This is a genomic window from Prevotella sp. P5-92 (assembly GCF_002251245.1).
Taxonomy (GTDB): Bacteria; Bacteroidota; Bacteroidia; order Bacteroidales; family Bacteroidaceae; genus Prevotella.
In genome coordinates this window covers 1-47,656 of record NZ_NPJG01000045.1, presented here as the reverse complement: position 1 = coordinate 47,656, position 47,656 = coordinate 1, and the positions used below count along the sequence as shown (strand labels likewise).

Annotated in this window: 57 protein-coding genes and 1 pseudogene; 19 read left to right on the top strand and 39 right to left on the bottom strand. The window is 47.1% G+C overall.

What is annotated here, in order from left to right; translation table 11 throughout:
* The 4 genes and pseudogenes from CIK99_RS05625 to CIK99_RS05610 all read left to right on the top strand — a co-directional run.
* A partial coding sequence (locus CIK99_RS05625) for a glycoside hydrolase family 3 C-terminal domain-containing protein (protein WP_173805316.1) occupies window positions 1-1,195 on the top strand: 1,195 nt, incomplete at its 5' end.
* Between the two features lie 441 nt (window positions 1,196-1,636).
* Entirely contained in the window at window positions 1,637-3,760 is a 2,124-nt protein-coding gene (locus CIK99_RS05620) for a glycoside hydrolase 43 family protein (protein ID WP_094380585.1), read from the top strand.
* A 43-nt stretch (window positions 3,761-3,803) separates the two neighbouring features.
* Window positions 3,804-6,374, top strand: a complete 2,571-nt coding sequence (locus tag CIK99_RS05615; RefSeq protein WP_094380584.1) for a glycosyl hydrolase 115 family protein — start codon at window positions 3,804-3,806, stop codon at window positions 6,372-6,374.
* 569 nt (window positions 6,375-6,943) lie between these two features.
* Window positions 6,944-7,366: pseudogene (locus CIK99_RS05610) on the top strand (PD-(D/E)XK nuclease domain-containing protein); the annotation flags it as partial.
* A 289-nt stretch (window positions 7,367-7,655) separates the two neighbouring features.
* Here CIK99_RS05610 and CIK99_RS05600 read toward each other — a convergent pair.
* Complete coding sequence (locus CIK99_RS05600) at window positions 7,656-7,874, bottom strand: hypothetical protein (protein ID WP_094380582.1); 219 nt, start codon at window positions 7,872-7,874, stop codon at window positions 7,656-7,658.
* A gap of 79 nt (window positions 7,875-7,953) precedes the next feature.
* Entirely contained in the window at window positions 7,954-8,226 is a 273-nt protein-coding gene (locus CIK99_RS05595) for a DUF3791 domain-containing protein (RefSeq protein ID WP_254047734.1), read from the bottom strand.
* 368 nt (window positions 8,227-8,594) lie between these two features.
* Here CIK99_RS05595 and CIK99_RS05590 point away from each other — a divergent pair, with 368 nt between their 5' ends.
* The 6 genes from CIK99_RS05590 to CIK99_RS05565 all read left to right on the top strand — a co-directional run bounded on the left by CIK99_RS05590 (window position 8,595) and on the right by CIK99_RS05565 (window position 13,425).
* Window positions 8,595-8,801, top strand: coding sequence for a hypothetical protein (locus tag CIK99_RS05590; RefSeq protein ID WP_094380581.1), 207 nt, complete (start codon window positions 8,595-8,597; stop codon window positions 8,799-8,801).
* Between the two features lie 4 nt (window positions 8,802-8,805).
* The gene (locus CIK99_RS05585; RefSeq protein WP_094380580.1) at window positions 8,806-9,765 is read left to right on the top strand and encodes a DNA adenine methylase; all 960 of its coding nucleotides are present in this window, start codon (window positions 8,806-8,808) and stop codon (window positions 9,763-9,765) included.
* Between the two features lie 7 nt (window positions 9,766-9,772).
* Window positions 9,773-10,597, top strand: coding sequence for a type II restriction endonuclease (locus CIK99_RS05580; RefSeq protein WP_094380579.1), 825 nt, complete (start codon window positions 9,773-9,775; stop codon window positions 10,595-10,597).
* A complete protein-coding gene (locus CIK99_RS05575) occupies window positions 10,590-11,471 on the top strand; it encodes a site-specific DNA-methyltransferase (RefSeq protein ID WP_094380578.1) in 882 nt (293 codons plus the stop codon). Before CIK99_RS05580 ends, CIK99_RS05575 begins: the two co-directional genes overlap by 8 nt.
* Window positions 11,472-11,947: 476 nt before the next feature.
* Window positions 11,948-12,664, top strand: a complete 717-nt coding sequence (locus tag CIK99_RS05570) for a YjjG family noncanonical pyrimidine nucleotidase (protein WP_094380577.1) — start codon at window positions 11,948-11,950, stop codon at window positions 12,662-12,664.
* 104 nt (window positions 12,665-12,768) lie between these two features.
* Window positions 12,769-13,425 (top strand): transporter, encoded by a 657-nt coding sequence (locus CIK99_RS05565; RefSeq protein WP_094380576.1) that lies wholly within the window; start codon window positions 12,769-12,771, stop codon window positions 13,423-13,425.
* A 226-nt stretch (window positions 13,426-13,651) separates the two neighbouring features.
* Here CIK99_RS05565 and rplQ read toward each other — a convergent pair whose 3' ends face one another.
* The 33 genes from rplQ to rpsL form a co-directional block, all read right to left on the bottom strand.
* Window positions 13,652-14,146, bottom strand: coding sequence for a 50S ribosomal protein L17 (rplQ, locus tag CIK99_RS05560; protein WP_094380575.1), 495 nt, complete (start codon window positions 14,144-14,146; stop codon window positions 13,652-13,654).
* 36 nt (window positions 14,147-14,182) lie between these two features.
* Window positions 14,183-15,175 (bottom strand): DNA-directed RNA polymerase subunit alpha, encoded by a 993-nt coding sequence (locus CIK99_RS05555; protein ID WP_094380574.1) that lies wholly within the window; start codon window positions 15,173-15,175, stop codon window positions 14,183-14,185.
* 12 nt (window positions 15,176-15,187) lie between these two features.
* On the bottom strand, window positions 15,188-15,793 hold the full coding sequence (rpsD, locus tag CIK99_RS05550) for a 30S ribosomal protein S4 (RefSeq protein WP_094380573.1): 606 nt from the start codon (window positions 15,791-15,793) through the stop codon (window positions 15,188-15,190).
* A 45-nt stretch (window positions 15,794-15,838) separates the two neighbouring features.
* Window positions 15,839-16,228 (bottom strand): 30S ribosomal protein S11, encoded by a 390-nt coding sequence (gene rpsK, locus CIK99_RS05545; protein ID WP_094380572.1) that lies wholly within the window; start codon window positions 16,226-16,228, stop codon window positions 15,839-15,841.
* Window positions 16,229-16,269: 41 nt separating this feature from the next.
* Window positions 16,270-16,650, bottom strand: coding sequence for a 30S ribosomal protein S13 (gene rpsM, locus CIK99_RS05540; RefSeq protein ID WP_094380571.1), 381 nt, complete (start codon window positions 16,648-16,650; stop codon window positions 16,270-16,272).
* A gap of 33 nt (window positions 16,651-16,683) precedes the next feature.
* On the bottom strand, window positions 16,684-16,800 hold the full coding sequence (gene rpmJ, locus CIK99_RS05535; protein ID WP_009160995.1) for a 50S ribosomal protein L36: 117 nt from the start codon (window positions 16,798-16,800) through the stop codon (window positions 16,684-16,686).
* 17 nt (window positions 16,801-16,817) lie between these two features.
* A complete protein-coding gene (gene infA, locus CIK99_RS05530) occupies window positions 16,818-17,036 on the bottom strand; it encodes a translation initiation factor IF-1 (RefSeq protein WP_004341775.1) in 219 nt (72 codons plus the stop codon).
* 18 nt (window positions 17,037-17,054) lie between these two features.
* Window positions 17,055-17,840: a type I methionyl aminopeptidase gene (map, locus tag CIK99_RS05525; RefSeq protein ID WP_094380570.1), complete on the bottom strand. Its 786-nt coding sequence runs from the start codon at window positions 17,838-17,840 to the stop codon at window positions 17,055-17,057.
* A 14-nt stretch (window positions 17,841-17,854) separates the two neighbouring features.
* Complete coding sequence (gene secY, locus CIK99_RS05520; protein WP_094380569.1) at window positions 17,855-19,198, bottom strand: preprotein translocase subunit SecY; 1,344 nt, start codon at window positions 19,196-19,198, stop codon at window positions 17,855-17,857.
* Window positions 19,199-19,202: 4 nt separating this feature from the next.
* Window positions 19,203-19,649, bottom strand: coding sequence for a 50S ribosomal protein L15 (rplO, locus tag CIK99_RS05515; protein ID WP_094380568.1), 447 nt, complete (start codon window positions 19,647-19,649; stop codon window positions 19,203-19,205).
* Between the two features lie 28 nt (window positions 19,650-19,677).
* A complete protein-coding gene (rpmD, locus tag CIK99_RS05510) occupies window positions 19,678-19,854 on the bottom strand; it encodes a 50S ribosomal protein L30 (protein ID WP_094380567.1) in 177 nt (58 codons plus the stop codon).
* A gap of 14 nt (window positions 19,855-19,868) precedes the next feature.
* Window positions 19,869-20,381 carry a 30S ribosomal protein S5 gene (gene rpsE / locus CIK99_RS05505; RefSeq protein ID WP_094380566.1) on the bottom strand — a complete coding sequence of 171 codons (513 nt, stop codon included), beginning with the start codon at window positions 20,379-20,381 and terminating at the stop codon, window positions 19,869-19,871.
* 6 nt (window positions 20,382-20,387) lie between these two features.
* Complete coding sequence (gene rplR / locus CIK99_RS05500; RefSeq protein WP_094380565.1) at window positions 20,388-20,732, bottom strand: 50S ribosomal protein L18; 345 nt, start codon at window positions 20,730-20,732, stop codon at window positions 20,388-20,390.
* A gap of 18 nt (window positions 20,733-20,750) precedes the next feature.
* Entirely contained in the window at window positions 20,751-21,317 is a 567-nt protein-coding gene (gene rplF, locus CIK99_RS05495) for a 50S ribosomal protein L6 (RefSeq protein ID WP_094380564.1), read from the bottom strand.
* A 15-nt stretch (window positions 21,318-21,332) separates the two neighbouring features.
* On the bottom strand, window positions 21,333-21,728 hold the full coding sequence (gene rpsH / locus CIK99_RS05490) for a 30S ribosomal protein S8 (RefSeq protein WP_094380563.1): 396 nt from the start codon (window positions 21,726-21,728) through the stop codon (window positions 21,333-21,335).
* A gap of 69 nt (window positions 21,729-21,797) precedes the next feature.
* Window positions 21,798-22,100 carry a 30S ribosomal protein S14 gene (rpsN, locus tag CIK99_RS05485; protein WP_094380562.1) on the bottom strand — a complete coding sequence of 101 codons (303 nt, stop codon included), beginning with the start codon at window positions 22,098-22,100 and terminating at the stop codon, window positions 21,798-21,800.
* Window positions 22,101-22,105: 5 nt separating this feature from the next.
* A complete protein-coding gene (gene rplE / locus CIK99_RS05480; protein WP_094380561.1) occupies window positions 22,106-22,660 on the bottom strand; it encodes a 50S ribosomal protein L5 in 555 nt (184 codons plus the stop codon).
* Window positions 22,660-23,007, bottom strand: a complete 348-nt coding sequence (rplX, locus tag CIK99_RS05475; protein ID WP_094380560.1) for a 50S ribosomal protein L24 — start codon at window positions 23,005-23,007, stop codon at window positions 22,660-22,662. Before rplX ends, rplE begins: the two co-directional genes overlap by 1 nt.
* A 19-nt stretch (window positions 23,008-23,026) precedes the next feature.
* Complete coding sequence (gene rplN / locus CIK99_RS05470; RefSeq protein WP_094380559.1) at window positions 23,027-23,392, bottom strand: 50S ribosomal protein L14; 366 nt, start codon at window positions 23,390-23,392, stop codon at window positions 23,027-23,029.
* A 2-nt stretch (window positions 23,393-23,394) separates the two neighbouring features.
* Window positions 23,395-23,661, bottom strand: coding sequence for a 30S ribosomal protein S17 (gene rpsQ / locus CIK99_RS05465; RefSeq protein WP_094380558.1), 267 nt, complete (start codon window positions 23,659-23,661; stop codon window positions 23,395-23,397).
* Window positions 23,662-23,663: 2 nt separating this feature from the next.
* On the bottom strand, window positions 23,664-23,858 hold the full coding sequence (rpmC, locus tag CIK99_RS05460; RefSeq protein ID WP_094380557.1) for a 50S ribosomal protein L29: 195 nt from the start codon (window positions 23,856-23,858) through the stop codon (window positions 23,664-23,666).
* Window positions 23,859-23,861: 3 nt separating this feature from the next.
* Window positions 23,862-24,290, bottom strand: a complete 429-nt coding sequence (gene rplP / locus CIK99_RS05455; protein WP_094380556.1) for a 50S ribosomal protein L16 — start codon at window positions 24,288-24,290, stop codon at window positions 23,862-23,864.
* 14 nt (window positions 24,291-24,304) lie between these two features.
* On the bottom strand, window positions 24,305-25,036 hold the full coding sequence (rpsC, locus tag CIK99_RS05450; protein WP_094380555.1) for a 30S ribosomal protein S3: 732 nt from the start codon (window positions 25,034-25,036) through the stop codon (window positions 24,305-24,307).
* A 12-nt stretch (window positions 25,037-25,048) separates the two neighbouring features.
* On the bottom strand, window positions 25,049-25,447 hold the full coding sequence (gene rplV, locus CIK99_RS05445; RefSeq protein WP_094380554.1) for a 50S ribosomal protein L22: 399 nt from the start codon (window positions 25,445-25,447) through the stop codon (window positions 25,049-25,051).
* 33 nt (window positions 25,448-25,480) lie between these two features.
* A complete protein-coding gene (gene rpsS, locus CIK99_RS05440; protein ID WP_022315727.1) occupies window positions 25,481-25,747 on the bottom strand; it encodes a 30S ribosomal protein S19 in 267 nt (88 codons plus the stop codon).
* 22 nt (window positions 25,748-25,769) lie between these two features.
* Entirely contained in the window at window positions 25,770-26,594 is an 825-nt protein-coding gene (gene rplB, locus CIK99_RS05435; RefSeq protein WP_094380553.1) for a 50S ribosomal protein L2, read from the bottom strand.
* Window positions 26,595-26,600: 6 nt separating this feature from the next.
* Window positions 26,601-26,963: a 50S ribosomal protein L23 gene (gene rplW, locus CIK99_RS05430; RefSeq protein ID WP_094380552.1), complete on the bottom strand. Its 363-nt coding sequence runs from the start codon at window positions 26,961-26,963 to the stop codon at window positions 26,601-26,603.
* A gap of 23 nt (window positions 26,964-26,986) precedes the next feature.
* Complete coding sequence (gene rplD, locus CIK99_RS05425) at window positions 26,987-27,616, bottom strand: 50S ribosomal protein L4 (protein ID WP_094380551.1); 630 nt, start codon at window positions 27,614-27,616, stop codon at window positions 26,987-26,989.
* 1 nt (window position 27,617) lies between these two features.
* Window positions 27,618-28,232 (bottom strand): 50S ribosomal protein L3, encoded by a 615-nt coding sequence (rplC, locus tag CIK99_RS05420; protein WP_094380550.1) that lies wholly within the window; start codon window positions 28,230-28,232, stop codon window positions 27,618-27,620.
* Between the two features lie 24 nt (window positions 28,233-28,256).
* Window positions 28,257-28,562 carry a 30S ribosomal protein S10 gene (gene rpsJ, locus CIK99_RS05415; protein WP_094380549.1) on the bottom strand — a complete coding sequence of 102 codons (306 nt, stop codon included), beginning with the start codon at window positions 28,560-28,562 and terminating at the stop codon, window positions 28,257-28,259.
* A 102-nt stretch (window positions 28,563-28,664) separates the two neighbouring features.
* On the bottom strand, window positions 28,665-30,782 hold the full coding sequence (fusA, locus tag CIK99_RS05410; protein WP_094380548.1) for an elongation factor G: 2,118 nt from the start codon (window positions 30,780-30,782) through the stop codon (window positions 28,665-28,667).
* A gap of 27 nt (window positions 30,783-30,809) precedes the next feature.
* A complete protein-coding gene (gene rpsG / locus CIK99_RS05405; protein ID WP_173805312.1) occupies window positions 30,810-31,364 on the bottom strand; it encodes a 30S ribosomal protein S7 in 555 nt (184 codons plus the stop codon).
* Window positions 31,365-31,439: 75 nt separating this feature from the next.
* Window positions 31,440-31,820, bottom strand: coding sequence for a 30S ribosomal protein S12 (gene rpsL, locus CIK99_RS05400; RefSeq protein ID WP_094380547.1), 381 nt, complete (start codon window positions 31,818-31,820; stop codon window positions 31,440-31,442).
* 262 nt (window positions 31,821-32,082) lie between these two features.
* On the opposite strand from rpsL, the gene CIK99_RS05395 reads away from it, so the two are divergent.
* Complete coding sequence (locus tag CIK99_RS05395; RefSeq protein ID WP_216822785.1) at window positions 32,083-32,970, top strand: AraC family transcriptional regulator; 888 nt, start codon at window positions 32,083-32,085, stop codon at window positions 32,968-32,970.
* Window positions 32,971-33,213: 243 nt separating this feature from the next.
* On the opposite strand, the gene CIK99_RS05390 is transcribed toward CIK99_RS05395, so the two are convergent.
* From CIK99_RS05390 to CIK99_RS05380, 3 genes are read right to left on the bottom strand one after another with little or no spacing between them, the layout of a single operon-like run.
* Window positions 33,214-35,529 carry an ATP-binding protein gene (locus tag CIK99_RS05390; RefSeq protein WP_094380545.1) on the bottom strand — a complete coding sequence of 772 codons (2,316 nt, stop codon included), beginning with the start codon at window positions 35,527-35,529 and terminating at the stop codon, window positions 33,214-33,216.
* A 21-nt stretch (window positions 35,530-35,550) separates the two neighbouring features.
* The gene (locus tag CIK99_RS05385) at window positions 35,551-38,622 is read right to left on the bottom strand and encodes a TonB-dependent siderophore receptor (RefSeq protein ID WP_094380544.1); all 3,072 of its coding nucleotides are present in this window, start codon (window positions 38,620-38,622) and stop codon (window positions 35,551-35,553) included.
* A gap of 3 nt (window positions 38,623-38,625) precedes the next feature.
* On the bottom strand, window positions 38,626-38,865 hold the full coding sequence (locus CIK99_RS05380; protein ID WP_158215910.1) for a carboxypeptidase-like regulatory domain-containing protein: 240 nt from the start codon (window positions 38,863-38,865) through the stop codon (window positions 38,626-38,628).
* A gap of 492 nt (window positions 38,866-39,357) precedes the next feature.
* On the opposite strand from CIK99_RS05380, the gene CIK99_RS05375 reads away from it, so the two are divergent.
* From CIK99_RS05375 to ccsA, 5 genes are all read left to right on the top strand, one after another.
* The gene (locus CIK99_RS05375) at window positions 39,358-39,774 is read left to right on the top strand and encodes a Fur family transcriptional regulator (protein ID WP_094380542.1); all 417 of its coding nucleotides are present in this window, start codon (window positions 39,358-39,360) and stop codon (window positions 39,772-39,774) included.
* 5 nt (window positions 39,775-39,779) lie between these two features.
* Window positions 39,780-40,346 carry a 6-carboxytetrahydropterin synthase gene (locus CIK99_RS05370; RefSeq protein ID WP_094380541.1) on the top strand — a complete coding sequence of 189 codons (567 nt, stop codon included), beginning with the start codon at window positions 39,780-39,782 and terminating at the stop codon, window positions 40,344-40,346.
* A 268-nt stretch (window positions 40,347-40,614) separates the two neighbouring features.
* Window positions 40,615-40,911: a glutaredoxin-related protein gene (locus tag CIK99_RS05365; RefSeq protein ID WP_094380540.1), complete on the top strand. Its 297-nt coding sequence runs from the start codon at window positions 40,615-40,617 to the stop codon at window positions 40,909-40,911.
* 69 nt (window positions 40,912-40,980) lie between these two features.
* Window positions 40,981-41,730, top strand: a complete 750-nt coding sequence (locus tag CIK99_RS05360) for a hypothetical protein (protein WP_094380539.1) — start codon at window positions 40,981-40,983, stop codon at window positions 41,728-41,730.
* Window positions 41,727-42,497, top strand: coding sequence for a cytochrome c biogenesis protein CcsA (gene ccsA, locus CIK99_RS05355; RefSeq protein ID WP_094380538.1), 771 nt, complete (start codon window positions 41,727-41,729; stop codon window positions 42,495-42,497). Before CIK99_RS05360 ends, ccsA begins: the two co-directional genes overlap by 4 nt.
* Before the next feature lie 92 nt (window positions 42,498-42,589).
* On the opposite strand, the gene CIK99_RS15230 is transcribed toward ccsA, so the two are convergent.
* Complete coding sequence (locus CIK99_RS15230; RefSeq protein WP_158215909.1) at window positions 42,590-42,751, bottom strand: hypothetical protein; 162 nt, start codon at window positions 42,749-42,751, stop codon at window positions 42,590-42,592.
* 321 nt (window positions 42,752-43,072) lie between these two features.
* Between CIK99_RS15230 and CIK99_RS05345 the strand changes: the two genes are divergently transcribed.
* From CIK99_RS05345 to CIK99_RS05330, 3 genes are all read left to right on the top strand, one after another.
* Window positions 43,073-44,635: an ATP-binding protein gene (locus tag CIK99_RS05345; RefSeq protein WP_094380536.1), complete on the top strand. Its 1,563-nt coding sequence runs from the start codon at window positions 43,073-43,075 to the stop codon at window positions 44,633-44,635.
* Between the two features lie 501 nt (window positions 44,636-45,136).
* Complete coding sequence (locus CIK99_RS05340; protein ID WP_094380535.1) at window positions 45,137-46,507, top strand: ATP-binding protein; 1,371 nt, start codon at window positions 45,137-45,139, stop codon at window positions 46,505-46,507.
* A gap of 452 nt (window positions 46,508-46,959) precedes the next feature.
* Window positions 46,960-47,496 carry a helix-turn-helix domain-containing protein gene (locus CIK99_RS05330; protein WP_094379475.1) on the top strand — a complete coding sequence of 179 codons (537 nt, stop codon included), beginning with the start codon at window positions 46,960-46,962 and terminating at the stop codon, window positions 47,494-47,496.
* The last annotated feature ends 160 nt before the right edge of the window (window positions 47,497-47,656 follow it).

Sequence of the window (47,656 nt, the reverse complement as noted above, 5' to 3'; positions counted from 1 at the left end):
TACCCAGTCGGTTGTGATGCTCGAAAACGACGGCATACTGCCCTTGAAGGGCAGAAAGAAGGTCTTCGTCACTGGCCCTAATGCCAACTCGATGTGGGCTATGTGTGGCGACTACAGCTTCCCCGCGATGTCATACTTCTGGAAAGGCATCACCGACGACCTCGACCATCCACACATAGTGAGACTGCTCGAGGCCATGCGACAGAGGATGCCGCAGGGAATGACGGTGGAATACTCGCGAGGATGCGACTGGACGGAGGAGATTGAGACGAAATATGCCGAGAACGGCGACCAGAGGGCATGGGAATACAAGCTGCTGCACCGCAAGGTGGATTCGGGCGAGAAAGCCGACCGCGAGGAGGCGCTGAGGATGGCTAAGGAGGCTGACGTGATAGTGGCTGCCATGGGCGAGAACGTGATGCTCTGCGGCGAAAACCGCGACCGCAAGGGTCTGAGCCTGCCTGGCAGTCAGGAGCGATATGTGGAGGAGCTCATCTCCACTGGCAAGCCCGTGGTGCTGGTGATGTTTGGCGGAAGGGCACAGGTGATTTCGGCCATCGCCGACCGCTGCGCAGCCATTCTGCAGGCTTGGTATCCGGGCGAGGAGGGCGGCAACGCCGTGGCTGACATCCTCTACGGCAAGGTGTCGCCGTCGGCAAAGCTGTCGGTGAGCTATCCTAACGTGGAACTGTATGAGCCTATCTGCTACAGTGCCTCGACCATGAAGGACAACCGCGTGGCATGGCCTTTCGGCTACGGACTGAGCTACACAAAGTTTGAATACGGCAACCTGAGGATGGCCAATGAGGTGGCTATCGCCGACGAGGCTTTCACGCTGACCTTTGACGTGAAGAACACGGGCAACATGGACGCTGACGAGATAGCGCAGATCTACCTCTCGCCGGCGAACCTCGGACAGAACCTTAGACCGATGGCGCTGCAGGGCTTCGCCCGCGTGTCGCTGAAGGCGGGGGAGAAGAAGACCGTGAAGGTGACGATGCATACCGAACAGATGGGATTTTTCTCTCACGACGGCGAAAGACAGTGGAACATCGTGCCGGGACGCTTTGTAGTGAAGGTGGCTGCCTCGTCGCAGGACATACGTCTCTCGCACACCATAGTGCTGAAGGGCGAGAAGGTGGTGAAACCCATCAGGGAGCATTACTTCTCAACATCGGAAGTGACGGGAGAGTGATGATACTCCTCGAAAGCAATGTCCTGTTCACGCAGATATGTCAACACTGTCTCCTCCCTTAGATTATCGTTTCTTTCCATTTTCGTTTTAATGTTTAAATGTTGAGATATCCGCAGACAAATCGGGCCATCGGTCTGCCGTAGGGTCTTTACTTTATGTAAGACCCTACGGAGATTAGCGGCGGTTGCGACCATAGACAGTATCAACTCGTCAACTTGTCAACTGAACATTCAACTCGTTTTCCTCGCAAAATCATCTTTTTTTTTCGAGAATCGCCCTGCGCGATATATCAAAACGTGCGTTGCAACATTTATTAACAATAGAAAACTGTCCACTACCCTATTTTGAAACAAAATCAAATGTTTTTTGACTGTTTTTCTTCCTTTATTATAAATAAAAGTATTATCTTTGCACTCGAAACAACAAAATAATGAATACAGAATGAAAAGAAACCTACTACATCTACTATTATTCATGCTGTCGATAACCACAGCATCGGCACAGTCGTGGACAGCCGACAACGGCAACGGAACATATACTAACCCGCTGTTCTACGACGAATTTTCCGACCCAGACATCATTCGCGTCGGCGACGACTACTATCTTGCCGGCACCACTATGCACTGTCTGCCCGGAGTGGTGATACTACACTCGAAAGACCTCGTCAACTGGCGCTTCTGCAGTTATGCGATGGACGACTTCTTCGGTCTCGGCGACGAGTTCCGCCTGGAGAATGGCAAAGAGGCTTACGGACAGGGCATCTGGGCTCCGTGCATACGCTATCACAACGGCAAGTTCTACGTGTTCAGCAACATCAACGGACACGGCATGCAGGTATTTATAGCCGACAAGGCCGAAGGACCGTGGACACATATCAACATGAAAGGCGACATCTACGACCTCTCGGTGCTCTTCGACGACGACGGGAAGGTGTATGCCATACATAAATACGGCGAGGTACACTGCACGGAGATAAAGCCCGACTTCAGCGGCTTTGTGGAAGGCAGCGACCGCGTCATCATTCCTCACGGCAACGCCATGGGCGAAGGTCATCACGCATACAAGATAAACGGAAAGTATTACATCATATCTACCGACTACTCGCCCATGGGACGACAGCAGTGTGCCGTGGCCGACAATATCTACGGGCCCTACGAGACGCGCACCATAACGATGATGGAGACACTCGGCACTCCCGTCAGCAAGTCGGTACGCAACGTGGGACTCGGCTCGAAAGTGCCCGAAGCGGGATTTAAGTTCGACATCTCAATGGGCGGCGGCAACTATATGGGCTGCGCCACCATCCACCAGGGCGGCATCGTACAGACTCAGGGAGGCGACTGGTGGGCGGTGTCGATGGTCGATTTTTTGTCGGTGGGCCGCACCGTATGCCTCGTGCCTGTGACATGGAAAGACGGATACCCATATTTCGGACTTCCAGGCAACCTCGGACGCGCACCACGCACATGGTTTAAGCCGAACATCGATAGTCATTCCACTGCATCAAACACCAACCTCTCCATTAGGCATCAGAAGGCCTTCGCTCCTTACGACCGCTGCGACGACTTCAGCGGGAAGGCATTGAAGCCGATATGGCAGTGGAACCACGAACCGATGAAGGGCAAATGGGCACTCAAGGGCGGACGCCTCATCATCTCTGCCATGCCGGCAAAAGACTTCCTCTGGGCACGTAACACCCTCACTCAGCGTGGCATAGGTCCGGTATCGACCACCACCGTCAGCCTCGACGTATCACGACTGAAAGACGGCGACGTGGCTGGCCTCGGACTGCTCAACATGCCTTTCGCATGGATTGCCGTGGTGAACGACGGGGGAAAATGCGAGATGAGATGGTATGACCAAAACGGCGACAAGTCCGTCGCGGCTCCCCTTGCCACAAAGAAAGTATATCTGCGCATGGAGGGCGACTTCGACAATGGCGTCGCCACCTTATCTTATAGTACAGACAACACGACATACGTGAAGATGGGGGGCGAGATACTCATGCCCTATCAGCTGAAGACGTTCCAAGGCACACGACTGGCACTCTTCGCCTACAACAGCAAAGGCAAGACGGGCGGAGTGGCGGCTTTCGACGACTACCACGTAGATGAGCCAATGGCCGACCGTAAGGCTAACCTGCCGATAGGCAAGGTGATACGCCTACGCAACCTCGCGGATGACAGCTATGCCTTCGCTCACAAACAGGGCATGCTGCACATGTGCGGCAAGGGCTCTGCCGACTATGACAGCAAGGCCAGCCAGTTCCGCATTCATGACCGTGGCAACGGCAAGGTGGTGCTGGAGGCAATGAACGGCGCTGGCTATCTCACCGTGGTGGGCGAAGGACTGTCGGCCGACGTGCGTTTCCTCCCCCAAGAGAGCGAGGGCAGCCTCGTGATGTGGCAAGACATGCTCCGCGGCGACTGTATGCTCCTCTCGCTCCACACTCAGCGCATGATTGGCCTCTATCCTGGCACGGGCGCGCCCTATGGCGCTGACATCCGCGGCGCTGACCCTAACCGCAAGAACGGTCCCGTATTCCACTGGGAAGAGGTGAGATAAACAGAAAAAATAATGAACTAAATAAAAAAAGAATCAAAGTATTATGAAAAAAATCTTTCTTTCACTATTATGCTTGGTGATGGCACTTGGCTCCAATGCCAAGGATCATGAGGGCATCGTGACTGAAAACATCACTCCAGACGGGTTTGCCCTGATCGTGAAATCGAAGCCACTGCCCATAGTCGTTGCCGACAACGACAAGAAGGGCGTGCTCATCGCCGCACGTAACCTACAGAACGACTTCGAACGCGTGTGTGGCAAAAAAGCTGAACTGCTCGCCGCACCTAACGAGGCTTCACGACGATGCATCATAGCAGGAAGCATCGAAAGCCCTTACATCAAACAGATGATTAAGGCTAAGAAAATCAACGAGAAAGAGCTGAAAGGAAAGGTGGAGAAATATCTGATGACCGTGATCAGCAATCCGATACCGGGCATCGACGAGGCTCTCGTCATAGCAGGAAGCGACATGCGAGGCACCATATACGGCATCTACGAACTGTCTGAGCAGATCGGCGTGTCGCCATGGTACGACTGGATGGACGTGCCTGCAGTGAAGCACGAGAACCTCGCCATAGCAAAAGGCACATACACCGCCGGCGAACCGGCAGTGCGCTACCGCGGCCTCTTCCTCAACGACGAGGCACCATGTCTCACCACATGGGTGAAAAACACCTTCGGCACCAACTACGGCGGACATGAGTTCTACGCCCGCGTGTTTGAACTCATACTGCGACTCAGGGGCAACTACCTCTGGCCTGCCATGTGGATGTGGACCTTCTACGGCGACGATCCACTCAACTCGCCCACCGCAAACGACATGGGCGTGATAATGGGAACATCACACCACGAACCCATGGCTCGCAACCACCAGGAATGGGCTCGCCACCGCAAGGAATACGGCGAATGGAACTACGTGACCAACCAGAAGGTGATAGACGACTTCTTCCGCGAGGGCATACGCCGCTCGAAAGATAACGAGGACATCGTCACCATCGGTATGCGTGGCGACGGCGACACCGCCATGGGCGCAAAGGAAGGACACGACGACGAGTTTGTGCCCGACGACGCCGCTACCATCAAGCTGTTGGAGAAAATCATCAAAAACCAGCGCGACATCATCGCAAAAGAGACTGGACGCCCTGCCAAGGAGCGCACACAGCTCTGGGCGCTATATAAAGAGGTACAGAGATATTACGACAAGGGACTCAAGGTGCCCGACGACGTGATCATCCTCTTCAGCGACGACAACTGGGGCGACATTCGACGTCTGCCCACCGCCGAGGAGCGTAAGCACAAGGGCGGCTTCGGCATGTACTACCACGTGGACTACGTGGGTGCGCCACGCAACAGCAAGTGGCTGAACGTCACTCCTATACAGCATATCTGGGACCAGCTGACGCTGACTTATCAGTATGGCGTTGACAAGCTTTGGGTGCTGAACGTGGGCGACCTCAAGCCAATGGAATATCCCATCACCTTCTTCATGGACTTCGCATGGAACCCTAAACGCTACAACGCCTCCAACCTGCTCGACCACCCAAAGAAATTCTGCGCACAGCAGTTTGGCGAGTCGCAGGCCGACGAGGCTGCACGCATCCTCAACCTCTACAGCCAGTATGCTGGCCGCGTGACGGCTGAGATGCTCGACGCTTCTACATACAACATCGAGACAGGCGAGTGGCGACAGGTATGCGACGAGTTTGCACGTCTTGAGGGCGACGCTCTCAGACAGTTCATCACACTCCCGAAAGAGATGCACGACGCTTACCGCCAGCTGCTGCTCTTCCCCATCCAGGCTCTCGGCAACGTCTATGAGATGTACTACGCACAGGCCATGAACCACAAGCTCTATGCCGAGGGCAACCCCGAAGCTAACGTATGGGCCGACCGCGTGGAGCAGTGTTTCAAGCGCGACTCGCTGCTTTGCCGTAGCTACAACAAGGATATCGCCGGCGGCAAATGGGACGGCATGATGATACAGAAACACATCGGCTACGTGACATGGAACGACAACTTCCCAAAGGACATCTGCCCGAAGGTGAAGCGTTTCGACAATGCAGACGAGATGAAGGGCGGATATACCTTCGTGCCCTCTGACGGCTACGTGGCCATGGACGCACAGCACTACTACAGCCTGACAAACCCAGCCGAGGCACAGTGGACCGAGATTCCTTACATGGGACGCACACGCGGCGGCATCTCGCTACAGCCTTATTCTGCCGACGTAGCTGGTGGCAGCATTGCCTACCGATTCGAGGTGCCTGAGGGCGTTGACGAGGTTGACGTACACGTCATCACCGCCTCTACCCTGGCGTTCCAGCGCAGGGAAGGACACCGCTATACCGTAAGCTTCGAGGGTGAGGAGCCGGTGGAGGTGAACTTCAACGGTGAACTCAACGAGGATCCCGAGAACGTCTATCGCATCATGTATCCTACCGTAGCACGACGCCTCATCGACAAGAACGTGAAACTGAAGACAAAGGCTGGCGTAAAGACGATCGTCATCAGTCCGCTCGACCCAGGCGTGGTACTGCAGAAGATTGTCGTTGACATGGGCGGCTACAAAGAGTCGTACCTCTTCGGCAAGGAGTCGGAATGTAGGAAGAAATAAGGATTTAAGTAGGTTAATGACGCATGTTCGATTTTGGGAAAATCTATGACGTTAAGGAAATTATAGAAGATGTTTCCTTGAGCGAAGCGAAAAAAAGTATTTTACAATAAACAAATCCCTAATATTTATAATCACAGGTCTGCTGCTCGCGAATGTCGCGCGGGCAACAGACCGTTTTTTGTGTCAACATCTAATCCACACACTTTTACGGGCGACCCGAAAAACATTTCATTTCACCTGAGAAAACAATACCGCCATATCCCGCCGACGGGTTATTATGTTAAGGGGTTTTTGGGTTATGTGGTTTTCAGTTGCCAACTGAACAGGGTAATCAGTTGTCAACTGAACAGGGTAATCAGTTGTCAACTGAACAGGGCAATCAGTTATCAACTGAATAGGGCAATCAGTTATCAACTGAATAGAGTATTCAGTTGACAAGTGAATACTCTATTCAGTTGTCACAATGAAAACATTTGACAATGTCGATTTTTATTATTACTTTTGCGCCATAATAAATATATTCGCGCCATGGACGGAATAAGACAAATACCATACGGAGTATCCTAAAGTTAAAAGACTTTTTCGACATGATGGCCTTTGACGGCAACTGGCGCGAATGTCTCCAGTACAGGGCCGACTGCTACAAAAACCTTTCTTCTGTGCGCGACAGTATAGAGGGAGAGCGTAACATACAGGGGTTCTTCCTTGCATATCTCAACCTCAACGACTACTATTACACAGCCCCGGAGGTAGAGGTGGCACACGGCTATTGCGACTTCTTCCTTCTGCCCAACCTCACCCACTACCAAGCCAATCACAGCTACATCCTCGAACTGAAATACATGCCGAAGAAAGACTATACCGAAGAGGCTGCCGAAAAGCAATGGCAGGAGGCTGTGGAGCAGATAAACGGCTATGCAGTGGCTCCACGCGTTGAAACCCTTCGCCAAGGCACGCAGATGCACAAGATAGTGATGCAGTTTGTGGAATGAGAACTATTGAGAATGGAGGAAATCTAAGTGGCTAACTAGGGTGTCCAATTCTGAAGTGAACTCCAAATCGAACACCAAGCGAGGGTTCTTGTCGTCACAATACTTATGCACCTCAGCCTTCGAACCTATGCGAGCAATACGTATGAGATAGAGATCGCGCACTCCCCTACCCTTGATATACGGCATGAAATAAATGAATCACACGGACAGATACCAATGATTCGCGAAAAACTAACGAATCAACGTACCTGTCCCTATGAACCAGTGTCCCTATGAACCTGCAAATCAATTACAATTCCTGTTTTAATTCTTCATACAAATCTACCGGGCCTAAATGCCAGTATTTAGTACTCTCTGAAGATAGTTTCTTGTATAATTTTGAATGATATATACGGTTAATGGCTTCAGTGATACTGATGCCTTTATCTTCCACCACCCATTTGGCAAGCCACCCAATCTTGACGGGAAGCAATAAATACAAGTTGTCTTGTGTTATTGTTGCACTCATAATTTTACTTCTATTGATTCAATATATTTAATGGCATTCAAAGCCCTCTCTGTGTGAAAAAGATATATCCTTCGCTCCGCTAGTTTCTTTGCCTGTGCTTTCTATTGTTAATCATTTCGTCTATTTCCTCTATCAACCAATTATGTCCGTGAGTATGGAGCACTTCGAAAAACTCACAGAAGTGTTCAGTAATGCCATATTTCTCAAATAGATTCACCACATCTTCTGTTGACATATTCTTAGCCCTGGCATATTGCTCAATGCAGAACGACACGAAACGCGCTCTTTCTTCAACTATGCCCATCTGGCGTTGTTTGAACTCTTTTTCCAATTGATTAAGTTCTTTTTCCATAATCATAAATATATGTTTTCAATAATCAATGTCGTATTCATACATTTATATTTATTATTTCGGAGGCAAAATTACATATTTTATCTCAAACCACCAAACTATTTAAGATTTTTCTTGTTTTTATTATTGGTGTATGGGAAAAGACCGGTGTCAAAGGTGTCAGTGTCAAAGGTGTCAAATGAAAATTGTAGGCTTTATTGTATTTGATCTATTTTGATCATAAAATTTAAAATATGATCTAATTTATATTAATTGATTTTTTTTTTGTTACTTTGCAGTTGAATCCTGAATATTACCACAATAGAAATAGTAACAGGTATAAATTAATGAACAACTGCGGAAATGCAGCTGACTAAACAAAAAACAAAATGGAAATTAAAGAATCAATTAAAGAGAAAGTGGAAGCATGTCTTCGAAAGAACGAAGGCGCAAGTAGTGTAATTTGGGGAGAAGACTCATGTACTACCTTTGATAAAAACAATCAGGTTATTGAAGATTATATGATTGACATCGAAGATGATGAGATTTTCTATACTCCTGTCTCGAACTATGGTGTAACACTTTCAGTTATTTAAAATAATGGTAAAAGGAAAACCGTTTATAAAATGGGTTGGAGGAAAAACACAACTCATAAGCCAATTGGACGAACTTCTACCAGCAAACTTTGAGCAGATGGACAATGTAACTTACATTGAGCCATTTGTGGGTGGAGGCGCTATGCTTTTTTATATGCTCCAACGCTATCCAAATATTCGACAAGCAATTATTAATGATATTAATGGTGACCTGACGACATGTTATCAAACTGTCAGAGATTATCCTGAAGAATTAATTGCATCGTTACGAGATATTCAAAAAGCATACAATGAGCTACAGACAGAAGAAGGCAGAAAAGATTTCTTTATGGCAGTAAGGGCGAGATATAATGAAAAGAATCTTGACCCAATAAAGAATACCACAAAATTCTTCTTTCTGAACAGAACTTGTTTCAATGGGTTATATAGAGTAAACAAAAAGGGATTGTTTAATGTTCCTTTCGGCAAATATGTCAATCCACAGATATACGATGAAGAAACAATTCGTCTTGACAGTGAATTGTTACGTCGAGTGGAGATATTAAATGGGGATTTCGAGAGAACTTTTGAGTATGCCAATGGCAATACATTGTTCTATTTTGACCCACCCTATCGACCTCTTAGCGACACTTCAAGTTTTAATGACTATACCAAAGAGTCATTTAATGATGATGCACAAATTCGTCTTAAAGAGTTTTGCGACAGAATAAATGACGCTGGATATATGTTTATGCTTAGTAATTCCGACTGTAAAGGAAAGAATGAAGAGGATAACTTCTTTGATGTATTATACGCAGATTATCATATCGAACGAGTTTGGGCGGCAAGATACATTAATTCAAACCCGACAAAAAGAGGTAAGCTCACAGAGATTTTAGTACATAATTACAACGAAACAAAGCAAAATATCCATAGAAACGACATCTTTGATGGACCTTATTTTGCAGCAGAGGAAGTAATATAAATAGATTATGGCAAAGGATTTTGAACGTTTCATGTCTCAACTTCAAGAGACAAATCAAAGCTTGGATTTCTTCTGTGATTTCGACAAGATTTCACAGAATGTAGAGAATATAAAATTAAGCCTTTGTATGCTTAATAGTTTAATAGGCGCAAAAGACATGAGAAAAGCAGTTGAAACGATATGGTATCGTGACAAGACAGCTTTCAATGTCATGGACATACTAATTGCTGTAAGAAGTGAAGGCAAGAAAAAGGTTCTTAATTCACTTGGTGAATGTATCATTCTTGACACTCTCTTCTCATCTATTGATGGAGTTATGGAATACCTGGATAATACAGGGCTTACAGAAATATTCCAACAACAAAAGATAAAAGACCTTGTTGATTATGTTTTTGGAATAGAAACAGGACTTGACTCAAATGCACGTAAAAACCGAAGCGGTCATGTAATGGAAGGTATGGTTGCAAAGATTCTCTCAAAGCATAATATCCCATATCGCCAAGAAGTATATTCAAGTGAATGGCCTGAGATAAGCGATGTATTAGGGGACGATGAGAAACGTTTTGATTTTGTTGTTGAGACTTCTGATAAAACGTATCTTATTGAAGTTAACTTCTACAGTGGAGGTGGTTCGAAACTCAATGAAGTTGCTCGTTCATATTCTGATATTGCTCCCAAAATAAATTCTGTCCCTGGATTCGAATTCATTTGGATAACTGATGGCATTGGATGGAAGAGTGCAAAGAATAAGCTCCAAGAAGCATACAACATCATTCCGAGTATTTATAATTTGACAAACATTACAGATTTCATTATTAGTATTAATGGTTAGTTCATATTATACATCTCCAAACGCGGACTTCCTTATCGCCAATGGCGACTCGTTTAGTCTTCTCAACGATTTCAACTTTAAGTTCGACATGATATTTGCCGACCCTCCTTATTTCCTCTCCAACGGCGGAATATCCTTGCAGAGCGGAAAGGTGGTGTGCGTGGATAAGGGGGAATGGGACAAGGGAAAGACTCCCGAGGAAATGAGGGAGTGGAACATGAAGTGGCTCGGGATGTGCAGGGAGAAGCTGAAGGACAACGGCTCGATATGGATTTCGGGCACATATCATAATATCTTCTCGGTGGCTGACAGCCTAACCAACCTCGGATATAGGATTCTTAATGTCGTCACATGGCAAAAGACTAATCCGCCTGTGAATATCTCGTGCCGGTTCTTCACCTATTCCACTGAGTTTGTGATATGGGCAAGGAAATCAAAGAAGGTGGCGCATAAGTTTAACTACGACGTGATGAAACGGCTGAACGACGGGAAGCAGATGACCGACGTGTGGCGACTGCCGGCTATCGGCAGATGGGAGAAGTCGTGCGGCAAGCACCCGACGCAGAAGCCGCTCGCCTTGCTGACGCGCATCATACTGGCATGTACTGACGAGGGCGACTGGGTGATGGACCCATTCTCGGGCAGCGGTACAACTGGCATTGCCGCCAATCTGTGCGGACGCCGGTTCTGCGGCATCGAGCGCGAGGAGGAGTTTTGCCGTATGGCAAAGGCGAGGCGAGAGGAGATAGAGAACCTGAGGATTAAAGCCGACCTGAGGAATCACATCGCCGACCTGCGCACGCTCGGCTCAGAGCCAATGCAAGACCTATTTGCATGCGAGCCTGTGGCAGGGAGAAGACTGCCATTCGATTAACGTAGTGTGTGATTATGACATATACGCCAAAACTAATTGTGATTTGTCTATAGTATAATTAATTAAATCTGCAAACTCTCAACTGTAAAAAGTGAATATTTTACTGTGAATCAACCCGATGTCCGCCGTAGAGTCTTACCTCGTATAAGTCTCTACGGCGGGATAGGTGGAAGGTCTTACATGAAGTAAGATCCTACGACGGTGATAGGCGGACGGTCTTACATGAAGTGAGGCCCTACGACGACGGGGACTGCGCTATCAACTCAGCAAGTTGTCAACTAAAAATTTTCTTATTCTTTCACCACCTTACAGCCATTGATGATATAATACTTATAGTTTTGGGATAATGAACAATAATCCCTTCTTTTTTTGTTTTTTTATGATTATGTCGCTTGATGAATTTCCCTCTTTTCCCTTGGTGGTATAGAAAAATATACGTAACTTTGCAGGAAAAACAATGGATTATACTTTAAGATATGAATGAGAAAAAATACCGGGATCTGTTTATCGATTTCGACGACACCATCTACGACACTTACGGCAATGCCAACATGGCACTGCGTGAGGTTTACAAAGAACTGAATCTCGGAGAGAGACTCAACTCAGAAGAGGAGTTCTACGACAGATACTGGCGCACAAACATTGAGCTGTGGGGCCAGTACGGACGAGGCGAGATAAAACGGAGCTTCCTCATTGTGGAACGATTCAGACGGCCTCTCGCCGAGACCGCTAAGGACGACGGGGCATGGGTGACAGAGGAATACTGTATGAGCGTGAGCGACTTGTTTCTGCAACGTTGTGTAAAGAGCGGTGTGATAAAGGGTGCTCACGAACTGATCGACTACCTGAAGGGAAAGGGCTACAGAATGCACATCTGTAGCAACGGGTTCCATGAGGTGCAGTACAAGAAGCTCAAGGCTTGCGGCATGGACGGGAAGTTCGAGAACGTGATACTCAGCGAGGATGCGGGCGCCAACAAACCCTCGCCAGTATTCTTCGACTATGCACTGAAGACTACTGGAGCAAGCCGTGAGACGACGCTGATGATAGGCGACAACTACAACTCTGACATCCTCGGCGCCATGAACTCGGGTATCGATGCCTTGCTGTTCAACAGATGGCAAATAAACGACCTTAGCACACGACCTACTTTCGTGGCTGACAGGCTGGAAGAGATTATGCATATTCTTTGAGGCGAGGCACGGGAAAAGCGGAATTGCCAAAGAATGAAAAAAGGACTTAATAATAGCAATAGGAGTTGGCGATATGGAACTTTTTGCGTAATTTTGCCTGCAGTATGAAAAACAAGACAAAAAGAATGGCTCTCGCCGCATTAGTAGCCCTGTGCGGGCTCACTGCAGCGGCTCAGGAAGACAACAGGCTGCTGTTACCTTCCACGTCTGCCATGCCCGCCAACGACTTCATAGCACCTGATACGGACCTCGCAGGCGACTCTCTCCATCTGCCACTGCTCGACGAGATGGGACGCATGCCAAGCTACACAGGGTTCTATCCATATTATTTCGGCGGCTCGTGGAGCAACTGGAAACTGCACAAGGGCATGAACTTGAGTCTGGGAGCATCGGTATTCTCGCAAATAGGGAAAAACGCTTACGGTGGCGTTGGCTTTGCGCAGAACCTCTCGGCACAATACGCCACGACGCTCTCCCCTCGCCTGTCTATAGCCGTGGGCGGGTATCTCAACAATATGTACTGGGCTCACAACGCTTACCGCGATGCGGGCCTTACGGCTGTATTGGGTTACAGGTTTGATGAGCATTGGGAAGGCTATCTCTACGGACAGAAGTCGATAATGACAAACATGCCAATACCTTACTATCTGCAGGACATGAACGACATGGGCGACCGCATAGGAGCAGCCGTCCGATATAACTTCTCACCAAACTTCAGCGTGCAGATGTCCGTGGAAAGCAGGAGAGTGAACAGCAGATAAAGAAGTTAAAGAAATATGTTCAAGCCGAGGAATTCCCTAATAGAAGCGGAAAGACGATTGTCTTTAACTTCCTTAACTTCTCAAATTCTCAACTTCTCAAATTCTCAACTTCTCAAATTCTCAAATTTCATTACTTCTTAAACTTCCATAGCTTCACATTATACTAAGATATAAAAAAAGTCCCAGGTTTGATACCCGGGACTTTTGTTTTATGAAGGGAATAAAATTATTCAGCCTTTGGAGCCTCCTCTGCTGGAGTCTCAGCTACTGAAGCTTCAGCTACAGGAGCCTCTGCCTCAGCCTTTGTTGACTTGCGTGAACGACGTGTTGCCTTCTTCTTGGTGGCTGTCTTAGCCATGTTCTCGTCGAAGTCAACAAGCTCTATGAAGCAAATCTGTGCAGCATCACCCTGACGGAAGCCGAGCTTGATGATACGGGTATAACCACCTGGACGTTCGCCTACCTTCTCAGCAACTACACCGAAGAGTTCCTTAAGCGCTTCCTTGTTCTGGAGGTAACGGAAAACTACACGACGAGAGTTTGTGGTGTCCTCCTTGCATCGTGTGATAAGAGGCTCTACATACTTCTTCAAGGCCTTAGCCTTAGCTACGGTCGTAGTGATTCTTTTGTGCATGATCAGCGAGATAGCCAAGTTTGCGAGCATGGCCTGACGGTGGTCTGCAGTACGACCGAGGTGGTTGAATTTCTTATTATGTCTCATTTTTGTTATTCTGTTTTTTAAGAACAAGGAGTGTGATTACTCCTTGTCCAATTTATACTTTGAAATATCGGTTCCAAACGAAAGATTCAGACTCTCGAGCAAATCATCAAGCTCAGTGAGCGATTTCTTACCGAAGTTGCGGAACTTCAAGAGGTCGGTCTTGTTGTACTGTACGAGGTCGCCAAGTGTCTCTACATCGGCTGCCTTAAGGCAGTTGAGGGCACGAACAGAGAGGTTCATGTCAATGAGACGAGTCTTGAGCAACTGACGCATATGGAGTACCTCCTCGTCAAACTCCTGATTGCCTTCAAGGTCAGTGTTCTCAAGAGTAATCTTTTCGTCACTGAACAGCATGAAGTGGTGGATGAGAATCTTGGCTGCCTCCTTGAGAGCTTCCTTCGGATGTATGGAACCATCCGTTGTCACTTCGATAACGAGCTTGTCGTAGTCGGTCTTCTGCTCAACACGATATGGCTCCACAGCGAATTTGACGTTACGGATAGGTGTGTAAATAGAATCGATAGGAATTACGTTAACGTCTGTGCAGAACTCACGGTTCTCATCAGCGGGGACATAGCCACGTCCCTTGTTAATCGTAAGGTCTATCTGCATTGAAGCTTTTGAGTCTAAATGACAAATCACCAATTCTGGGTTTAACACTTCAAATCCAGTCAGATACTTACCTATATCGCCAGCCTTGAACTCGGTAGAATTCTCGACCGTGATACTGACTTTTTCGTTCTCGAATTCTTCTACTACTTGCTTGAACCTAACTTGCTTGAGATTCAAGATAATGTTGGTCACGTCTTCTTTAACACCAGATACTGAAGAGAATTCATGCTCAACACCAGTAATGCGGATGGTGTTGATGGCATAACCCTCGAGTGATGAAAGAAGAATGCGGCGCAAGGAATTACCTATGGTAACACCGAAGCCGGGCTCAAGAGGACGGAATTCGAACTTGCCGAACTTGTCGTTGGCCTCCAGCATTACGACTTTATCAGGTTTTTGAAATGCTAATATCGCCATTAATTTAATGATTTATTTAGAGTACAACTCAACGATTAACTGCTCCTTAATGTTCTCAGGGATGTCGGCACGCTCGGGCTTGTGGAGGAGCTTGCCGCTCTTTGTATTGTCATCCCACTCTATCCAAGGATACTTGCTGTGATTGAAACCAGCAAGGGCTGCCTCGATGACCTCGAGAGATTTTGACTTCTCACGAACACCGATAACCTGACCAGGCTTAACAGCGTAAGAAGGGATGTTGACTACCTGACCATCAACAGTAATATGCTTGTGACCTACAAGCTGACGAGCAGCAGCACGAGTTGGGGCAATGCCAAGACGGAACACCACGTTGTCCAAACGGCACTCAAGGTTCTGGAGAAGAACCTCACCAGTGATGCCCGCAGCCTTTGCTGCCTTCTCAAACATATTACGGAACTGACGCTCAAGAACGCCATATGTATATTTGGCCTTTTGCTTCTCTGCCAACATGACAGCGTACTCAGACATCTTTCTGCGACGGTTGTTGCCATGCTGTCCAGGAGGGAAGTTTCTTCTGGACAAAACTTTGTCTGCGCCGAAGATGGGCTCACCAAAACGACGCGCAATTTTTGATTTCGGTCCTATATATCTTGCCATAATAATTTTATCTGATTAAATTGTTCAACAACATTATGAAAACCATTATACACGGCGTCTCTTTGGAGGACGACAGCCATTGTGTGGCAGTGGTGTAACGTCCACGATCTCGATAACTTCGATACCTGCACCATGGATGGCACGGATAGCTGACTCACGACCGTTACCTGGACCCTTAACATATGCCTTAACCTTGCGAAGACCAAGGTCGAAAGCTACCTTTGCACAATCCTCAGCTGCCATCTGGGCAGCGTAAGGAGTGTTCTTCTTTGAGCCACGGAAACCCATCTTACCAGCAGAAGACCAGGAGATAACCTGACCCTCACCGTTTGCCAAAGATACTATAATATTGTTGAATGAGCTATGAACATGAAGCTGTCCGATAGCGTCAACCTTTACGTTTCTTTTCTTTGAAGCGACTGTTTTCTTTGCCATAATTAATTTGTGCTTAAAATTTCGTGATTCTTAACTCCTAATTACTTAGTGGCCTTCTTCTTGTTTGCAACAGTCTTCTTCTTTCCCTTACGGGTACGAGCATTATTCTTTGTGCTCTGACCACGAACTGGAAGACCGTGACGATGACGAACTCCACGATAGCAACCAATATCCATCAGTCGCTTGATATTCAACTGGATCTCTGAACGGAGATCACCTTCTACCTTGAATTCAGCGCCGATAATTTCACGGATCTTGGCTGCCTGGTCGTCACTCCACTCATTGACCTTCAGGTCGCGGCTGACACCTGCCTTATCCAATATCTTTGCTGAACTACTTCGACCTATACCATAGATGTAGGTCAATGCGATTTCGCCACGCTTATTCTGGGGCAAATCTACTCCAACAATTCTTATTGCCATTGTGTTTAATAAAAAAATTTGTAATTAATAAAATTAACCCTGACGCATCTTGTACTTAGGGTTTTTCTTGTTGATAACGAACAGGCGACCCTTACGACGTACAATCTTGCAGTCTGGGGTGCGCTTCTTCAATGATGCTCTTGTCTTCATATTATGTTGTCTATTGTTTATTTGTATCTAAATACGATACGACCCTTCGTCAGGTCGTAAGGACTCATCTCTACCTTCACCTTGTCACCAGGGAGAATCTTGATGTAGTGCATTCTCATCTTTCCCGAGATATGGGCTATAATCTGAACACCATTCTCTAACTCTACACGAAACATTGCGTTTGACAACGATTCTACAATCGTTCCGTCTTGTTCTATTGCGGACTGTTTTGCCATAAATTATTATTTGACGTCTTAACTTTCTATTTCCGAAAATGATGATAAAATATCTGCAGTACCTCTGTGTAACGCTATCGTATGTTCGAAATGGGCCGACGGCTTACCATCATAGGTCTTTATCGTCCACCTGTCGGACATAAGCATTACCTTGCGGTCTCCTAATGTTACCATAGGTTCAATAGCTAAACACATACCCGTCTTTAACAGAATGCCAGTACCTCGCTTACCGTAATTCGGAACCTGGGGATCCTCGTGCATCTTTCTGCCAATACCATGGCCTGTAAGAACCCTTACCACACCGTAACCATGACTCTCGCAATGGTCTTGCACGGCATTGCCGATATCTTCTAGATGATTGCCTGCCTTGGCCACTTCTATCGCCTTATAGAGCGACTCTTTGGTTACTGAGAGCAGTTTGGCAACCTCTGGCGATACCTCGCCGACACAAAAAGTGTAACAGGAATCTCCATTGAAACCGTTCAGCAATGTTCCACAATCAATAGAGATTATGTCGCCATCGCGAAGAACAGTCTTTGAGTCGGGTATTCCGTGCACAACTACATCGTTGACTGATGTGCAGATACTGCCAGGAAAAGGACATCCACCTAACGGGTTTGGAAAACCCTTGAAAGTTGGGATTGCACTGTGATCACGAATGAACTCATCAGCTATCCTGTCCAACTCAAGAGTAGAGACTCCGGGTCTTATATGTTTAGCTAATTCGCCAAGAGTCTTCCCGACAAGGGAATTCGCTTGGCGCATTAGCTCTATTTCGTCTTCTGTCTTCAGAAATATACTCACTGCATCAACTTAAATTAATAAGCTGAAACACCTGCGCGACCATGTACGCGGCCAGAGTTGAGAAGGCCGTCGTAGTGACGCATCATCAAGTGACTTTCAATCTGCTGAAGAGTATCAAGCACCACTCCGATGAGAATCAGGAGTGAAGTACCTCCAAAGAACTGTGAGAATGCATCCTGTACATTCAGCAAGCCAGCCAAAGCAGGCATGATTGCAATGAACGCGATGAACAGAGAACCAGGGAGAGTGATACGCGACATGACGGTATCGATATAGTCAGCTGTATCCTTGCCTGGTTTTACACCAGGGATGAAGCCGTTGTTACGCTTCATGTCCTCAGCCATCTGTGTGGGGTTCAAAGTAATCGCTGTGTAGAAATATGTAAAGGCGATAATCAGCACAGCAAACACAACATTATACAACACGCTGTTGCGGTCGAGCAACGAGTGAAGTATAGGACTTGCGTTTTCGGCAGCTGAATACTGTACGATAGCCAATGGGATAAACATCAAAGCCTGGGCAAAGATGATAGGCATCACATTAGCGGCGAAGAGTTTCAGCGGAATATACTGACGGGCGCCACCATACTGCTTGTTTCCTACAAGACGCTTTGCATACTGTACAGGAATCTTACGAGTACCCTGTACCAAAACAATAGATGCGCAAACAACCGCATAGAGAATGATAATCTCGACGAGGAACATCACGAGACCGCCACCAGTGATTGCAGTGAATCGGGAACCGATTTCCTGAATGAATGCCTGTGGCAGACGGGCGATGATACCGATCATAATGATAATCGAAATACCATTTCCTATACCCTTATCTGTAATGCGCTCACCCAACCAAAGGATGAACATACTTCCAGCTGCAAGGATGATGGTACCGGTAACAATAAATACCGGCCAAGCAATGCCTGATGCCAAAGCACCGGCAGCCTGCATCTTCAAATTAATAAGGTAACTTGGGGCCTGGAACAGCAGGATACCCACTGTAAGCCACCTTGTGTACATACTAATCTTCTTGCGACCACTCTCACCCTCACGCTGCATCTTCTGGAAATAAGGTACAGCTACAGCGAGAAGCTGCATAACGATAGAAGCAGAGATGTAAGGCATGATTCCCAAAGCGAATATAGACGCATTGGAAAATGCACCACCAGAGAACATATCCAGAAGTGACATCAAACCGCCCTGGGTCTGCGACTGAAGCTTATCCAACATGGCCGGGTTGATACCGGGAAGTACCACGAACGAGCCAAAACGGTAAATAGCCGTAAACAGAAGTACAACGAGGATGCGTGTACGCAAATCCTCTATCTTCCAAATGTTCTTTAGTGTCTCTATTAACTTCTTCATTATCTTAGATTATAGTTGCGTTACCACCTACTGCTTTTATGGCCTCTTCAGCTGTCTTTGAGAATGCGTTTGCCTCAACATCAACCTTAGCCTTAAGCTCGCCGTTGCCGAGAACCTTTACAGGCATCTTGCCATTGGTAAGACCAGCGGCAACGAGCTCTGCTACGGTAATCTTTGCAAGACCCTTCTCCTCTGCAAGAGTCTGCAGTGTAGAGAGGTTAACAGCGAAAAACTCCTTGTGGTTGATATTCTTGAAACCGGTCTTTGGAACACGGCGCTGCAAAGGCATCTGACCACCTTCGAAACCGATCTTTCTCTTATAACCAGATCTTGCCTTGGCACCCTTGTGACCACGGGTAGATGTACCACCGAGACCAGAACCTGGACCGCGGCCGATTCTACGCTCTGAATGAGTAGAGCCAACAGCTGGCTTCAAATTATGTAATTTCATAATTATTTCTGTTTTTAATAAACGTTTATTAGTCAATAACGGTAACTAAGTGATGAACCTTGCGTATCATGCCGCGGATAACTGGAGTATCTTCCTTCTCTACGACCTGGGAAATCTTACGCAGTCCAAGTGCTACGAGAGTGCGCTTCTGATCAATAGGAGCGCCAATCTTACTTTTGATCTGTTTGATTTTTATTGTTGCCATAATGAATCGTCTCCTTATCCTCTAAATACTTTTTCCATACTAATGCCACGAGTACCTGCGATAGTGTAGGCGTCGCGTAGCTCAGAAAGAGCTTCAATAGTAGCCTTCACGAGGTTGTGAGGGTTAGAAGAACCCTTCGACTTAGCGAGTATGTCCTTAACACCAACACTCTCGAGAACGGCACGCATAGCACCACCAGCCACGAGTCCAGTACCGGCTGCCGCTGGCCTCATAAATACATGAGCACCGCCAAAGCGAGACTCAACTTCATGAGGTATTGTTCCCTTAAGTACAGGAACCTTTACAAGATTCTTCTTAGCTGCTTCAACACCTTTTGCGATAGCTGCTGTCACTTCACCAGCCTTTCCGAGGCCCCAGCCGATAACGCCATTGCCGTCACCGACTACCACGATAGCTGCGAATGTGAAAGTGCGACCACCCTTTGTTACCTTTGTAACACGGTTAATAGCAACCAACCTGTCTTTCAATTCAACGTCACTATTTACTTTAACTTTGTTCATTGCCATAATCGATTAAAAATTAAGTCCGCCTTTGCGAGCTGCATCAGCAAGAGACTTTACTCTACCATGATAAAGATAACCATTGCGGTCGAAAACAACAGATGTAACACCTGCCTCAAGAGCCTTCTTTGCTACAAGCTCTCCGACCTTCTCAGCTTGCTGGATCTTTGGCATAGCCTCAAGACCGAGTGAAGAAGCCGAAGCGAGGGTCTTGCCTTCGAGGTCGTTGATAACCTGGGCATAAATCTGCTTGTTACTGCGGAAAACGCTCATACGTGGACGTTCAGCTGTGCCGAACACACTCTTGCGAATTCTATATTTGATCTTAATTCGTCTTTCTACTTTCTTTGTTGTCATAATCTTGAAATGTTAAAGTTACTTAGCTGAAGCTGACTTACCAGACTTTCTGCGAATAACCTCGCCCTTGAACAGAACGCCCTTACCCTTGTAAGGTTCAGGTTTACGGAAAGAACGAATCTTAGCACATACAAGTCCAAGCAGTGCTTTGTCGCATGACTCGAGGATGATCTGAGGATTCTGATTACGCTCAGACTTTGTTTCAACCTTGATGATGCTTGGCAACTGAATAAAGATTGGGTGTGTATAACCAAGAGTAAACTCAATGAGGTTTCCCTGGTTAGAAACACGATAACCAACACCGACGAGTTCAAGTTCCTTCTTGTAACCTTCGCTCACACCAACAACCATGTTGTTTACCAACGAACGGTAAAGGCCGTGGAAAGCCTGCTTCTGCTTGTAGTTAACAGGGCTGTTCTCATCGATTTCCATTACTATCTGGCCGTCAGCGATATTAACCTTGATAGAAGGGTCAACATACTGGGTGAGCTCGCCCTTCGGACCCTTGACAGTCACTACGTTGTTACTCTGTGATACAGTAACACCAGCTGGGATGCTAATAGGCAATTTTCCAATTCTTGACATAGATAAATCCTCCTATTAATAAACGTAGCAAAGAACCTCACCACCGATTTTCAGTGTAGAAGCTTCCTTGTCTGTCATTACACCTTTGGATGTGGACAGGATAGCGATGCCCAATCCGTTAATAACTCTCGGCATGTCCTTGTAACCAGTGTACTTACGAAGACCTGGTGTTGACACTCTCTTAAGGCACTTGATAGCGTTGGCCTTTGTTGTTGGGTCGTACTTAAGGGCGACCTTGATACTTCCCTGAGGACCATCCTCGATGAACTTGTAGTTCAGGATGTATCCCTTCTCGAAGAGGATCTTTGTAATCTCTTTCTTCAAGTTTGAAGCTGGTACTTCAACTACACGGTGATGAGCCATGATAGCGTTTCTCAACCTCGTCAGATAATCTGCTATTGGATCTGTCATTATATAAAATTGTTTAATTAATCGGGCCTACCCCGACAATATTAAATAAATAAGTGATATCTCACAATATTACCAGCTGGCCTTCTTTACGCCAGGTATCAGACCGCTTGATGCCATCTCGCGGAACTGGATACGAGAGAGACCGAACTGACGCATATAACCCTTCGGACGACCTGTGATCTTGCAACGGTTGTGCAGACGGATAGGGTTTGCGTTGCGTGGGATGCTCTGAAGTTTACGTGCTGCCTCGTATGCCTCTGCTGGATCCTCAGCTGTAGCGATGATCTTCTTCAGTGCAGCACGCTTCTCAGCGTAACGGGCAACAAGCTTGGCGCGCTTTACCTCGCGGGCCTTCATTGATTCTTTTGCCATATCTATTAATCGTTTTTAGCGTTCTTGAATGGAAGACCGAAAGCCTTGAGCAGAGCGAAACCTTCCTCGTCAGTCTGAGCTGTTGTAACGAAGGTGATGTTCATACCCTGGATGCGATCTACTGAATCGATATTGATCTCTGGGAAGATAATCTGCTCCTGAATACCAAGAGTGTAGTTACCACGGCCGTCAAACTTGCTCTGGATACCCTTGAAGTCGCGGATACGTGGGAGAGCCACACGAACGAGTTTCTCAAGGAACTCATACATACGCTCACGGCGGAGGGTTACCATAACGCCGATAGGCATCTTCTTACGCAACTTGAAGTTGGCGATGTCCTTCTTCGAATATGTTGCAACTGCCTTCTGGCCGGTGATTGCAGAAATCTCGTTGATAGCTACGTCGATCAACTTCTTGTCCTGAGTAGCGTCGCCAAGACCTTGGTTAACCACGATCTTCTTGAGCACAGGAATCTGCATCTTTGAGCTGTAGTTGAACTGCTTCTCGAGAGCTGGAGCGATTTGCTCCTTATACTGCTTCTTAAGTTGTGCTGTATTCATTATTTAATTTCCTCCCCTGACTTTTTAGCGACGCGAACCTTCTTTCCGTCGTCGTTCTTCTTAATGGCAACACGAGTTGGCTCACCAGTCTTTGGATCCACCAAACTCAGATTTGAGATATGAATTGGAGCTTCCTGCTTGATGATACCACCCTGAGGATTCTTTGCAGAAGGCTTGGTGCTCTTTGAGACCATGTTCTTGCCCTCTACGATGGCGCGCTGCTCCTTAACAAGTACCTTGAGCACCTTGTGAGGTGCTGGATACTTGCCGTTCTGGTCTTTTCTGTCCTTACTGTTACCAGCAATGACAAGAACCATATCGTCTTTCTTAATTTTCAACTTTGTCATTTCTTGTCTCTTTTATAGTTTAAAGAACCTCAGGTGCCAATGAAACAACCTTCATGTTAACGGCACGAAGCTCACGTGCTACAGGACCGAAGATACGGCTTCCGCGGAGCTCACCTGCATTGTTAAGCAATACACATGCGTTGTCGTCGAAGCGGATATAAGAACCGTCTGGACGGCGTATTTCCTTCTTTACACGAACAACCAAGGCCTTTGATACTGCACCCTTTTTCAAATCACTTGACGGAATGACGTTCTTGACTGAAACGACAATAACATCTCCGACGCTTGCATAACGGCGGCCAGTACCACCGAGGACCCTGATGCAGAGTGCCTCGCGAGCGCCACTGTTATCACATACTGTAAGTCTTGATTCTGCCTGTATCATAATTACTTAGCTTTTTCAACAATTTGAACTAATCTCCATCTCTTGGTTTTACTCAAGGGACGGGTCTCCATAATGAGGACAGTATCACCGATGTTTGCCTCATTCTTCTCATCATGAGCATGGTATTTCTTTGTCTTCTGGACAAACTTACCATAAATAGGGTGCATCTCCTTGAACTTAGCAGCAATAACAATGGTCTTATCCATCTTGTTACTGATTACGACACCCTGTCTTGTCTTTCTTAAATTTCTTTTTTCCATCTGACCCATTATTATTTGTTAAGTTCTCTCTGACGGAGTTCTGTCTTCATACGAGCTATGTCACGACGTGTCGCCTTAATCTCAGATGGATTCTCCAGAGGAGAGATTGCGTGGTTCAACTTCATCTGGTTGTACTTAACAACTTCAGCCTCTACCTTCTCTACCAAGTCCTTGGTCTCGAGTTCCTTTATTTCCTTGATCTTCATAAATTAAGCGTTTTTATCGTAATCACGTCTAACAACAAACTTAGTCTTAACTGGCAACTTCTGTGCTGCAAGGCGAAGAGCCTCCTTAGCGATGTCGAAAGACACACCCTCTACTTCAAAAAGGATACGTCCTGGAGTTACAGGAGCAACCCATCCTGCAGGGTCTCCCTTACCTTTACCCATTCGGACATCTGCTGGCTTGCGAGTGATAGGCTTATCCGGGAATATGCGGATCCAAACCTGACCTTCACGCTGCATATAACGGTTCACAGCAACACGAGCAGCCTCAATCTGACGACTGTCGATCCACTTTGCCTCAAGGGTCTTGATTCCGAAAGAGCCGAAAGCGAGCTGTGTACCGCGGTGAGCGTTGCCCTTGTTTCCTCTTCCATCTTGAGGTCTTCTATATCTTACTCTCTTAGGTTGTAACATGATAGCTTCTACTTTTAACGATTATTATTCTTCTTACCACGGAACTTTCTGCCACCATTGTTACCATTAGCGCCACGTGGAGAGTTCTTGTCCTGTGAGAAGTTTGGTGTGAGATCACGCTTGCCATAGACCTCGCCACGGCAAATCCAAACCTTGATTCCCAGGAGGCCGACCTTTGTGAGTGCCTCTGCCTGACAATAGTCGATATCTGCGCGGAAAGTATGAAGAGGAGTACGTCCCTCTTTGTACATTTCCTTACGGGCCATTTCGGCACCATTCAGACGTCCTGTGATTTGAACCTTAATACCTTCTGCACCTGCACGCATAGTGTTAGCGACAGCCATCTTGATTGCGCGGCGATATGCGATCTTGCCTTCTACTTGGCGTGCGATGTTGTTTGCAACGATGTTGGCATCGAGCTCTGGCTTCTTAACCTCGAAGATGTTAATTTGAATCTCCTTGTCGTAAAGCTTCTTGAGTTCTTCCTTCAGTTTGTCAACATCCTGACCACCTTTACCAATGACGATGCCCGGGCGAGCGGTACAAATAGTAATGGTAACCAATTTCAGTGTACGTTCGATGACGATGCGCGAAACACTGGCCTTTGCCAGACGCTCGTTAAGATACTTGCGGATCTTCTGGTCTTCAACCAGGTTGTCACCGAAGTTCTTGCCACCGAACCAATTTGATTCCCAACCTCTAACGATTCCGAGTCGGTTGCTTATTGGATTAACTTTCTGTCCCATTCTATTTATCTATTAATCATTAGTTTTGGCGTCAACAAACAAAGTAACGTGGTTTGAACGCTTGCGGATTCTGTAACCACGACCCTGAGGTGCTGGTCTCATACGCTTCAAAGTTACGCCTTCGTCAACGAATACCTTTGTGATATACAATTCTCCTTCTTCAGCTTTGCGGTCATTTTTTGCCTCCCAGTTAGCGATAGCTGAGCGCAGAAGCTTCTCAACGTCTGCGGAAGCTGCTTTCTTAGAGAAGCGAAGCACGCCGAGTGCTCTGTTCACTTCCATGCCGCGGATCATGTCAACGACATATCTCATCTTGCGAGGAGAAGAAGGAACATCCTTCAATTTAGCAAAATACTGAGTTTTAAGAGCTGCTTTTCTTTCTTCAGCCTTAATATGTTTTCTTGCTCCCATTATAATTGTCTTTTAATTTCTGGTGAACCTGTTTTACTTCTTGTTACCTGCGTGGCCACCAAAGCGACGAGTTGGCGAGAACTCACCGAGCTTGTGTCCAACCATGTTTTCAGTAATGTAAACAGGAATAAACTTATTTCCGTTATGAACTGCAACAGTGTGACCCACGAAGTCTGGGGAAATCATTGATGCACGAGCCCAAGTCTTAACGACGCTCTTCTTGCCGCTTTCGTTCATGGCAAGGATTTTTTTCTCGAGCGATACGTTGATGTACGGACCTTTTTTTAATGAACGACTCATAATTTTCTCTTAGTTAACTTGATTACTTACTTGCTCTTTCAATGATGTACTTGTTAGAAAGCTTCTTAGGTGCACGTGTCTTGAGACCCTTAGCGTACAAGCCCTTGCGTGAACGTGGGTGTCCACCAGACTGACGGCCTTCACCACCACCCATTGGGTGATCATGTGGGTTCATCACAACACCACGGTTGTGAGGACGGCGTCCCAACCAGCGAGAACGACCAGCCTTACCAGACTGCTCAAGTGCGTGGTCAGAGTTACCTACACTACCTACTGTTGCTTTACAAGCGCTCAAGATCTTACGAGTCTCACCTGAAGGGAGCTTGATTACGCAATAGTTACCCTCGCGTGAAGTCAACTGAGCGAAGTTACCAGCCGAACGAACGAGCAGGGCTCCCTGTCCTGGACGCAACTCAATGTTGTGAATTACGGTACCGACAGGAATGTTGGCGAGCGGGAGTGCATTTCCAATCTCTGGTACAGCATCAGCACCCGACATCAGTGTAGAACCTACCTGCAGTCCATTAGGAGCAATGATATAACGTTTTTCACCATCAGCATAGTAAAGAAGCGCTATGCGAGCCGAGCGATTTGGATCGTACTCGATAGTCTTTACAACAGCTGGAACACCATCTTTCTCTCGCTTGAAGTCGATCAGACGATACTTCTTCTTGTGACCACCACCTATGTAGCGAACGGTCATCTTACCGGTGTTGTTTCGACCGCCGGTAGAACGCTTACCGCGAACGAGAGATTTTTCTGGCACGGATGCAGTAATTTCCTCGAACGTGCCAATAACTTTGTGTCTTTGTCCCGGAGTTACCGGTTTAAATTTACGTACTGCCATTTCTGTTTATTGTATATTGCTATAAAAATCAATAGTGTCGCCCTCTTTCAGAGTGACGATAGCCTTCTTGAAGTCGTTCTTCTTGCCTCTCACGAGCCCTGCCTTAGTATAACGCTGCGAGCGCTTGCCGGCATAACGAAGAGTGTTTACCTCAAGAACGGTTACATTGTACAGACTTTCAACCTCTTTCTTAATCTCCAACTTGTTTGCCTCAGGACGAACGATGAAACCGTACTTAGGTCTTGCAACCTTTGTAATTTCGGTACCCTTGTTCTTTCCTGTCTTAGGAGTAAAGGTCTTATCGACAGATGTCTTGTCTGTCAGTTTTGTCATCTTCTCAGTGACCAATGGTTTGATTATAAATGCCATATTGCTTTATCTCCTTAGTTGTTTTATTTGTTTAAGATACTATTGATAGTCTCCAGCGATTTCTCAGTGATCACGAGCACTTCTGCATTCAAAACATTGTACGAATTGAGCAATTGTGCGAGTGTCACCTTGCTGTTCTGCAAGTTTCGCGACGACAAAAATACATTATTATTTGATTCTGGCAAAACAAACAGCGATTTTTTGCCCTCGACTTTAAGATTTTTAGTAATATTTACGAAATCTTTAGTCTTTGGAGCCTCAAAATTGAAATCTTCAACAACCAAGATTGCGTTCTCCTGAGCCTTGTAAGAGAGTGCACTCTTACGAGCAAGAACTTTTACTTTTTTGTTGAGCTTGAAACGATAGTCGCGTGGCTTTGGACCGAAGACGCGTCCACCACCAACGAGCACTGGTGAGTTGATATCACCACGGCGAGCACCGCCGCCGCCCTTTTGACGACCAAGTTTGCGTGTAGAACCTGTATGCTCACTTCTTTCCTTAGCTTTAGCTGTACCCTGACGCTGGTTAGCGAGATACTGTTTTACGTCCAGATAAAGAACGTGGTCATTAGGCTCGATGCCGAAGACAGCGTCGTTGAGTTCGACCTTGCGGCCTGTCTCCTGGCCATTGATATTTAATACGCTAATTTCCATCTTACTTCTTGATTAAAACGGTTGAACCTTTGCATCCAGCAATGCTACCCTTCACGAGGATAAGATTGTGCTCTGGAATTACCTTTAACACTTTCAAGTTCTGAGTGGTCACTCTTTCGTTACCCATGTGGCCGCCCATGCGCATACCCTTGAACACCTTTGCAGGGTAAGAACAGGCGCCGATAGATCCCGGCTTGCGTGCGCGGTCATCCTGTCCGTGAGTGCTCTGGCCTACACCACCGAAGCCATGACGCTTCATTACACCCTGGAAACCTTTACCCTTTGATGTGCCGACAACGTCAACGAACTCAACGTCGTTGAAGATATCAACCGTAATCGTGTCACCGAGGTTGTACTCCTCGTCAAACTTGAACTCGGCCAAGTGGTTCTTAGGTGTTGTACCTGCCTTCTTGTAGATTCCCAGCATAGGCTTGGTAGTGTTCTTCTCCTTTGCCTCGCCGAAAGCCAACTGAAGGGCTGCATAACCGTCCTTTTCAACGGTCTTTACCTGTGTTACAACACATGGACCAGCTTCGATAACAGTGCACGGTACATTCTTACCGTCGGCACTGAAAACGGATGTCATTCCGATTTTTCTTCCAATTAATCCTGGCATTTCAATTTAAAACTAAAAATTAGACTATACTTTGATTTCTACTTCAACACCACTTGGCAACTCGAGCTTCATCAGGGCGTCAACTGTCTTTGCTGTTGAGCTGTAGATGTCGATGAGACGCTTGTAATCTGAGAGCTGGAACTGCTCACGAGCCTTCTTGTTGACGAAGGTTGAGCGGTTAACGGTGTAGATACGCTTGTGTGTTGGCAATGGAATAGGACCGCTGATGATAGCGCCTGTTGACTTTACTGCCTTCACAATCTTTTCTGCTGATTTGTCAACAAGAGTGTGGTCGTATGACTTCAGCTTGATTCTGATTTTCTGACTCATTGTCTATTTTTATTATTATTAAAAAAATATATTGGAAAAGAGGTACGCCACTTAAGAGTCATTCGCTAAGCAGCGCCTCTTTTCTCACCTATGAATGTTTGATTATACTAAGTCTGCACGACCCTTTACTTCCTCGAGCACTGTCTTAGCGATAGCGCTTGAGAGTGGAGAGTGGTGGTCATACTCCATAGAGCTTGTTGCACGACCAGAGGTGATAGTACGCAGTGCGGTTACGTAACCGAACATCTCCGACAGTGGTACCATAGCCTTTACGATGCGTGCGCCACTGCGGGCCTCATCCATACCTTCTACCTGACCACGACGCTTGTTCAAGTCGCCGATAACATCACCCATGTTCTCCTCAGGTGTGATTACCTCGAGCTTCATGATAGGCTCCATGAGCACTGGACCTGCCTTAACGCAAGCGTTCTTGTAGGCGTTGAGTGCTGCGAGCTCGAATGAGAGCTGGTCAGAGTCAACTGGGTGGAACGAGCCATCGACGAGTGTCACCTTCATGCTGTCCATTGGATAGCCTCCGAGGATACCGTTCTTCATGGCGTTCTCGAAGCCTTTCTGTACAGATGGGATGAACTCCTTAGGAATGTTACCACCCTTAACCTCGTTAACGAACTGCAGACCGCCTTCCTTGAAGTCTTCGTCAACAGGACCAACGTTAACGATGATGTCGGCAAACTTACCGCGTCCACCCGACTGCTTCTTGTAAACCTCGCGGAGGTTAACAGTCTTGGTGATTGCTTCCTTGTAGTTAACCTGTGGCTTACCCTGGTTACACTCAACCTTGAACTCACGCTTCAGACGGTCGATGATGATATCGAGGTGAAGCTCACCCATACCAGAGATGATAGTCTGACCACTCTGCTCGTCAGTACGAACGGTGAATGTTGGGTCTTCCTCAGCGAGTTTAGCGAGACCGTTGTCAAGTTTGGCAATGTCAGCCTGGCTCTTTGGTTCTACTGCTATAGAGATCACAGTGTCAGGGAATGTCATTGACTCGAGCACGATTGGGTGCGCCTCGTCGCAGAGCGTATCACCTGTGCGAATATCCTTGAAACCTACGCCTGCACCGATATCACCGGCATCGATAGATTCCATTGGGATTTCCTTATTAGAGTTCATCTGGAACAGACGGCTGATACGCTCCTTCTTGCCTGAACGGGCATTGAAGATGTATGAGCCAGCCTCAACCTTACCTGAATAAACGCGGAAGAATACCAGACGGCCCATGTATGGGTCGGTAGCAATCTTGAAAGCCAAGGCTGATGTTGGGTCTTCATCAGAAGGCTTACGTGTCTCTTCCTCTTCAGTATCAGGGTTGGTTCCTACGATGTTCTCGATATCCATTGGAGATGGCAGGAAGGCGCATACGTAGTCAAGGAGTGGCTGAACGCCCTTGTTCTTGTATGAAGAACCGCAGATCATTGGTGTGCACTCCATAGCTACAGTACCCTTGCGTATTGCGGTGATTATCTCCTCTTCAGTGATAGAGTTAGGATCGTCGAAGTACTTCTCCATGATAGCCTCGTCGTACTCTGCAGCAGCCTCGAGCAGCTTGTTGCGCCACTCGTCGCACTCATCCTGAAGGTCAGCTGGGATGTCCTCGATGTCGTAGTCAGCACCCATGGTCTCATCGTGCCACAGGATAGCCTTCATCTTGATGAGGTCAACAACACCCTTGAAGTTCTCCTCTGCACCGATAGGCACCTGCAGAACTACGGGGTTTGCACCCAGGATGTCCTTCATCTGCTGAACAGTCTCGAAGAAGTCAGCACCCGAGCGGTCCATCTTGTTAACATAACCGATACGTGGCACGTTGTACTTGTCAGCCTGGCGCCATACGGTCTCAGACTGTGGCTGTACACCATCGGCAGCTGAGTATGTAGCTACTGCACCGTCAAGTACACGAAGTGAACGCTCAACCTCCGCGGTGAAGTCCACGTGTCCCGGAGTGTCAATTAAGTTGATCTTGTAGCTGTTGTTCTTATATTTCCAGTTACAGGTAGTGGCAGCAGATGTGATAGTGATACCACGCTCCTGCTCCTGAGCCATCCAGTCCATGGTGGCTGCACCGTCGTGCACCTCACCAATCTTGTGTGTCTTACCTGTATAGAAGAGGATACGCTCTGATGTTGTTGTCTTACCGGCATCGATGTGAGCCATAATACCGATATTACGAGTCAAATGTAAGTCGCGGTTTGCCATATTCTTTTTTCCTTTTTAATAATTAAATTAGAATCTGAAATGAGCAAATGCGCGGTTAGCCTCTGCCATACGGTGCATGTCTTCCTTACGCTTGTAAGCGCCACCCTGGTTGTTGAAAGCGTCCATGATCTCAGCAGCGAGTTTGTCAGACATTGACTTGCCGCTACGCTTGCGTGCGAAGTTGATCATGTTCTTCATAGAGATACTCTCCTTACGATCGGGACGAATTTCGGTAGGAACCTGGAATGTAGCACCACCGATACGGCGGCTCTTTACCTCTACCTGAGGAGTGATGTTGTCGAGGGCAGTCTTCCAAATCTCGAGTGCAGACTTTTCCTCGTTGCTCATCTTTGCCTTGACTGTTTCAAGGGCGTTGTAGAAGATCTCGTAAGAGATAGACTTCTTTCCATCATACATCAGATGGTTAACAAACTTTGAGACCTTCTGGTCGTTGAATACTGGATCCGGAAGGATCACGCGCTTCTTTGGTTTTGCTTTTCTCATTTTACTTTTAATGAAAATATTCTGCTTGGGGCTGTTTCTTTTTTGTTCTTCAACGCTCTCTCCAGAGCATTTACTCAACCTTCTTATAACAATCTCTCCAGCAAAACTAATTAATACTTAAGTCCTTTGGGCGATATAACCTTCTCCGGTTATTTATTTCTTTGCCTTTGGACGCTTAGCTCCGTACTTAGAACGGCGCTGTGTGCGGTTTGCTACACCAGCTGTATCAAGCGTTCCACGAACGATGTGATAACGTACACCAGGGAGGTCCTTAACACGACCGCCACGTACTAACACGATTGAGTGCTCCTGCAAGTTGTGTCCCTCTCCTGGGATGTAAGAGTTAACCTCTTTCTGGTTTGTCAGACGCACACGGGCAACTTTACGCATTGCCGAATTAGGCTTCTTAGGTGTGGTTGTATAGACACGAACACATACGCCACGACGCTGAGGACATGAGTCCAAAGCTGGCGACTTGCTCTTGTCAACAAGCACCTTTCTGCCTTTTCTTACCAATTGTTGAATTGTAGGCATTGTTCTTTATTTTTTTATGTTATTATATATTTTGTTTATTTTCTGCTTGATACACCAAGGCCTTATAAGCCCTTTTGGGGTGCAAAGGTACAACTTTTTCCCGAAACTACCTAATTTATAGGCAATAAAACTTTCCAAGTAATGAAAAAACGGGCATTTTATAAGTTTTTTTAACTATTTTTTGACCTCCATGATGGCAAAAAATACATTTTTACTTGTTTTTCTTGCATTTTTGCTTTATCTTTGCACACAATTATTCAACATGTTAGTGATGACACAAAATGATATTTCCATCATCGACACCACTGCCTTATTGCAGCGTGAGCTATCTTCCGGACGCGACATCTGCTGCACAAGAAGCGAGGCGTCGTCATTCCCCGAGATCCTGAGAAAGGATTTCCTTATAGAACATATTGCCCTTGTCATTTGCCATAAGGGCTTCTTTACGTTTACCATTGGGGAAGAGGAATGTAAGATTGGCGGCGGACACACATTGTTTATCAGCCGCGATGTACTTTTTAAGGTCATCTCCTCGTCGGCAGACTGCAGGTATTCGTTGCTATTCTATCGCATCGACTCTATACGAGAGATTCTCGGTAACACCATCATGGGAATGAAATTCCTCGACGTAGTCCATCCGCTCAACTACAACATTGTCAGAAACGACGAAGTACCCGAGCTGTGGCATTACCTCGTCCTCTTCAGGAACTTCGACACTTGCAACGGCGATGTGTTTATCGAGAAAGAAAGCCTGCTACTCAAACTTTCGCTCACCTACCGTTTATGCTCCATTTTCAGTAGGTTGAACTCACACACCGACGCATTGTCAAACCGCCAGACGGAGATATACATCAATCTCATACAACTGATTGAAAAGCACTATGAGACAGAGAGAAGCGTGAGTTTCTATGCCGACAAGTTGTGTCTATCGCCAAAATATCTCTCCGCAATATCGAAGTCGGTGTCGGGACTTACCGTACAGCAACATATCTTCAGGGCCATCATCAGACGGGGCATATTCCTCATGAACAACACCGACAAGAGCGTTAAGCAGATCTCCGACTTGCTCCACTTCCCCAACCCTTCGGCTTTCGGCACTTTCTTCAAGAAGCATACGGGATTGTCGCCACGCAACTACAGGCGGAAATAGCAAAAGCAACGATAGGAGAAAATAGCAGACGCAACGATAAGAGGAAATATAAAACGGTATTACTCACATTATGTAGATATGTACGCGCGAACATATTATTATTGTCCAAGTATCTAAAAGACTGTCGAGCATCCGCAGCTTCTCGTAGATGAACGCCGATGGCCCTACATAGGCGGGCGTTTGCACAATCAACTTGCCATCCCTCAATTCGTCAATTCGTCAACTATTAACAAAAGCTATTTACTATTCTCTACCCCCCCTGTAGCCAGGAAGGAAGACAGAGAAGCGGGAGCCTTTGCCCAACTCAGACTTCACGGCAATCTTACCGCCAAGACGCACCACGATGGCCTTGCAGATAGAGAGTCCGAGGCCTGTTCCCTGCTTGAATTCATCTTTCTTATAGAAGCGGTTGAACACCATCTTACAGTCGTCTTCATCCATGCCTATACCTGTGTCCTCAACATAGAGTTCCACCCTGTCGTCTTCGGCAGAGTATTCCCAACCAAGAGTTATCGAGCCTTCATGTGTAAACTTGCCCGCATTGGTGAGGAAGTTGCCTAAAACCTGTTGCAGACGGGAGTCATCCACCTTTACAGCCACATACGTTCTGGACTGTACGAGGCGGAAGTCGAGATGCTGCGGCATCTGCACCTTGAACGTGTTATAGACCTTTTCCACCAATTCCTGTACTGACCAGTATTTGATCACAAACTTCATCTCTCCCGACTCTATTCTCGACACGTCAAGTATATCGTTGATCAGTTTCAGGAGGAGTTCGTTGTTGGTGTTGATAGTGTCTGCAAACATTTTCTTCTCCTCAGGCGAGAAGTCAGCGTCGGGTTGGAGGATAAGGTTGGAGAAGCCCACTATAGCGTTGAGCGGTGTGCGTATCTCGTGGCTCATATTGGCGAGGAACGACTCCTTGAGTGTTGCCTCCTCTGCCATTCGCCTTGCCTCTTCCATCTCTGCCTCGCGTTCCTTAAACTGGTCGATGTTCTGCAACATGCCATATGAATGTAGGAAATGTCCGTTCTGGTCGAGTATTCCTTTTCCGCGGATGAGATACCAACGGTATCTGCCGTCGTGGTCGAAGTCGCCTCTCACCTCCACGGTCATATAGTGTCCTTTGTTTGAATTCTCTATGGCATAGTCGTAGGCATCCCTAAAGTCGGGATGAATCATCTGCTTGAACTCATTGACGTCGATGTCGTGTGGTGTCTGCTTATAGTATTCCCAGAAGTCGTGTCTTAACTTGACGGTGTTGCCCACCCTTTCCCATGTGAAGGTGAGGTTGTCGCTCGTCACCATCGAGTAGAGCAGGTTGTCGTGTTCCATCTGCTGCCGGGCTGCTTTCTTCTGTTTGTTGAGTCGCATGAGGAGGTAGAGGACGACTATCACCATTACGAAACTGAAGAATATGCCGCCATATTCCAATACTAAGAACAGTCGTGGATAGCGGTCGCGGAACGTAAGGTTTACCACCTCGAATCCATCGGGCAGGGTGCTGACCTTATATCCGTTCTTCTTCGCTTGCCGCCAGTCGATATGATAAGCCTGACGGGAGTATTCCTGTGGAATGTCTTTCGGGTCGGTGCCGTTGAGTATCTTCACTGCAGCCTCCACCATCTGGTCGGCAATGCTCTCCGCCGAGGCGAAATAGCCTGCAAGGATCTTTCCTTCGGGATTGCCGAAATCCATCCATGTGGCTGTGAGCATGGGCTTGCCGCTGCTGATGTTCACCATGTTCATCGACTCGTCGTCGTATTTTGTCTGTATATACGTAAACTCCTGGTTCCTTCCCGCCACGAGCGTCAGGTTATCATTGCCCAACGAGTCTTGCTTGACGTCCATGTGGGTGTTGAGCGAGAGGTTGCGCAGAGAGAAGGGTGTGAACGAGAACTTATGTTCCTGTGCATTCAGTCGGCACTCAAAGAGTGTGAGATGCCAGTCGAGATTGTTGACGATATCCCTCTTGGTGGCGATCTGCTCTGAAGAGTATCTCTTTATCACCTTGTCGAGCACACGGTCAGAGATCATGGTGAAGGTGGCATAGGAGCCGAAGAGCTGGTGGGCGAGATAGATATTCTTCACCACGTTGATGCTGTCCATATATCCTGTGATATTTGGATGTTTGACCAACATTCCGCGGTTAGGATAGATCACCGAGCCATAGACCACCGGGACGGTCTTTATCAGTGTGTCATAGGTGTGGAGTGTGGAGTATGTCACCTCGTCGCCCACGGTCATGATAAGGTCGGGCTTGCCATTGCGCTGGCATTCATCGAGTATGCGTTGACATTCGTTTATCTCGTCGTTGTGCGAGCGTATGAGACAGTCGATGTAATAGTAGGAAATGTCCACCGACTGCTTTCTTTTCTTAAAGGCTTCTTCGAGCGACTCGCGAAACAGGGCATAGCTATACTGGTTCTCGTCGAACGAGAACATCACCACAACTTTCTTGGCTCCTTCCCTATTACACGAATAGACAGCAACAGCCATGAACAGTGTGGCCAAGGCTATTGCTCCAAGAAACATGTATCGTCGAGTCACTCTTTTCATCTTTTTTGTATAAGTAAAACCTTAGTTGAAGATATATTTCACACCGATCTGCATGCGCCAGCAGTTGTTGTTGTTGCGCTGTACGTCGAAGGTGTGGTCGATGAGCTTGGTGTTGCCATCAGAGTCCTTGTAGGTACTGAGCTTATACTGAGGCACGCCATTGGCATCGACACGGTTTTTAGTGTCCACCACGAGGGGTTGGTAAGCCGCTGCGATAGCCGTCTTGGTGCATCCCCACTTGCTGTTGAGCAGGTTGCCGAAGTTGAGGATGTCGAAGTTGAGCTGCAGGCGGTTGACGCTCTTGCCAGCCTTGACCTTTATCTCCTGTGTCAGTCTGACGTCGAAGCGGTTAAACCAAGGGTTGTAAGCGCCGTAAGCCTGGGCATATTCGCCCTTATGCTTGCTGAGGTAAGGGTCCTGGTTGATGAAGTTCCAGAAGGCCTCTTTCTGCTGTTCGGGCGTGAAGGTCGGTCCGTTCTTTATGGCGTTCTCCACGAAGTTCATCTCGTCTTTCGACGCGGGTATATATATAAGGTCGTAGCCTTTACCGTCGTTGTTCATGTCGCCGTTGTAGAGATAGCTGTAAGTACCGTTCTTTCTTCCCTGATAGAACACCGAGATGCGTGTTGACATGTTGTCGTCGAGGTAATCCACTTTGTATGCCGCCGACGCGATGATGCGGTGTGGCGAATGGAGGTAACTTGGGTGTGACGACTGTTCGAAGTTGATGCCATTCACCTGGTGATGGTTTGTCACAGCGTTCTCTATCTGGTTGCTGAGCAAACTGTTGACGCTCTTTGCCGTTGTCCATGTGTAAGCTGCCATAAGGTCAAGGTTTTTCAGCGGGCGCATCTTTATCTGTGCCATGATGTTGGCTGAGTAACCCTTGTCGGTGTTTTTCAGCTCGTAGGCATATCCGATTTTAGGATAGATGCGCATATCGACATTGCCGGGATAGTAATAGCGGTTGTCAGGACCTTCGAAGCGTTTTGCCGTTGCCTTTTCCATGTCGATATTTGCATCGTAGATGGAGAGAGCTTTGAAGTCCTTGGCGTATGTACCTTCCAGTGTGAACATATTGTCAAAGCCGAGCGGCATTTTCCAGTCGAGGGCGAGTGTTGTCTTCCATGTCTGCGGCATCTTGAAGTTCTTGTCGATGGCGATGAGGTTGTTTTTCGCTCCTGGCTGTGTAGGGAAGAGCGTCTTGAGGTCGTCGGGGAGCGAAGGCACTATCTCTGTAAGCACTTGCTGCGGTGTGCGCACTCCTCCGGCGAGGTATGGCAGCAGCGCGTTGGCGGCGTTGGAGATATTTACCGTGGTCTGCAGCATGCCTGAACCTTCTTGTATCTTACTGAAGAAGATCAGCGGGAAGCGGCCTGTGAAGATACCTGTTCCTCCACGGAGCACAAGGCTGCCGTCTTTTGTCAGGTCGTAGTTGAATCCCACTCGTGGCGCAATCATCATCTTGTTGCCGGGCCATTCGCCAGTGTTGAGCTTGGTGCCGTTGAAGTCAAGGTCGGCCACCGAGGGATTTTCGTAGCGGTGGTTGGTGTACATCGGCATGTCCATCCTCACGCCATAGAGCAGTCTGAGGCGCTTGCTCACCTGCCATTCGTCCTGCAAGTAAGCCGAGAGGCGGTTGTAGGTGACATCAGAGAGGGCTCGCTCTTCGCCGGTCAGCGACCAGCACATGGCGAATGCCACGGGGGCCTTTTTGTTTACGAAGTCGTCGTATGAGGCATAGCGGTAGTATCCTGCGCCATATTTCATGTAGCAGTTTGACGCTACGGTAGATTCAAATCCCGCTCCGAGGGTGAGATAATGGTCGCCGAGTGAGATGTTGAGGTCGTCGGTGATGTTCCAGCTCTTCTCGTTGATACCGTTTTTCCATGCATGTGGGTCGTATCCGGCCGACATATAGGCGTGATTTTTGCCGTCGCCGTCATATGTCTTCATAATCTCAATATTGGGGAATGCGGCGTCACACTCGCGGTTGTTGGCATCGTTGAAGGTAAACGCCCCGCGCAGTTTGTTGCTTATTGTGTTGCCGAAACGGCTGTTGAGTTCAGCAGTGAGCGAATAGACGTTGTCTATCTTCTTCCAGTTAGAGCCGTCAAACACCATAGAGAGTGTTCCCACTCGTGCGTCGTTGAGCCCCACGCCCGGACTTGCGAAGGCGTTGTCCTTCTTTCCGTTGGTCTGGTTATAGCGCAGTGTTAACTGGTGGTTGTCATTTATGTTCCAGTCGATGCGCGACATGAGTCTGAAGAACTTGTTGTCGCCTGTGAAGTTGGTGTATGAACCGGCATCCCATCCGTACATCGTCTTGAGGTCGTTGGCAAAGCGCTGTGCGTCGGCCAAACTGACGCGCGAGATGAGGTTCTTGCCGTCTTCCACGCCGTCTTCCGAGCATCGCCACTGGTGAATCTCGAGTGGCGTGTTTTCGAGTTCGGCGCTGACGAAGAAGAAGAGTTTGTCTTTTATTATCGGACCACCAAGAGTGAGTCCGTAGATGGTACGCTTTATGTCGCCGCGAGGTGCGGTAAGCTCCTCGCCGTCAACCTTGTTTCCGCGCAGCGACTCGTCTTTATAATAGTGGTATGCCGAACCGGTAAAGCGATTAGTACCTTTCTTTGTGATGGCGTTGATGGTGGCGCCCATGAAGTTGGAGTTCTTCACGTCGAACGCCGAGGTCACCACCTGAACGTCTTCGAGTGCCTCGATGGCAAATGGAGTGCCACCGCCAGGCATCTTCTCGCGGTCGAGCCCCATGTTTGAGTTGAAGTTTGCTCCATCCACGCTGAAGTTATTCATACGGTCGTCGCGACCGCCTATCACTCCTGCGTCGAGGTAGTATGGAGACATGGCGAGAATGTCCATCATGTTTCTGTTGATGGAAGGGAGATTGTCGATGGTCTCCTCGGTGAAGTTTTCCGATCCGCCGGTCTTGCGCAATGCTGCCTGACTGCGCACCACCACTTCTTGCAGTTCGTTACCAGTCTCAAGAGTGACGTCACAAGAGTATGTCTGTCCGAGGTTTACACGAGTAATCTTTATTACACCTTTCTTATGTCCTACAAAAGAAACCTCCATGCGCTAAGGGCCGCCTGGCTGTACTCCATTGATTCGGAATTGTCCTTTCGAGTTTGAGACGGCAGCATATACCGTACCTGTCTCTATCTCAGTCACTTTTACTATTGCTCCAGGCAGATTGTCTTCGGCGTCAGCTACTGTTCCTACTATTGTCGATGTGGTGTTTTGGGCAATGGCAAACACCCCGGAAACCATTAACAGAAGTAGCATCACTGCTATCCTATTAAACATCTTTTCTCTCATAATTTTTTTAACCATTCTTTACTTTTTACTATTCAATAATTCCAATTGAGTCAGTGATTTCTCTGCAAAGATAATAATAATTAAGATATTTACAAAACTTTTGCGGTTTATTTTAGTTTTATTAACTAAACAGATTAAATAATCTGGGGGAGGGGTACACACGTTCGTGAGGTCCTTAAGGTTCCGCAGACTACCTCTCCGCCCAGTCAGCTCGGTCGAGGTTGCGGTAGCCTATGGACTCGGCGATGTGCTGTGCCGAGACGCAGGGAGAGGCGCAACGTCGGCGAAATGTTCCGATTCAAGACCATCCATAGTGATAATATAACACTCGGGAACCACATCATTATATGTGAACCCCCACCAGTATGCCACTATCTTCGAACATATAAATAGGTAATGCGGCTTTATTCTTAAAAAAACATAATTTTGTTGGTAAAAATTTGCAAATGCGAAATATTTTCATTAACTTTGTGGCATCAAAATACGAGAAGAATGGAAAGTACGGAGATTATAAAGAACGCAGGCCTAAAAATCACTCCGCAACGTAAAGTGGTTTATGAGGTTATGATGGAATTGCGTCATGCTGCCATTGATGAAATAATCAAGTGTGTGCAATCCAAAGATAATCAGATAACCATCTCAACCATCTATCGCATTCTTGATTCGTTTTGCAAGGCTAATCTGTTATCACTTGTGTTCCATCCCGAAGTGGGGAAAAACTATTATGACATTACCGTGACAGAGCATCACCACATATTCGATGGAGAGAGCATCTTGGATTATATGGATGAAGGGCTTACGGAATTGATACGACAGTATTTGAAAGAAAAGAATTTTGCATCGGTTGACATTAGCCGAATACAGGTGCAGATAACGATAAATAACCCAAAGTTAAACTCTAAAAAGTAAAAAGTATGAGAAGTATCACGACTTTCGATTTGCAGTATGCACATCGGTTCTATGGCTTCCAAGGCGAAGCCCAGTATCTTCACGGTCACACTGGCACACTGACCATTGAGGTGGAAGATACGGTTGAAGAAGGTGTAAACATGGTGTACCCTTGTAATGAAATCCAAAAGGTGGCATGGAGCCTGTTGAAGAATTTTGACCATGCCTTGGTGCTCCGCGAAGATGACCCTTTGCTTCCTGCCATTCTTGATGTGTATGAAAAGCAAGGCATCAAAAACGGCCATCCGCAAAACAAAATGAAAGGAGAGGCCTTCAAGACCGAATTGGCAACGGCTTACCCCGATGCCCGTCTGGTTGTTACCAAAGAAACCATGACAGTGGAAGGTATGATTAAGATTGTATATGACTTGTTGAAAGACAAACTGAACATCGCTAAAATCACTTTCACAAGCGGTGTGAATGCCGCTTCTGCTGAGTTTACCACAAAGAATAACATCGACCGCTGTCCTCTTTGCGGTGTCGCCCTCAATGCGGATGGAGTATGCCCAAAATGTGGTTATCGTAAAAAATAATCCACGTAAAGCTGCATATAAAATAAAGTGATGATGAAAATACGGGTGGAAAAGATTTCACTCTTTTCCACCCGTATTGTACAAGTTAGAAAAATAATTTGAAATTCGGCTAATGGCTTCAACCTTTGTTTCCATAACCACATCGGCATATACCTGTGTTGAATTTATAAAAGTTAACGGCAGGAAAATTGTTGCGAAAAGATGTGGATCGTTGATAAAAAAAGTGCTACCTTCGCAGCTGTAAACTTAATAAAAAAAACATCCAGTTATGATAAAAGTATTTGTTATGCCTACATGCCCCGACTGCACCAAGGTGATAGAAAGGGTGAAAGACAATCCCGAGTACCTTATTATAGATATAGGCGCTCATGTGAGAAACCTGAAAGAGTTTCTCTTCCTTCGCGACAACGACCCCGTTTTCGACGCCGCAAAACGATATGGTTTCGCAGGCATCCCTTGTTTCGTGCTCGACGACGGCACGGTGACACTGTCGTCGCTCGAAGCTGGCATTGGAGCCAAAAGCAGTGAAGGCTCGTCGTGCAGGATCGACGGTTCCGGTTGCTGACAGTCTGCTACTACAGCTCGGGACAACAACTGACAGTAGCGCCTCTTCCTTCTTCATCCATTACGTCTCATGGCCAAGATATCAGATCTGTTGACAATAGACTACAGCATCTTCGCCTTTCCCTCAGGACTGGCATTGGGGGCTGCTGTCGTGGCATTGCTGTATGTAGTGGAGCGCAGATGGGGACGGTGCAAGGCGGTAGAACGGGCTCGGTCGCCACATGCCGCGTGCCTGCTACTCGGCCTCATAGCCGCCTACGTCGTGGCAGGAGGACTATTGCCTGCGCTGGCCGACTTCTCGTCGTCGTGGCCTTTCGTAACCTTGCTCTCCGCCTTGGAGATGCACCTCGCACTTGTGATAATACATCGTCTAAGGTCGTTCCACTTCCGGCGCGACCTTGCCTTTATACTTGTTCACGCAGGATTATGGCTTGCCTTGTTCAGCGGCATGGCGGGAGCAGCCGACACGCGGAAAACCGACATCTTCGTCACGGTGCAGCCAGCAGGCCGCTCCCCTCGCCTACTCTCGTTCGACATTGACAGAAATCCCGCCGACGGCTCGCCAATACAGTATTCGGCTACAGTAGTGATGGATGGCGACACGATTGGCGTTGCCGTCAACAGTCCTTACAGCGCCAGCATTGCCGACGATATCTATCTCGTTGATTTCGACACCGATATGGCTACAGGCGAAGTGACCTATTGCGTGCTGCAGAACGTTCACCAGCCATGGAAATATCCTTTGCTTGCCGGCATCGTCATGCTCCTTACAGGTACCTTGGCGCTGACACTTAGAAAGAGAAAGGAGGCAGAGAGATGATCACATGGGGCTTGTTTCTGCCTTTTGCCATCGTAGCGGCATTGTTCTGGCTTATGGGCACTGTGGCTGCCTTAAGGCAAAAAGAGGGCGTCAGCAGGTTTTGTGTCTTTTCAATGGCGGCAGGCACAGTGGTTTATTCAGCTTTCATCGCCGGACTATGGTATGGTCTCGGCCGTCCGCCGCTGCGCACACTGGGCGAGACCCGACTATGGTATTCGCTGTTTATGATCGTCTCCTGCTTAATGGTGTACATCCGTTGGCATTACCGCTGGATTCCGCTCTCATCGACCATCGTGGCACTGGTGTTTGTGACTATAAACATCGTCCGGCCCGACATCCACGACCAGAGTCTCATGCCCGCCCTGCAGAGCGCATGGTTCATTCCCCACGTCACGGTATATATGTTTTCCTACAGCATCTTCGGCTGCGCCTTCCTGCTTGCCATAGCTGGGCTGTGGCAGCGTTCGGAGCGTTATCTGTCCACCTGCGACAGCCTCGCCCGCATAGGCATCGCCTTCCTGACGTTCGGCATGCTTTCGGGATGCATCTGGGCAAAACAGGCTTGGGGCGACTTCTGGACATGGGACCCGAAGGAGACATGGGCAGCCGCCACGTGGGCGGTTTATCTCGGCTATATCCACCACCGTCTCCGTCCACGCAGCCATCGCGCATACTGGTGGCTCATCATCGGATTCCTGCTACTCCAGATGTGCTGGTATGGAGTCAACTTCCTGCCCTCGGCAAGTTGGAGTATGCATAGTTATTAAAAGAGGTATGCTTTCAGAGGTACGTCGTTTTTTTTATCCAAATAATTTTGCCTTTGTTTGTCTTCCAACCTTTAATCTTCAACCTTCAATTTTCAATCTTCACCCTTCTTCGCCTTCTTATTGAATCGCCATGTCAGTCGCACCATGCAATAGCGGGGGATGACGTTGTAGAAGGTTTGGGTCATACCCTGGGCATTGACGTAGTGGCGCGCGTTGCTGAGTTTGCCGAGGATGTCGAGGGCGTCAAACTGCAAGAGGAGATTGCCGTTGACGGTTATCTGAACACAGGCTTATGGTTGACATCCATTCCTGTTAGCCAGAATGTTCCCAACGTTGAATGTATATAGACTTCTTTGGATAGCTTTTCACACTGAAAACTTTTGCTGAGAATAGTGTCGGCTATTGGCCTATAGTGATTATCCAGCGCCAATGAATCATTAGAACCTATGAAGTTGAATGTGATAAAAGTTATTAAAAGTCTTGCTAAAAATGTGATTTATCTTCGTTATTACATTTATTTTCAGTAACTTTGCCGACAAAATAAGAAACATTGTTACACTAAATGTTTTACTGATATGGAAACGAAGCAACTAAAGCGACTGCCCGTGGGCATACAGACATTCTCAAACATCATTGAGGATGATATGCTATATATCGATAAGACTGAGTACGTCTGGAACATGATACACCTCAGCAAGTATATCTTCCTGAGCCGTCCGAGGCGGTTTGGCAAGTCGTTGCTTATATCTACACTTCAGGCTTATTTCGAGGGAAGGAAGGAATTGTTCAAGGGTCTCTTTATCGAAACAGTGGAGAAGGAATGGACGGAATATCCTGTGCTGAGATTCAGCATGGCATCGGGCAAGCACATGGAGAAGGATCAGTTGGAACGATACCTTGGCAATCGCCTTGCAGAGTATGAAAAGAAATACGGCATCACCAATCCAGCCACTGACAACAACGACCGTTTGACGGCATTGATACAGGCAGCATACAAAAAGACAGGCAAAAAGGTTGTCATACTCATCGACGAGTACGATGCCCCGCTGCTCGACGTGGTCCATGAGGAGCAAAACTTGCCAGTGCTGCGCAATGTTATGCGCAATTTCTATTCGCCCTTGAAAGACTGCGACCCATACTTGCAATTTGTCTTCCTTACAGGCATAACAAAGTTCTCGCAGCTCAGCATCTTCAGCGAGCTTAACAACTTGACAAATATCTCCATGTATCCGGAGTTTGCGGGAATCTGCGGTATCACGAAAGAAGAAGTGCTGACACAGATGCAGGAATATACCGAGAGATTGGCCCGAGTCAACGAGTGGACCATCGAAGAGTCGATAAACCAACTGAAGCAACAGTATGACGGCTACCACTTCACTTGGCCTTCGCCCGACATTTTCAATCCCTTCAGCCTGCTAAACGCTTTCAATGTGAATCGCATCGAGAACTACTGGTTCTCGTCGGGCACTCCGACGTATCTCATCGAGATGCTGAGGAAGTTCAATGTCGTGCCTTCAAAAATAGGTGGCGGAAAGGTGTTGGCATCCGCCTTCGATGCTCCTACCGAAAACATGAAGGACATTACTCCGCTGCTCTATCAGAGCGGCTATATCACTATAAAGGACTACAATAAGGCTACCAAACTATACACACTCGACATTCCTAACACCGAGATCCGTGTAGGACTGATGGACAGCCTCTTGCCAAATTATGTGCATGAGTATTGCGTTGAAGGAGGCACAACAATAGGCTACATGTATCTTGCATTGCTTAATGAAGACCTCGACGAGATGTTCCGCCTCCTCCAGACTTATCTCCTCACTGTGCCATATTGCGACAACGCCAACTCAGAGGGGCATTACCAGCAGCTGCTCTACGTCATCTTCTCGCTCTTCGGAAGATATGTAGAGGTGGAGGTTCACACACCGACTGGTCGTGTGGATATAGTGATGAAGACCGCCAAGGCTCTCTACCTCTTTGAGCTTAAACTGAATATGTCCGCCCAGGCTGCCATAAAGCAGATAGACCTCAAGGACTACTCCTCGAAGTTTGCCCTCTCAGGTTTGCCTATAGTAAAAGTCGGTATCAACTTCGACCCCGAACGCCGCACTATATGCGATTGGAAAGTTGAAAGTTGAAAATTGGAGATTGAAGGGGCTGACCTTGATGTCGAGCACATTGCCCTGGGGGTCAACGAGTTTGTAGGTGGGATAGCAGGAGATATGGAAATATTATCTTAACTTCGCTTTTATAATATTGGCCAAATACCATAATGAAAATTGGCCAAATGGCATAATGGACTTGCATAGCTTGATGAACACCGCTGAAAATATATAATGTGTGAAGAACTTGCGTAGCTTGATGAGCTTGCGAAGAACTTGCTTCAGCTTGATGAACACCTCTTTTAATTGACAATGTGTGAATAATCAATCATCATTTATCGAAAGGGCAGGACAATGACCTGTCCCCTGTCCCGAAAAGATTATTTCTTTGGAAAAAATCAGTTTTTTATGAATTATTTCTTTGGAAAATGTCATTTTCCCATGAATTATTTCTTTGGATTATTTTATTTTTCGTAATTTTGCAGCCGAAAAACTTCAATTTATCGGTTGAATAAGTATATCTTAACAACATCCGTCATGTATTATAATAGACATATAGACAAATATCTTTCAGAATGGGCATCACGCGACACGCATAAGCCCATACTCCTCAGGGGAGCCAGACAAGTCGGGAAATCCACTGCCGTAAGACAACTCGGCAGACAGTTTGCCAGCTACGTTGAAATCAATCTGGAGAGAGAACCGCAATATAAGGCAGCTTTCCTTCCCGATCTCAATGTCGACCGCATCATTTCTCAGATTTCCGCAATATGTCGCCGTCGAATAGAACCAGGCAAGACCCTCCTCTTTATCGATGAGATACAGGAATGTCCCGAAGCCATCATGTCCCTTCGTTTTTTCAAGGAAGACATGCCATCTCTTCATGTCATTGCCGCAGGTTCTCTCCTGGAGTTCGCACTTGAGTCTCTCCCCACATTCGGAGTGGGGCGCATCCACTCCATGTTTATGTATCCGATGACCTTCGATGAGTTTCTCCTTGCCAACGGAGAAGACTTGCTGGTAGAAGCCCGAGACCAGGCCACCCATTCGTCCCCTCTTCCGTTGCCCCTTCATGACAAACTGGTCAGTCTGCTGCGTACCTATATGCTCGTTGGTGGAATGCCCGAGTGTGTTGCCAAATGGGTAGCCACCCACGACTATCTCCTGTGCCAGGAATTGCAGGACGACATCCTCACCAGCTACGAAGACGATTTCCCAAAATACCGCAAACGAATAGACATCACCCTTCTCCGGCATACGCTCCGCAGCGCAGCGATGCAAGCCACCAAGAAGTTCGTCTTTTCCCAAGTCGGCGACTACAAGGCTGCCGATGTGAAGCGTGCTCTTGACATGCTCACGCAGGCAGGCATTCTCATACCCGTTACCCACTCCGATGCCAACGGCCTCCCCCTCGGCAGCGAAGCCAACACTTCCTACAGGAAATACCTTCTGCTCGATACCGGACTCACACTCCGTCTGCTCCACATGTCCCTGGGCGACATTTCCGACGTTACCACACATATTCTTACTGCTACTGTTTCCGACTTGGTCAACAAGGGAGCAATGGCAGAACTTGTTGCTGGTCTTGAAATGGTCCATTATCAGACGCCTAATCTTCGTCATGAATTGTATTATTGGGTTCGTCTTTCCAAGAATGCGCTGGCAGAGATAGACTATCTGTTACCCCACCGTCTCCATGTGCTTCCGATTGAGGTCAAGGCTGGGACACAAGGAGGAATGAAAAGTCTTTGGTCATTCATGCGTGACAAGCATCTCACAGAAGCCGTGCGCTGTTCACTTGAAAATTTTGGGGCGTTTGACTATACTGACAAAGAAGATAACGATACCGTACGTCACATCAACATCTGTCCGCTATATGCCCTGTCCAGCCTGTTCCGTAGCTCATAAGAAATGAATGAGCGTTGTACTAATTTTTCCTGCGGTGAAAAAAGCTAAAGCCCTTCGGCTTATAACCTCCCACCACAATATTACAGTTCATCAAACACTTGCGCAGCTTGATGAGCACCGCTATTAATAAACAAGTTGCGAAGAACTTGCGTAGCTTGATGAACTCCTCTTTTGATAGACAATGTGTGAAGAACTTGCGTAGCTTGATGAGCTTGCGAAGAACTTGCATAGCTTGATGAACACCGCTGAAAATATATAATGTGTGAAGAACTTGCGTAGCTTGATGAGCTTGCGAAGAACTTGCGTAGCTTGATGAACACCGCTGAAAATATATAATGTGTGAAGAACTTGCGTAGCTTGATGAGCTTGCGAATAATCAATCATCATTTATCGAAAAGGCAGGACAATGATGAAGTGAACCCCCAAAGTTGGACACAACACTTACTGTTCATATGCGAAGAAGAACATTAGAAGAAAAGTTAGAAGCTATTAGATTAGTAGAGGCGGGCAACTCTCCTCGTTCAGTGTCTGACCGTTTACACATTGGACACCATCAAATTTATGAGTGGTTATACATTTATAAAGAAAAAGGAGTCTCCGGACTTGAAAACAAGCGTATATGTAAGAAAAACCAGTATTCATTTGAAAAAAAATGCGAAATTATTCGTGAATATCAAGAATCTGAGCTAACTTTGCCTGAGATTAGTTCTAAGCATGGTATCTCGGCTAGTACCTTAGTCGGCTGGCTGTCCAAGTTCAACAAGGGTGGAAAGGATGCGCTTGCAAGTAAGCAACCATCGCCAAGAGAACAATCCAGGAGCATTATGAAAAGATTACCAAAGGAAGAGTGTGAGAAGGAAAACGAGAGGCTCCGCAGGGAGATCGAACGCCTCAGGGCGGAGAACCTGCTGCTAAAAAAAGTGAAAGCCTTAGTCGAGGAAAGAGAGTCCCGAAACAGAAGGATTGGGCGCGGGCCATTGACGAACTAAGGCGCGAGGAGCATGTGGATCTCAATCTCCTGTTGGAGTTGAAGAAGATGGCACGCAGCACTTTTTACTATCACATGAAAAATATTGGCAATGATGACAAATACAAGGATGTGAAGGACAAAATAGCAACAATATTCCACAAGCACAAAGGCCGGTACGG

Bases quoted from the DNA above. Each gene is read 5' to 3' on its own strand.
- CIK99_RS05595 (WP_254047734.1), bottom strand. From the start codon at position 8,226: ATGGAAAAAGAACTTAATCAATTGGAAAAAGAGTTCAAACAACGCCAG.
- rpsS (WP_022315727.1), bottom strand. From the start codon at position 25,747: ATGAGTCGTTCATTAAAAAAAGGTCCGTACATCAACGTATCGCTCGAG.
- CIK99_RS05340 (WP_094380535.1), top strand. From the start codon at position 45,137: ATGTATTATAATAGACATATAGACAAATATCTTTCAGAATGGGCATCA.
- rplQ (WP_094380575.1), bottom strand. From the start codon at position 14,146: ATGAGACATAATAAGAAATTCAACCACCTCGGTCGTACTGCAGACCAC.
- rplP (WP_094380556.1), bottom strand. From the start codon at position 24,290: ATGTTACAACCTAAGAGAGTAAGATATAGAAGACCTCAAGATGGAAGA.
- rpsH (WP_094380563.1), bottom strand. From the start codon at position 21,728: ATGACAGATCCAATAGCAGATTATCTGACGAGGTTGAGAAACGCTATC.
- rplN (WP_094380559.1), bottom strand. From the start codon at position 23,392: ATGATACAGGCAGAATCAAGACTTACAGTATGTGATAACAGTGGCGCT.
- CIK99_RS05570 (WP_094380577.1), top strand. From the start codon at position 11,948: ATGAATGAGAAAAAATACCGGGATCTGTTTATCGATTTCGACGACACC.
- CIK99_RS05375 (WP_094380542.1), top strand. From the start codon at position 39,358: ATGGAAAGTACGGAGATTATAAAGAACGCAGGCCTAAAAATCACTCCG.
- rplC (WP_094380550.1), bottom strand. From the start codon at position 28,232: ATGCCAGGATTAATTGGAAGAAAAATCGGAATGACATCCGTTTTCAGT.
- CIK99_RS05360 (WP_094380539.1), top strand. From the start codon at position 40,981: ATGGCCAAGATATCAGATCTGTTGACAATAGACTACAGCATCTTCGCC.
- infA (WP_004341775.1), bottom strand. From the start codon at position 17,036: ATGGCAAAACAGTCCGCAATAGAACAAGACGGAACGATTGTAGAATCG.
- CIK99_RS05615 (WP_094380584.1), top strand. From the start codon at position 3,804: ATGAAAAAAATCTTTCTTTCACTATTATGCTTGGTGATGGCACTTGGC.
- rpsD (WP_094380573.1), bottom strand. From the start codon at position 15,793: ATGGCAAGATATATAGGACCGAAATCAAAAATTGCGCGTCGTTTTGGT.
- rplF (WP_094380564.1), bottom strand. From the start codon at position 21,317: ATGTCAAGAATTGGAAAATTGCCTATTAGCATCCCAGCTGGTGTTACT.
- CIK99_RS05330 (WP_094379475.1), top strand. From the start codon at position 46,960: ATGCGAAGAAGAACATTAGAAGAAAAGTTAGAAGCTATTAGATTAGTA.
- rpsJ (WP_094380549.1), bottom strand. From the start codon at position 28,562: ATGAGTCAGAAAATCAGAATCAAGCTGAAGTCATACGACCACACTCTT.
- rpsN (WP_094380562.1), bottom strand. From the start codon at position 22,100: ATGGCAAAAGAATCAATGAAGGCCCGCGAGGTAAAGCGCGCCAAGCTT.
- rpsQ (WP_094380558.1), bottom strand. From the start codon at position 23,661: ATGGGTCAGATGGAAAAAAGAAATTTAAGAAAGACAAGACAGGGTGTC.
- secY (WP_094380569.1), bottom strand. From the start codon at position 19,198: ATGAAGAAGTTAATAGAGACACTAAAGAACATTTGGAAGATAGAGGAT.
- ccsA (WP_094380538.1), top strand. From the start codon at position 41,727: ATGATCACATGGGGCTTGTTTCTGCCTTTTGCCATCGTAGCGGCATTG.
- CIK99_RS05395 (WP_216822785.1), top strand. From the start codon at position 32,083: ATGTTAGTGATGACACAAAATGATATTTCCATCATCGACACCACTGCC.
- CIK99_RS05385 (WP_094380544.1), bottom strand. From the start codon at position 38,622: ATGGAGGTTTCTTTTGTAGGACATAAGAAAGGTGTAATAAAGATTACT.
- CIK99_RS05390 (WP_094380545.1), bottom strand. From the start codon at position 35,529: ATGAAAAGAGTGACTCGACGATACATGTTTCTTGGAGCAATAGCCTTG.
- CIK99_RS05555 (WP_094380574.1), bottom strand. From the start codon at position 15,175: ATGGCGATATTAGCATTTCAAAAACCTGATAAAGTCGTAATGCTGGAG.
- rplR (WP_094380565.1), bottom strand. From the start codon at position 20,732: ATGACAACAAAGAAAGTAGAAAGACGAATTAAGATCAAATATAGAATT.
- rplB (WP_094380553.1), bottom strand. From the start codon at position 26,594: ATGGCAGTACGTAAATTTAAACCGGTAACTCCGGGACAAAGACACAAA.
- rpsK (WP_094380572.1), bottom strand. From the start codon at position 16,228: ATGGCAAAGAAAACAGTCGCTTCAAAGAAAAGAAACGTAAAGGTTGAC.
- rplX (WP_094380560.1), bottom strand. From the start codon at position 23,007: ATGACAAAGTTGAAAATTAAGAAAGACGATATGGTTCTTGTCATTGCT.
- rpmJ (WP_009160995.1), bottom strand. From the start codon at position 16,800: ATGAAGACAAGAGCATCATTGAAGAAGCGCACCCCAGACTGCAAGATT.
- CIK99_RS05370 (WP_094380541.1), top strand. From the start codon at position 39,780: ATGAGAAGTATCACGACTTTCGATTTGCAGTATGCACATCGGTTCTAT.
- rplW (WP_094380552.1), bottom strand. From the start codon at position 26,963: ATGGCATTTATAATCAAACCATTGGTCACTGAGAAGATGACAAAACTG.
- CIK99_RS05365 (WP_094380540.1), top strand. From the start codon at position 40,615: ATGATAAAAGTATTTGTTATGCCTACATGCCCCGACTGCACCAAGGTG.
- rpsL (WP_094380547.1), bottom strand. From the start codon at position 31,820: ATGCCTACAATTCAACAATTGGTAAGAAAAGGCAGAAAGGTGCTTGTT.
- CIK99_RS05580 (WP_094380579.1), top strand. From the start codon at position 9,773: ATGGCAAAGGATTTTGAACGTTTCATGTCTCAACTTCAAGAGACAAAT.
- CIK99_RS05380 (WP_158215910.1), bottom strand. From the start codon at position 38,865: ATGAGAGAAAAGATGTTTAATAGGATAGCAGTGATGCTACTTCTGTTA.
- rplE (WP_094380561.1), bottom strand. From the start codon at position 22,660: ATGAATACAGCACAACTTAAGAAGCAGTATAAGGAGCAAATCGCTCCA.
- CIK99_RS05575 (WP_094380578.1), top strand. From the start codon at position 10,590: ATGGTTAGTTCATATTATACATCTCCAAACGCGGACTTCCTTATCGCC.
- rpmC (WP_094380557.1), bottom strand. From the start codon at position 23,858: ATGAAGATCAAGGAAATAAAGGAACTCGAGACCAAGGACTTGGTAGAG.
- rpsE (WP_094380566.1), bottom strand. From the start codon at position 20,381: ATGGCAATGAACAAAGTTAAAGTAAATAGTGACGTTGAATTGAAAGAC.
- rplD (WP_094380551.1), bottom strand. From the start codon at position 27,616: ATGGAAATTAGCGTATTAAATATCAATGGCCAGGAGACAGGCCGCAAG.
- CIK99_RS05565 (WP_094380576.1), top strand. From the start codon at position 12,769: ATGAAAAACAAGACAAAAAGAATGGCTCTCGCCGCATTAGTAGCCCTG.
- CIK99_RS05345 (WP_094380536.1), top strand. From the start codon at position 43,073: ATGGAAACGAAGCAACTAAAGCGACTGCCCGTGGGCATACAGACATTC.
- rpsC (WP_094380555.1), bottom strand. From the start codon at position 25,036: ATGGGACAGAAAGTTAATCCAATAAGCAACCGACTCGGAATCGTTAGA.
- fusA (WP_094380548.1), bottom strand. From the start codon at position 30,782: ATGGCAAACCGCGACTTACATTTGACTCGTAATATCGGTATTATGGCT.
- CIK99_RS05585 (WP_094380580.1), top strand. From the start codon at position 8,806: ATGGTAAAAGGAAAACCGTTTATAAAATGGGTTGGAGGAAAAACACAA.
- CIK99_RS05590 (WP_094380581.1), top strand. From the start codon at position 8,595: ATGGAAATTAAAGAATCAATTAAAGAGAAAGTGGAAGCATGTCTTCGA.
- rpsM (WP_094380571.1), bottom strand. From the start codon at position 16,650: ATGGCAATAAGAATTGTTGGAGTAGATTTGCCCCAGAATAAGCGTGGC.
- rplV (WP_094380554.1), bottom strand. From the start codon at position 25,447: ATGGGAGCAAGAAAACATATTAAGGCTGAAGAAAGAAAAGCAGCTCTT.
- rplO (WP_094380568.1), bottom strand. From the start codon at position 19,649: ATGAAATTACATAATTTGAAGCCAGCTGTTGGCTCTACTCATTCAGAG.
- CIK99_RS05600 (WP_094380582.1), bottom strand. From the start codon at position 7,874: ATGAGTGCAACAATAACACAAGACAACTTGTATTTATTGCTTCCCGTC.
- rpmD (WP_094380567.1), bottom strand. From the start codon at position 19,854: ATGGCAACAATAAAAATCAAACAGATCAAAAGTAAGATTGGCGCTCCT.
- CIK99_RS05620 (WP_094380585.1), top strand. From the start codon at position 1,637: ATGAAAAGAAACCTACTACATCTACTATTATTCATGCTGTCGATAACC.